Genomic DNA, 57,671 nt, shown 5'->3' with positions numbered 1-57,671 from the left:
TTTTTCAAAGTTTCTCTTAATTCCTTATCCAATGTTGATGCTGCAACCAACGTGTGTCCCTTATCATCATCTATTATTTGAGCATAAATATGTTTTTCGCTCTTGTATACACACAATCTTGGTCTATCTGCAGTTCCATGGATTTTTTTTCTGATACTTAGGTGTCTCTTTTTCCTTCTCCAATTCCTGTTCTCTTTTTTTATCATCTCAGTGTACCCCCTTTATGCTTTCTTTCCTTCTTTCAATCTTACTACTTCTCCTACATATCTAATACCTTTTCCTGAGTAGACATTTGGTTCTCTCCATTTTCTAATATCTGCTGCAACTTGTCCTACTCTTTGTTTATCAATTCCACTAACAATTATTTTATTTGGACTTGGTACTTCTACTTTTACATCAGAAGGAATTTCCATTTCAACTGGATGGGCATATCCAAGATTCATCACAAGTTTCTTTCCTTGTAACTGTGCTCTGTAACCTATTCCAACGATTTCAAGTTCCTTTTTAAATCCTTTAGTAACTCCAATTACCATATTGTTAAATAATCTCCAATATGTTCCTGTAAACATCTTCATCTTTTTCAAATCTGATCTTCTTTTCATGTAGTCAACATTAGGTTTTACATTCATTTCATTACCATTAATTTCGACTTTAACGTATGGTAAAAAATCTTGTTTTAATTCACCAAGTGGTCCTTTTACTTTTAAGACATTTCCCTCAACTTTTACTTCTACTCCGTTTGGTATAACAATAGGTTTATTTGCTATACGGGACATTGAGTACACCTCCTTACCAAATATAGGCAATAACTTCTCCGCCAACACCGATTTCTCTTGCTTGCTTGTCAGTTAATACGCCTTTTGATGTTGTTAAAATAGCTATACCTAATCCATTCTTAACCTTTGGAAGATTATCTTTTCCAACATATATTCTTCTTCCAGGCTTTGAAACTCTTACAATACCATGAATTACTCTTTCTCTATTTCTTCTTGTTCCTTTGTATTTCATGTGAATTCTTATTATTCCCTGTTTTCCATCTTCAATATATGTATAGTCTTTTATAAATCCTTCTTTTTTCAATATTTCTGCGATTTCTTTTTTCAAGTTTGATGCTGGTACATCTACTTGTTCTTTTAATGCAACATTTGCATTCCTTATTCGAGTGAGCATGTCAGCTATTGGATCGCTCCACATTGTATTCCCCTCCTTTTACCATGTTGCCTTCCTAACTCCCGGGAGTTTTCCCTCATTGGCCATTTTTCTGAAACAGACTCTACAAACACCAAATTCTCTATATACGGAATGTGCTCTTCCACAAATCTTACATCTTGTATATTCTCTTGTTTTAAATTTCTTTGGCTTTTTCCATCTTTCAACAAGACCTTTTCTTGCCATATTTAAACCTCCTTATTATCTTTTAAACGGGAATCCAAAGAGCTCTAATAATTTTCTTGCTTCATCATCTGTTTTAGCAGTTGTAACAATTACAATATCCATTCCTTGGACTCTTCTGACTTGATCTGGAGATATCTCAGGAAAGACCAACTGTTCGGTCAATCCAAATGAATAATTTCCTCTTCCATCAAAACCATTTGGATTCAATCCTCTAAAGTCTCTAACTTTTGGAAGAACCAAATTAATAAGCTTGTACAAGAAATTGTACATGTTAACTCCTCTTAATGTTACTTTCAAACCTATTGGCATTCCTTTTCTTATTTTAAAGTTAGAAATACTCTTTTTTGCTCTAGTTACAACAGGTTTTTGACCTGCAATAAGTGCTAATTCTTTTGCATGGATATCAATAACATCTTTGTTTCTTGAACCTTCGCCGATACCCATGTTAATAACTATCTTTTCTAGTTTTGGAACTTGATGAATATTTTTATATCCAAATTCTTTCATCATTGCAGGTTTGATTTCATTTTCATACTTTTCTTTCAATGGTATGTACTGCATGCTCTATGCCTCCTTACTTATCTATGACTTCTCCACACTTCTTACAGTACCTTACTTTTGTTCCATCTTCTAAAAATCTGAATCCAACTCTTGTTGCTTTTCCACAGCTTGGACACACTAATGCAACCTTACAAGCATAAATTGGTGATTCTTTCTCAATAATTCCACCTTGTCTCATTTGTGCATTTGGTCTTTGATGTCTTTTTACAACATTTACTCCTCTTACAATTACTTTATCTTCTTTTGGAATTACTCTTACAACTTCACCAGTTTTTCCTTTATCTTTTCCAGAAAGTACCATTACTGTATCGCCTTTTCTTATTTTCCTTGCCACTTCACATCACCCCTTAAAATACTTCAGGCGCTAAGGAGACAATTTTCATAAATCCTTTTTCTCTTAATTCCTTTGCAACTGGACCAAAAACACGTGTCCCCTTAGGCTCGTTATATTTATCTAGTACGACAGCGGCATTATCATCAAAACGAATATAAGTACCATCTGGTCTTCTAATTTCTTTTTTCGTTCTAACAATAACAGCCTTTACAACATCGCCTTTTTTCAAATCTCCATTTGGTACTGCATCTCTAACACTACACACAACTACATCTCCAACTGTTCCCCATTTTCTTCTTGAACCACCCATTACTCTAATAACTCTTAAAAGTTTTGCTCCTGAGTTGTCTGCAACATTGAGGTAGCTTTCATTAATTATCATCACTACTACCTCCTTCCGTTTCTTCGTCTAAAGTCTCATCCGCAAAAACTGATCTTTCTACAATTCTAAGTACTCTCCATCTTTTTAATTTACTCAATGGTCTTGATTCAATAATTTCAACTATATCCCCATCTCTACATTCGTTATTTTCATCGTGTGCATAATACTTTTTTGTTCTCTTAATATATTTCCCCACTCTCGGGTGTTTTACTAATGTACTAACTGCAACTACAACTGTCTTATCCATTTTATCGCTTACAACTTCGCCAACCAATTTCTTTTTAGGCATGTCAATTACCTCCTTACACCCAATTCTCTTTCCCTGAGAATTGTTTTGATTCTTGCTATGTCTTTCCTTGTCTTTGAAATTTGACTGTAGTCCGTAAGTTGTCCCAAAACGTTCTGGAATCTCAAGTTCATGAGTGTTCTTTTCTTTTCTTCTAATAAATTCATCAATTCTTCATTTGTTAAATTTCTAAGTTCAGCAGCCTTCATACTGCTTCACCACCTATCTCATGTCTTTTTACTATCTTTGTTCTTATTGGAAGTTTTGTAGCAGCATATTCTAATGCTTCTCTAGCAAGCTTTTCATCTACACCACCAATTTCAAATAATATTTTACCTGGTTTTACTACTGCTACCCAACCTTCAACGTTTCCTTTACCTTTACCTAGCTTACTCTCAGCCGGGTGTTTTGTATATGATTTATCAGGAAAAACTCTAATCCAAAGTTTACCTGTTTTCTTTAAAGTTCTTGTAATTGCAATTCTACATGCTTCTATCTGTTGTGCTGTAATCCAGTGTGATTCCATAGCTTTAAGACCATACTCTCCAAAACTTACCAATGCACCGCCTTTTGCATTTCCTTTCATTCTACCTCTATGTTGTTTTCTGTACTTAACTCTTTTTGGCATTAACATGTCGTACTACCTCCTTTAGACGTCAGATATCGGCGTCGCCTTTATAAATCCATACTTTAATACCAATTGTACCATATTTTGTTTCAGCTCTAGCTGTACCATAATCGATTATTGATTTTATAGTTTGAAGCGGAAGTCTTCCCTTCAAATACCATTCTGTTCTTGCAATTTCTGCACCTGCAAGTCTTCCAGAAACCATTATTTTTATACCTTTTGCACCTTTTTTCATGGCATTAAAGATAGCTTTTTTCATTACTACTTTGTAAGATGCACGTTTTTCAATTCTACTTGCAATATTTTCCGCTACTAACTGTGCATCAACTTCAGGATTTTTAATTTCCTCAACATTGACTATAAATCTTCTGTTAAATCTCTTCTCAAGATTTTGTCTTAATTCCGTTATTTCTGCACCTTTTTTACCTATGATTATTCCTGGTCTCGCAGATTTTATAATTGCAATTACTCTTTCTGAATCTGGCCTTTCAATAACAATCTCACCAATTCCTGCTTGTGCATATTTATTCTTTATAACTTTTCTAATTTCTTCGTCTTCAAGCAAGTATTCCTTGTAATTCTTTTCATTAAACCATGTTGCCTGCCAATCTGCTGTTATCCCGAGCCTGAAGCCGCGTGGATGAACTTTTTGACCCACCTTACCACCTCACCTTTCTATCACTTTTCTTCCTTTGCAGCCTTTTCGGCTTCCTTGTCTCTAACAATTACTGTAATATGGGACATCCTCTTTTGAATTATATCTGCACTACCTCTACCTCTTGGCCAAATTCTTTTCATTCTTGGACCATCGTTTACATAGCATGTGTAAACATATAAATTTTCCTCATTAAGGCCATGGTTATTAACAGCATTAGCCACTGCTGATTTTAACACATTTTTTATAAGTCTTGCAGCCTTTTTTGGAGAAAATTCAAGAATTGTAAATGCTTCTGAAACATTTTTACCTTTAATTGAATTTGCAACACTTCTTGCTTTTCTTGGAGAAATTCTAACAAATTTTGCTACTGCTCTTGCTTCATACACTGGCATTGTTGCTAATTTTTCTTTTCTCTCTCTATGGAATTTGGAACGTTTCATTCCGTTTCTCTTTATGAGAACTTGCATTGTTTCCACCCTCCTCACTTTTTAACCTGACCCTTGCTAGCAGACTTATCAGCGTGTCCTCCAAATCTTCTAGTAAATGAAAATTCACCTAATCTATGACCAACCATATTTTCTGTAATGTATACTGGAATGTGTTTTAAACCATTATATACTGCTATTGTATGTCCTACCATTTCAGGTACTATCATACTTGCTCTACTCCATGTTTTAATTATTTTCTTCTCGCCTGCTTCGTTAAGCTGCCTTATTTTTTTTAGTAGCTTGGGATCTACATAAGGTCCCTTTTTCGTGGACCTGCCCATCGTTGCACCTCCTCATTAACCATTTCTTCTTCTTACAATCAATTTATCTGATGCTTTCTTTCCTCTTCTTGTTTTATAACCTTTAGCAAGTTGACCCCATGGACTTTGTGGATGGTGTCCTTTTCCTCTTCCTTCACCACCACCATGTGGGTGATCAACTGGATTCATTGCAACACCTCTAACATGTGGTTTTCTACCTTTCCATCTTACTCTTCCTGCTTTTCCATCAACTTCGTTTTTGTGATCTTCATTTCCAACTACTCCGATTGTTGCATAACATTTTACTGGAACTTTTCTAAGCTCACCTGATGGCATTCTCAATAATGCGTATTTCCCTTCTTTTGCCATCAATTGGCACGATGTACCTGCGGATCTTGCAATTTGACCACCTTTGCCAGGAATAAACTCAACGTTATGAACAATTGTACCAACTGGAATATTTTCAAGTGGTAATGCATTACCTGGCTTAATCTCTGCATCAGGACCATTTAATACTGTATCACCAACATTTAAACCCTGAGGAGCTAATATATATCTTTTTTCACCATCTGCATAGACAAGCAATGCTATTCTTGCTGTTCTATTTGGATCGTATTCAATAGATACAACTCTAGCTGGTACTCCTACTTTATCTCTTTTAAAATCAATAATTCTGTATCTTCTTTTGTGCCCGCCACCTCTAAATCTTACAGTTACTCTTCCATAACTATTTCTTCCACCTGTCTTTTTAAGTGGAGCAATTAATGATTTTTCCGGTTCTTTTTTAGTAATTTCGGAAAAATCAGGTATTATCATTTGTCTTCTTGCAGGGCTTGTTGGTTTAAATCTTCTAAGACCCATCATTATTCACCCCTTTTAATGTTCTCCTTCTAATTCCTTAATCGTGTACCCTTCTTTAAGAGTTACTATTGCCTTCTTCCAGGATTTAGTATATCCTTGTCTTGCCATTGCACCACGTCTTAAATCTCTTTTTGGTTTTGGTTTTACGTTTATCACGTTAACCTTTTCAACTTTTACATTAAATAATTTTTCTACAGCTTCCTTTATAAGTGGTTTATTGGCATCTTTGGAAACTTCAAAAACGTACTTTCTATCTTCTCTGGCATAATATGATTTTTCACTAACAATTGGTCTAATAATAACATCTGCGTAGTTCTTCATTAGCCAAGCACCTCCTCGATCTTCTGGACGGTACCTTGGAGGAGCACAAGTTTGTCATGATTCAAAATATCATATACGTTCAATCCATCAATGTTTGTTCTGTCAACACCAGGATTGTCTGCAATGATAACTTTAACTCCTGGAATATTGCGTCCAGAAATCTTAACATTAACATATTCCTCAACTTTCTTTGGAAGAACAACCAAAACTTTTTGATTTTCAAGTCCTAAGTTTTTTAAAACTTCTCTCAAGTCTTTTGTTTTTGGCCTTTCAAATTTAATCTCATCAACAACGATAAGATTTTCTTCTTTGAGTCTTAAAGATAAAGCTGACTTTAATGCAAGTCTTTTCATTTTTTTGTTCAATCTCTTAAAATAAACCCTTGGTTTTGGACCGTGGGCTACACCACCGTGTCTCCAATGTGGTGCTCTAATTGAACCTTGTCTTGCTCTACCTGTGTGTTTTTGAATCCAAGGTTTTCTTCCACCACCGGACACTTCTCCGCGTGTTTTTGTAGAAGCTGTTCCTGCTCTTGAATTTGTAAGTTGCATATCAATATAGCGCCAAATTACATCAAAATTTGGCTCGATAGCAAATACTTCATCTTTTAAATCAACTGTTCCGATGTTTTCGCCTTTTGAGTTAAACAAACTAACTTTTGCCATCCCTAATGCCTCCTTTTTTCATTTTCGAGGCTTGCTCTTATCCTCTTTTAGCTGTTCTAATAAGGACAAGGCCGCCTCTCGCTCCTGGGACGCCACCTTTTACTGCTATTAAATTATTCTCTACGTCTATTTTAACAATTTCTGAGTTTAATATTGTTACACGTTCGTTACCATATTGTCCCGGCATCTTTTTTCCTTTGAAAATTCTTGCAGGTTCTGAATGCTGACCTACAGAACCTAATTCTCTATGAAATTTTGCACCATGAGATTTTGGTCCGCCTCTAAATCCCCATCTTTTCATTGCACCAGCAAAACCTCTTCCTTTGGACCAGCCTGTAATATCTATTTTATCACCTTCGGCAAAAATATCAACCTTTATTTCTTGTCCAAGCTCAAACTCTTCTGGATTTTCTACTCTGAATTCTTTTAATATTTTCAATGGTTTGACACCTGCTTTTTTGAAAACTCCTTCCATTGGTTTATTAACTTTTTTTGCTTCTTCAAAACCAATCTGTATTGCATTGTATCCATCTGTATCTATTGTTTTCTTCTGAACAACATAACAAGGACCAGCTTTTATAACTGTTACAGGAATGACTTTATCATCCTTAAAGATTCGGGTCATTCCAACTTTTCTTCCAATAATCATTTTCATCTCTAGCACCTCCAAGTTCAAATCACAAGTTGATTTCAACGTCAACTCCAGCTGGAAGATTAATCTTCATCAAAGCATCTATAGTTTTTGGTGATGGTTCCAAAATGTCAATCAATCTCTTGTGAATTCTCTTTTCAAATTGTTCCCTAGAATCTTTATGTTTTAATGGTGATCTTAAAACAACATAAAGTGTTCTTTCTGTTGGCAATGGAATAGGACCTGAAACCTTTGCGTTTGTTTGCTTTACAATTTCAACAATTTTCTTTGCTGACTCATCTAATAATTTATGATCATATGCCTTCAACCTAATTCTTATCTTCTGTCCTGGCATTTTGTTCCCTCCCTTTTTATTTCAGGAAGAAAGGGGGAAATCCCCCCCTTTCCAAAATTTATTTTACTCAACAATTGCTGTTACAACACCTGCTCCGACTGTTCTTCCACCTTCACGGATAGCAAATCTCATTCCTTCTTCAATAGCTACTGGATAGATAAGTTTAATTGTCATTTCAACATTGTCACCAGGCATTACCATTTCAACACCTGCTGGGAAGTCAATTAATTCTCCAGTAACGTCAGCTGTTCTAATGAAGAATTGTGGTTTGTAACCTTTTTGGAATGGAGTGTGTCTTCCTCCTTCTTCTTTCTTCAATACGTAAACTTGTGCTTTGAATGTTGTGTGAGGAGTAATTGATCCTGGTTTTGCAAGAACTTGTCCTCTTTCAACTTCGTCCTTGTCAATACCTCTCAACAAACATCCAACGTTGTCACCAGCAAGACCTTCGTCAAGGATCTTTCTGAACATTTCAACACTTGTAACAACTGTTTTCTTTATATCGTAGCTCATACCAATAATTTCAACTTCGTCACCGGGTCTGATAACACCACGTTCGATTCTTCCTGTAACAACTGTACCCCTACCTGTGATTGAGAATACGTCTTCAACAGGCATTAAGAATGGTTTGTCTGTTTCCCTTTGTGGTTCTGGGAAGTAAGAATCCATTGTATCAAGTAATTCTTTTATAGGTGCGTATACTGGATCGTTTGGATCATCTGGACCTTCAACTGCTTTAAGTGCAGAACCTCTTATTACTGGAAGATCGTCACCAGGGAATTCATATTTGTTAAGAAGTTCCCTAACTTCCATTTCAACTAAGTCAATTAATTCTTCGTCATCAACCATATCTGTTTTGTTAATGAAGACTATCATTGCAGGAACGTTAACTTGTCTTGCAAGAAGAACGTGTTCTCTTGTTTGTGGCATTGGTCCGTCTGTTGCAGCAACAACAAGGATTGCTCCGTCCATTTGTGCAGCACCAGTAATCATGTTCTTGATGTAGTCTGCGTGACCTGGACAGTCAATGTGTGCATAGTGTCTTGTTTCTGTTTCATATTCGATGTGTGAAATGTTAATTGTAATTCCTCTTTCTTTTTCTTCTGGTGCCTTATCGATTTGTTCGTATGGAGTATAATCTGCTCTACCAAAGAATGAAAGATACTTTGTTATAGCTGCTGTTAATGTTGTTTTTCCGTGGTCAATGTGTCCGATGGTACCTACGTTAAGGTGAGGTTTGCTTCTCACAAACTTTTCTTTTGCCATAATTCACCCTCCTTTATCCTTTGTGGATAACTTATTTTGAAATAATTTTTTCCGCTAATTTATCTGGAACTTTTGCATAACGTTCCAAAACCATTGTGTATGTTGCACGACCTTGAGATAATGATCTCAAATCGGTTGCATACCCAAACATTTCAGACAATGGAACAAGCGCTTTTATTATTCTTAAATGTCCTCTTGATTCAAGTGTTTCAACATGCGCACGTCTTGAGTTTAAATCTGCTATTATGTTACCCATATATTCTTCTGGGGTTGTTACTTCCACTCTCATAATTGGTTCAAGTAAAATTGGTTTAGCCTTTTTAACTGCTTCTTTAAACGCCATACTTGCTGCAATTTTAAACGCCATTTCAGATGAGTCAACTTCGTGATATGAACCATCCAAGAGTATTGCCTTTATTCCAACCATTGGATATCCTGCAAGAACACCACTTTGTGCAGCTTCCCTTACACCTTCTTCAACAGCTGGAATATATTCCTTAGGAATAACTCCACCAACGATCCTATCTTCAAATTCAAAAGTTTTACTTAAGTCAATCGGCTCAAATCTCATTATAACATGACCGTATTGTCCTCTACCACCGCTCTGTCTGATGTATTTTCCTTCTGCTTCTGCTGCTTCTTGAATGGTTTCTCTATATGCAACTTGAGGTTGACCAACTCTTACTTTAGTGTTAAATTCTCTCTTTAACCTATCCACTATTATTTCAAGATGCAATTCACCCATTCCAGAAATAATAGTTTCACCCGTTTCGTGATCAACATAAGCTCTAAAAGATGGATCTTCATCACTCAACAATGTCAATGCTTTAGAAAGCTTGTCTTGATCATTTTTTGTTTCAGGCTCTATTGCTATTGAAATAACTGGCTCTGGAAATTCCATTTTTTCTAAGATGACAGGTCTTTTTTCATCACAGAGAGTATCACCAGTTTTTGTATCCTTTAATCCTATTGCCGCTACAATATCACCAGCTCTTACATATTCAACATCTTCTCTTTTATCTGCGTGCATAAATATTAACCTTGAAATTCTTTCTTTTTTACCTTTAGTTGAGTTATATACATAACTTCCCTTTTCGAGTCTACCACTGTAAACTCTAAAGAATGTTAATTTTCCTACATATGGGTCTGCCTGAATTTTAAAAGCTAAAGCTGTAAATGGTTCATCCTCTGATGGTTTAATTTGCACTTCTTCACTGTTTTGATCCCAACCTCTAACTGGTGGCATATCAAGCGGTGATGGAAGATATTCCAATATTCCATCTAAGAGAGGTTGAACACCTCTATTCATTTTTGCAGAACCACAAAATACTGGTGTTGCTTTATTCTCAATAGTTGCCTTTCTAAGTGCCTTTTTAATAAGATCATTTGATATTTCTTCTTCTTCAAGATAAAGCATCATTATCTCGTCATCTAATTCAGCAACTTTTTCTAACAAATCTTCTCTCATTTCTTCAGCTTTTGCCCTATACTTTTCTGGAATCTCTTCGTAAACCATTTCTGTACCATTTTCATTTAACCATCTAATTGCTTTCATTTCTATTAAATCTATGACACCTTCAAAAGAATCTTCAGCACCCATCGGCATTTGGACAGGTATAGGATTTGCTTTTAACCTGTCCACCATTGTTTGAACAGCCATTTCAAAATCTGCTCCAAGTTTATCCATTTTGTTCATGAAGGCAATTCTTGGAACGTTGTATTTATCAGCCTGTCTCCAAACTGTTTCAGATTGTGGCTCAACACCTGCTGCAGCATCAAAAACAGCAACTGCTCCATCTAAAACTCTTAAAGCACGTTCAACTTCTATCGTAAAGTCGACGTGCCCTGGCGTGTCAATAATATTAATACGATGGCCTTTCCACATACATGTGGTTGCAGCAGAAACTATAGTAATACCTCTTTCTTTTTCCTGGACCATCCAGTCCATTGTTGCTGTACCATCATCAACGCTACCAATATTATGCTTCCTACCTGTGTAAAAAAGAATCCTTTCAGTTGTGGTAGTTTTACCAGCATCAATATGAGCCATTATTCCAATATTTCTTAATTTTTTCAAGTCAACGTATATAGCCTGTATCTCCTTCATACTCTCCTCCTACTTACCATCTGAAGTGTGCAAATGCTCTGTTTGCTTCAGCCATTCTGTGAACATCCTCTTTCTTCTTAATCGCAGTTCCTGTATTATTAAATGCGTTAACAAGCTCTTCTCCAAGCTTTTCAGCCATTGGTCTACCTTTTTTTGATCTTGCTGCTTCAACAATCCATCTTAAAGCAAGAGAAGTTTTTCTTGGCTCTTCAACTTCAATTGGAACCTGATAAGTTGCACCACCGACTCTTCTTGGTCTTACTTCGACAAGTGGTCTTACATTATCAATTGCCTGATGTAAAGCTTCTAGGGGATCCTTTTTTGTTTTCTCTGCCAAATATTCCATTGCTTTATATACAATTTTTTGTGCTATTGATTTTTTTCCATCCCACATTACTCTATTTATAAGCTTTGAAACCAATATATCATTATATATTGGATCAGGTGGAACTTTTCTAACTTCTGCTCTCCTTCTTCTCATTTGTTATTCCCTCCCGACTTATTTCTTAGGTCTCTTAGCACCGTATTTACTTCTGGATTGTTTTCTATTTTCAACACCTGCTGCATCCAATGCTCCTCTAATAATCTTATACCTAATACCTGGCAAGTCCTTAACCCTTCCACCTCTTACCAAAACAACAGAGTGTTCCTGCAAGTTATGACCTATACCTGGAATATATGCTGTAACTTCTATTCCATTACTTAACCTAACCCTAGCAATTTTTCTCAAAGCTGAGTTTGGTTTTTTTGGTGTCATTGTAGAAACTCTGACACAAACTCCCCTTTTTTGTGGATGTCCTTGAAGTGCTGGAGATTTTGATTTTTCCTTAATAACCTTTCTACCGTGCCTTACCAACTGATTAATTGTAGGCATCTAAACCCTCCCTTCGAAAACTCTTAAATTGTTCGATTCAGCCACGCCGCAAAACTTTACAAACTAAATTATACATATTTATATATAAAATCTCTTGAAAAATAAGTGAAGATTTTGTTTCATCCACTCTTTCGTGCGTTTTAATGAGGGGTCTTAGAAAAAAAGAGGGCTTGTACAAGCCCTCTGGCTGGGGCGGTAGGACTCGAACCTACACTGCTGGAGCCAAAGTCCAGTGTCCTGCCAGTTAGACGACGCCCCAACTAAAAAAGATGGGGACTAACCCCACTGGTGGGTGCGGCAGGGATTGAACCTGCGGCCTCTTCCGCGTCAAGGAAGCGCTCTCCCACTGAGCTACGCACCCAGACCGAATTTTATTTTAACACACAAAAAAATATTGTCAAGAGTTATATAAAAATTTTTTTGAATTTTGCCTCTTTAAAGGTATAATAATAAATGTAAAAAAAACTTTGTGAGGTGAAGTCATGATAGTAACCGAAGAAAATTACTACTCAAGATTAGACAAATTTTTAAGAAAAAAACTTTCAAATTTACCTTTGAGTGCAATCTATAAATTAATCAGAACTGGAAAAATAAAAGTAAACGAAAAAAAAGTTAAAAATCCTTCATACAAGATAGAAATAGGTGATGAAATTACTATTGAAGAGGATATATCAAAATACAATAGGGAAATCAACAACAAAGTGGTTCCAATAAAAATGGACCTTGATATTGTATATGAAGATAACGATATTCTAATAATAAATAAACCAGCAGGTATTCCAATACATCCTGGCAAAGGAACACATATCGCAACATTGATCGAAGGATTAATGTACTATGGTCAAGAAAAAAATTTCACTCCACATCTTGTCCATAGATTAGATAAACATACATCCGGCATATTAATAATTGCAAAAAACACCCAAAGTGCAAGAGAATTAGGAGATATAATCGCCAGCCGTAACATAAAAAAAGAATATATCGCTCTTTGCAAAGGTAAATTATCAAAAGAAGGAAAAATTGATATACCTCTTGAAAACAAACAAGCTTTAACTACATTTAAAACACAAAAAGTATATAAAACACATTTAGGAGAGTTTTCTCTTTTAAATGTAAATATTAAAACAGGAAGAAAACATCAAATAAGGAAACATTTAAGTCTGATAAAACATCCAATAATAGGAGATGACATCTATGGTGATAAAAAACTCAATCGTGAATTTAAAAGAGAATATGGTTTAAAAAGATATTTTTTACATTGTCACTCCATGGAATTTTACTTTAAAAATAAGCATATAGTAGCTACTGCTCCGCTTTCAAGAGACTTAAAAAATGTATTAAAAAATCTCGAAAAGGGTGAATAATTTGAAAAGAATAGTTCCCTTCATTATTTTCTTTTTCGTTAGCACATTATTTTCTATTACTATATATTTTAATACCTTTGATAATTCACTAATTATCAATCAAAAAGTATATAAATTTTCGGGTGAAGCTCAGCCTTTTAAAGGTAAAATTATAACATACTTTAAATCCCCCTCTATAGAAATTGGAAATGTAGACATTCCTAATGACTTGTTAGTTCTTGAAGATGGACAAACAATCGGACAAAATGGAACTATAGTAGTCTCTAAAGATGTTTTTGACAAAATGGTTGAATTGTATACAAATAATGATATTGAAAAAGTTATAATCGACCGTTTTCCAGTTGAAATATATGATGATAAAATAATTGTAAAAGAATTAACTTCTAGAGATAAATTAATATCATATTTAAAGATTTTCAAAAACAATTTCGAAATCATAAATTTAGATTACTACCTTGGTACATATGATATTACTCCTGATACACCTAAGATAGAAATAACTACATTCTCATTTCCAAACATTGGATATTACAATGTCAAAATACATGACAAAAGTGCTGTCTATACTAAAGTGTATGTAAATGGAAAAGATTCAAAAAAAAGTGGTACTCTTACAAGCGGGACATATAAAATATTTGTCAAATGCATGGATGAACTAGGATATGAATCCTCCAAAACAACTTTTTTAGACATTCCAAAATCGAAAATTAACTTTCAAAAAATCGATGTGGAATTTGGAAAAGAAACAAAATTTGGAAAAATAAACTACATAGGAACCAGAAACTTTTACGAAATTACTCCATTAACATCAACTATTACAACAATAACTTCGAAAGATACAACTTCTCCGACAATTAACGTATCAATCAAAAAACTTTTTGATGATTATTACTCCATAAAAGTTTTATCAAATGACCTTAATAAAACAAAAAATATAATACTTCTAAACAACAATCCAATTAATAACGGGGTAGTAAAGCTTAAAAAAAGCAAAAATTTACTGATCGTAATGTCAAAAGATACCTTTGACAATTATAAGTTAAAACATGTTAGTATTTATAATTATAAAACATTAGACTCGACTCTAACCTTTCTTGATGAAAAAAGATGGATTAATATTGGAGGGGTGTTAATAAAATCTCCATATATTATATCTTGGGTAAATCCTAATATCGAAAGGAGGATCTATGAAGATAAAAGATATATTATCAACATCGAAAAGTAAGGTTATTTTTCTTTCGATATTTTTAATCATTGCTTTAATTGGAGCATTATTAAGAACTAACAATGATTTAAAAAATATGAAAGTTGACATTGTTTTTGAAAATTCAAACAAGATTGAATTTTTTGATGGAAAAAATATTAAAAATAAAGAAGCCGTGTATATTATTCCTAAAGATGCTACCAACATTAATCTGGAAGGTATAAACTTAAACGGAAAAAAATTTGGAATCCTAGAATTTAATATTTCTGAAACTATTTCAAAAGAATTTGCCAAAAATCTTTCAAAAGATATGGTAATAACAGTTCATTATATAAAACCAGAAGAACTTTCAAAATACAATGAAAAAACTTTATTTAAAAGACTTTGGAGAGCAGTTGTCGAAAGAAGTATTGACTTAATAGTTCTTCCAAAAACACCTATGACTGAATCCGTAGCAAAAGAATTCAAAAACTACTTTAAAATTTCTGACGCTTCGCCTTATATACCAAATATTGAATTCAAATACTTTTTTTCAACAATTTTAATAATATTCGTTTTATATTTTTTCCCTTACGCAATTTTTCTCTTACCAACTTTATATTTTTCTTACGAAATTTTTATTTCATTAGTTAGCATATTAGGAACAGTAGTAATATTTTTTAAAATAAAAGACAATATTTTAAAATTCTTTTCTTATTTCACTTTAGGAATTTTAACAAATCTATCATTGTATGATTTTGAACATTTGAACAATATAAAAACATACTGGGGAGTAAAACTTTCACTGGTGTTATTACCATCAATATTACTAATACAGTTAATAATAAAAGAAAATAAAAAGATAAAATCACATCTTAAGTTTTTAATACCTCTATTTACCATTTTTGGAATATATTATATAATTAGAAGCGGTAATTTTGGATTTGTTACAGACTTTGAAAGAAATATACGTGAGTTTATCGAAGATTTATTCATCATCAGGCCAAGAACAAAAGAATTGTTATTTTATCCTCTTGCATTTTTAATCCCATATTTAAAGAGTAACTTTTACAAAAAACTTTCTGAAATATTTGCAAGTATTGCATTTTTATCAACATTTAACACATTTTGTCATATAAGAGCTCCTCTATTTGTAAACATCTACCGCGAACTGATAACTTTATTTTTAACGCTTATCATCTATTCAATTTTCAAAATCTTTTTTGAAAGGGGAGAATATTATGAGGAAAACAAGAATAGTAACCACTATAGGACCGGCAACAGAATCTGAAGAAATGCTAGAAGAACTTGTAAATTCGGGTGTAAACGTTTTTAGATTAAACTCATCTCACGACACCATTGAAATTCACAGAGAAAGAATTAGAAGGTTAAAAAAAATAAGAGAAAAATTAAACACACCATTTTCTATCCTTATTGACCTTTCTGGCCCAAAAATTAGAACAGGAAAGCTCAAAGAAGAATACATAACCCTAAAAGAAGGATCTCAATTAAAAATAACAACAGAAGATTTATTAGGCGACGAAACCATATTATCTGTAAATTACAAAAGATTTCCACTTGAAGTAAAAAGCGGTGACAGAATTTTACTAAATGACGGTGCAATAGAACTGACTGTTGAAAAAGTTGAAGATAATTTAGTATACACTAAAGTTATAAGAGGTGGAAAAATAACACACCATAGAGGTGTTAACCTTCCCGGAGTTGACCTTTCAATTTCTGCTGTCACAGATAAAGATAAAAAATTTATTGACCTTGCCATCGAAGAAGATCTTGACTACATTGCCTTGTCATTTGTAAGAAAAGCTTCAGACGTAAAATACGCAAAGTCATTAAGCAATGGCATTCCAGTAATTGCAAAAATTGAAACGGCTCAAGCATTGGACAATCTTGAAGAAATAATTTCAATTGCTGATGGTGTTATGGTAGCAAGAGGTGATCTCGGTGTAGAAATTCCATTATCTCAAGTCCCAATCGCTCAAAAAAGAATAATAGAAACAGCAAATAGAATGTCAAAACCTGTTATAACTGCTACTCAAATGCTCGAATCAATGATCAATAATATGACTCCAACAAGGGCAGAAGTATCTGACATAGCAAATGCTATACTAGATGGAACAGATGCTATTATGCTTTCGGCAGAAACCTCGATAGGAAAATACCCACTTAGAGCAGTAGCTGTAATGGATGAAGTATCAAAAAATACTGAAAAATTTCTTTTAGACTACGATTCAATTGAGCTAGAATGGATAAGAAATTACTATATATCAGAAAATATAGAAGATGCTATTTCACATGCTGTATATAACCTCTCAAGAGATATAAATGCAAAATTAATCATCACTGCAACTAGCACAGGAAAAACTGCAATAAATATTGCTCGCTTAAGACCTTCAGTTCCTATAATGGCTGCTACTCCAAACCTTTCAACCTATTATAGATTGAGTCTTGTATGGGGAGTAATCCCTGTAATGATCAACCAAACACTTTCAACTGATGAAATGATTATAGAAGTAATGAAAAAAGCAAAAGAAACAAACCTTGCAAGCAAAGGTGACAAAGTAATTATAACCGCAGGAATTCCATGGGGAAGACCTGGAACAACAAATACACTCCAAGTACATGAAATAATATAAATCAAGACCTTTTTACTAAAAATGTTGACAAATAAAACTTTTATGGTATTATATTAACGGATGTATGGCCCCATAGGATAACGGCTAGTCCATCGGATTCTCAGTCCGAAGGTCGGGGTTCGATTCCCCGTGGGGCTGCCAAAGAAAGCCCCAGTAGTTCAACGGATAGAACGGCGGATTCCTAATCCGCAAATGGAGGTTCGATTCCTCCCTGGGGCACCATGAAATTTGGGCCGTTAGCTCAACAGGTAGAGCACCTGACTCTTAATCAGGGGGCTGTGGGTTCGAGTCCCACACGGCCCACCAGGTTATAGTAAAGAGGAAGCGCCCGCTTCCCACCCCAAGCGAAAGCGAAGGGGTTATAAAGTAGTAAACGAGGTTTTAGATTAACGTTAATAGGATGAATAATGTATCGGCGGGCGTTGTGCACGCCGATATTTTTTATGTTAGGAGGGATGAATTATCGATAAGATAATTAAAAACGAGGAAATTACAGCACCAGAGGTAAGAGTGGTAAATCAAGAGGGAAAACAACTAGGAGTTATGCCAACACAAAAAGCTCTAGAGTTTGCATATTCTCAAAAATTAGATTTGATCTTGGTTGCTCCAAATGCTAAACCACCGGTTGCTAAAATAATGGACTATGGAAAGTACAAATACGAACTAGCAAAAAGGGAGAAAAAGGCAAAGAAAAACCAAAAAATTATTGAAGTAAAACAAATGAAATTCCGTATAAAAATAGACGAACATGATTACCAAACAAAGTTAAAGCATATCAAAAGATTCCTTGAAGCGGGAAATAAAGTAAGGGTTGTAATAATGTTTAGAGGTAGAGAAATGGCTTTTGCTGATAAAGGAAAAGAAATTTTAGATAGAATTATTAAAGATTTGCAAGATGTAGCTAGTGTTGAAAAAGCACCAAAACTTGAAGGAAGAGACATGTGGATGATGTTAAAACCAAAAAGTTGAGGAGGGAAAATATGGCTAAACAAAAGATGAAAACGCATAAGTCAGCCGCAAAGAGATTTAGAGTTACTAAAAATGGAAAAATTATTAGAAGAAAAGCATATGCATGGCACAAGACGGGTAAAAAGAGAAGATCAACACTTAGAAGACTTAAAGTTGAAACAGAAGTAAAAGCTTGCGATAAAGACAGAGTACTTAGAATGCTTGGTAAAAAATAAAATAAAACGACTTGAAGGGAGGATAAATCATGCGTGTAAAAAATGCAGTAAACGCTAAGAAAAAAAGAAGAAAAATACTAAAGGCAGTTAAAGGATACCATGGAGCTTTAAGTAGAAGATATAGGCTTGCTAAACAAGCATATATCAAAGCAAAAAAACATGCATATGTTGGTAGAAAATTAAAGAAAAGAGACTTTAGAAAACTATGGATTACCAGAATAAATATTGCTGCTAGAAATGAAGGATTAAAATATAATGAATTAATTCACGGATTAAAATTAGCTGGAGTAACGATTAATAGGAAAATGTTATCTGAACTTGCTGTAAATGATCCAGAGTCATTTAAAGAATACGTAAATATTGCAAAACAAGCTATCGGAAAATAATAACTCACCCTTCTGGATCCCTGCCTCGGTGCCCTTTTAGGGTCGGCAATGGAGTTGAAGGAAGGGGAGGGTTTAACCAAATCAGGAGGTGTATATTGTGGCAGTACTTACAATGAAACAACTTTTGGAAGCGGGTGTTCACTTTGGTCACAGGACTCAAAGATGGAACCCAAAAATGAAAGAGTACATATTTGGTGCTAGAAAAGGTATTTACATAATCGATCTTCAAAAAACTTCCAAACTTCTTGATGAAGCATATAACTTTGTAAGAGATAAAGCAGCTGAAGGAGGAACTATCCTCTTTGTCGGAACAAAGAAACAAGCTCAACAAGTTATTAAACAAGAGGCAGAAAGATGCGGTGCATTTTATGTAAACCACAGATGGCTCGGTGGACTCTTAACAAATTTCGAAACAATCCGTAAAAGAATTGACAAATTAATTGAACTTGAAGAAATGGAAGCAAACGGAGAATTTGATCATTTACCAAAAAAAGAACAAAGTAGATTAAGAAGAATTCTCGAAAAACTCAGAAAAAACCTTGGTGGTTTAAAAAACATGACAAGTCTTCCAGACGTTATTTATATTGTTGACCCAAGAAAAGAAAGAAACGCAGTTTACGAAGCAAATCTTTTAAAAATCCCAACCGTTGCTATCGTAGATACTAACTGTGATCCTGATGAAATTGACTATATAATCCCAGGAAACGATGATGCAATCAGGGCAATCCAACTTATCACTTCAAAAATTGCAGATGCATATCTTGAAGGAAGAGAAGGCGTATCCTTCGGCAGTGAAGAGGCTGAAGAAAATAATCAAAAAGAAGATAATGAAGAAATATTTGAAATTGAAGATGTAGATGAAAGTGAAGAAATGTAAACAATAGCCCCCGAAAAGGGGGCTTTTTTGACAGGAGGGAAATTAATTGTTTATTGCTTTTGAAGGAATTGATGGATCTGGAAAAAGCACTCAACTTAATCTTCTTTCTCAATATTTAAAATCTAAAGGGAAAAAAGTGCTAAATATCAGAGAACCTGGAGGAACTATCCTTGGTGAAAAAATTAGAGACATTCTACTTGATAATAATTTAAATATAAATAAAAGAAGTGAATTATTATTATTTCTCGCCTCAAGAGCACAATTAGTAGAAGAAGTTATAAAACCTCATCTTGAAAGAGGTTTTTTTGTTTTGGCAGATCGGTTTTCTGATTCAAGCATTGCATATCAAGGTGGAGCAAGAAACATTGGAGTAGAAACTGTATCCACATTAAATGATTTTGCAACAGACAACATTTATCCAGATATAGTTTTCTATATAGATATTCCAACAAAAATCGCAATGGAAAGGCTTAAAAAGAAATATTTAGATAGACTTGAACGGGAAGGGCAAATATTTCTTGAAAAAGTGAGAAGTACGTATTTAAAATTATCAGAATTGAGAGATAATTTCTTTATAATAGATGGAACAAAAAGCATAGACAGTGTTTTTGCTGAAATAAAATCAATTGTAGAAGCACATTTAAAATCCTAAATCATCGAAAAATATTTAGTTATAATTTCTCTTGCAAGATCAATTACCTGCTGAATCATCCATCCTCCTAAAAAAAGTAACGTTAAAAATAAAACAATAATTCTTGGAGCAAACGTAAGAGTTTGCTCATTTATTTGTGTAGCTGCTTGAAATATACTGATTAATAATCCAACAATTAAACTTATTAAAAGAGGTGGTAAAATTACCGTTAATAAGGTTTTTATTCCAAGCCCAAATACATCTAAAAATACTTCTATAGTCATTTTTAACCGCCTCCAAAGCTTTTAATCAAACTACCAATCAACATATCCCATCCGTTAACAAGAACAAACAAAAGAATTTTAAATGGCAATGAAACCAATACTGGTGGGATCATAATCATACCAAGAGAAAGCAAAATACTAGCAACAACCATATCCATTACAATAAAGGGTATATACAATAAAATCCCCATTTTAAAACCTATTTCAAGCTCGCCAATAACAAAGGCCGGAATAAGAACAGAATTAGGTGCCTCCTCAACCGAATCTATTTTTTTCCCCACATTATCAGCTAACATAAAAACATTATCTTCGTTATGATGAATTTTCAATTCAGTAATCATAAATGTTCTCAGTCTATCCATACTTCTAGAAAATAGCTCTTGGTAACCTATTTCTGAATTTAAATAAGGAGTAATTGCATTGTTATAAATATCGTTCCAAACTGGCTGCATTATAAAAAATGTTAAAAATAATGCAAGGCCTATTAAAATTTGATTCGGAGGCGTTTGTCTAGTTCCTAAAGCATTTCTCAAAAAAGAAAATACTATTATAATCCTTGTAAACGATGTAAATAATATTAGAATACTAGGGGCAAGAGATAATACGGTTAAAAGTAAAAGAATTTCTAATGTATTAACTAAATCCCTCGGTTGTTGAGGTGGGCTCAGTTGTATACTAATATTTGGAAGTGGAACTTCATCTTGTGCAAATGAAACAAAAACAATTACAAGAAATAGTAAAACAAAAAAACGCTTCACTTTTTGTCACCTTTTTTTACTATATTTTTGAAAAACTCGAGCTTGAAATTTGAATTTTCAAACTCCCCACTTTCAATTGAATCAAGCTTTTTTAACACAGTACCACCATTATCAGTCACCAAAATTACATAATATTCTTCAACTATTCTTACTACAACTATATAACTATTTCTAGAAATAAATTTTCTTTCAATAACAGAGATAAAATGTCCCCCTACATTTCGGGGGACCCTGTTCTTTATAACCAAATAAGTACCTAACATAACTGCTACAAAAATCAGCATTGATATTGCAAAACCAATCAAAGAAGAAATAACGTTCGCCCCCTAACCAGAAACCTTTTGAATTGCTTCAATAACTCTTGCAGGTTGGAATGGCTTTACTATAAAATCCTTGGCCCCTGCTTGAATTGCTTCAATAACCATTGCTTGTTGCCCCATAGCGCTACAAACAATAATAGTAGCATTTGGATCTATCTTTTTTATCTCTTTAATAGCATCAATACCATTCATCTCTGGCATTGTAATATCCATTGTAACAATATCAGGTTTTAATTCTTTGTATTTTTCAACAGCTTCTTTTCCGTTTGCAGCTTCTCCAACTACCTCGTGACCTGCTTTTGTTACAATATCCTTTAGCATCATTCTCATAAAAGCTGCGTCATCAACAATCAAAATTCTTTTCCCCATTTTTCTATACCTCCTCTACACCAATTATTTCATTTAATATCTCTTCAATATCTAAGTATACTACAAGTCTTTCACCTTTTTTTATTAATCCTTTTGCTTTTTTTCCATAAGTGTCTACATCTCTAAATGCTCTATCAATCTCCGAATTTGATGTTCTAAGTACCCCTTTTACATTTTCTACTAGAAAACCCATTTCTATATCTCTTATTCTTGTTATTATAATTTTTTTGAAATTATTCTCATCCATGTTTGAACAAATTCCACCAAGAATCTTTCGTAAATTGATAACTGGAATAATCCTTCCTCTTAAATTTATAACACCCTCAATAACTTCTTTTGACTTTGGAACAGGCGTAATTTCATCTTTATCTATAACAATTTCTACGTAATCAACATCAAAACTCATTTCTTGATTACAAATATTAAAACTTAAAACTTCAAATTCGGTTTCAACATTCATGCCTTTCACCTCACTCCACTAAATTTAGCGTATCAATAATCAAGGCAATACTACCATCACCTAATGTTGCACCACCACTAAATTCTTTAACATCAGCAAATAATTTTCCTAGAGATTTAATAACAATATCTTCCTGTCCAATTAATGTATCAACAGCAATTCCATATTTTCTATTTGCAACTTTAACTACAACTACGTTTAATTCATCAAGTTCTTCGTTGTGTTTTATTCCCAAAACATCCCAAAGTTTAATAATTGGAATTACTTCTCCTCTTTTGACTATTACTTCCTTATTTTGAACCATTTGGATTTCCTCAGGTAAAACAATTAATGTGCTGTCTATAACTGAAATTGGAATAGCATAAATATATTTATCAACTTTCACAAGCAGTGCCTGAATTATAGCAAGTGTCAACGGTAATTTTATTATTACCTTTGTTCCTACACCCTTCTTAGACTCCATATGAACTGTTCCATTTAATGATTCTACCGTATTTTTAACAACATCCATTCCAACCCCTCTACCAGAAAGTTCGCTTACTTGCTCTTTGGTGGAAAAACCAGGCATGAATAAAAATTCATAAACTTTTTCGTCAGGTAAGCTTGAAGCTTTTACTTCATCAACTAGTCCTTTTTCAATCGCTTTCTTCAATATTTTTTCCCTATCAAGCCCTCTACCATCATCTTCAACTTCTATTACCACATTGTTCCCCTCATGGCGTGCAGAAAGTATTAATGTTCCAACAGGTGGTTTTCCCTTTGCAATTCTTTCTTCTTTTGTCTCAATCCCATGATCTAAAGCATTTCTAATCAAATGAACTAGCGGATCGCCTATTTCTTCAACAAAGGTTCTATCAAGTTCTGTGTCTTCACCTTTCATAACAAAGTTTATTTCCTTTCCTAAATTCTTTGAAATATCGCGAACCATTCTTGGAAATCTATTAAATACGTAAGAAATTGGAACCATCCTAACCTTCATAACAATATTTTGCAAGTCAAGGGTTATTCTGCTAAGCTGTGCTAAGGATTCATCAACTTCTTTTATATTGTACTTTTTCAAAATATCTATTATTCTACTTCTTGCAATAACAAGTTCTCCCATTAAATTCATCAATGTGTCTAATTTTTCAATATCAACTCTGACTGTTTGAGTTATTTTAATATTTTTCTTTTTTTCTTCATGTTTTTCTGTCTTCTTTTCTTCTTTTACCTTCTCTTTAACTTCACTTTTATGCTTTATTTCTACTTTCTTTACTATAACTTTCTCAACTTCTGAAATTGCAGAAAGTTTCTCTTGCAGTTTTAAAGGCTCTACTTTTGCAATAACGTAAAGTTCTACTTCTCTATCAAATTTTTCGTTTTCAATATCTTCTACACTTGGTACACTTTTTATTATTTCTCCACCTAATTCTTCAATCCCGTGAAACACCATATACATTCTTGCAGATTTCAATTGCACATTTTCAGCTAAAATAACCTTTGTATAAATAACGTCATATCCTTTTTTCTTTGCTTCATTTACTACATGTAAAAGAGCTTCATCTTCTTCATACATGTAGTCTGTCTCTTCCTCTGTTTTTTCTTCAGATTCACTTTTTTCAGAATCATTATTAGTCTGAGTGGTTTCAACAGTACCTGCAGGTTTGGATTCTTTCTTTCCAACATTTTCGCCTTGTGCAAGCTTCTCAAATATTTCAACTAGTCCAGAAACATCTTCTTCTATCTCTTCACTTCCTTCAGATGCTATTTTTTCAAGCATTTTCTCAATTAAATCTAATCCATTAAACAGGTAGTCCAACTTGTCTGAATCAATAGAAACTTTTCCGGATCTAACAGCATCCAAGTAATTTTCCATTCTATGACACAATTTTGCCATATTTTCGAATCCCATCGTTCCTGCCATTCCTTTTAAAGTATGCAAAGCTCTAAAGGCTACGTTTATATATTCCATATCTTCTGGATTTTTTTCTAAGTCTAATAGAGCGTCGTTCAGTTGTTGAACGTACTCACGACCTTCATCAATAAAAACACTTAAGTATTCTTCATACGACATATATGTCACCTCCTACATTATATCCAAATAATAATTAACAAAATATCCATCTTTTTCTTGCCAAAAAATCACTTTTGAATCAATATCCATCCCCAAAAACTTATATATTAAATCTCCTACATCTAGAAATATTTTAACATCATAATTCTTTTTTCTATCAAGGAAATTATACGCTGGTATATCCATTAACCTCTTAACCCTAGCTTTTCTTTCATAAATGCTTTTATCTAAATTACTTATAACAAAAAATCCACCATACTCAAAGAAGTAAATATCTACATCATCAGCAATATTCATTAACCACTCATCTTTTATTTTATCATATTTTGCACTATATTTTTCCAATATTTTTTTTATACTAGTTCTTCCATCTGACAATTTAAAAAGAAACGCTAAGGAAACATTTGTAGCATCATCAACATCTCCTACTACATAAAATGTAGACGTTGAATTATTCAATATTGTATTTGTAATTTCATATATTTTTGTAACGCTAGTACTTTCAAAGGTAAATATCCATGGTTTAATAAAGTCAATAGCTTCTTTGGAATCATCCACGCTTATTCCACCAAAATAATTACCCAAGACTGGAATATTCTCCATTAAATCGTCTATCACATAACTTTTCTCAAAAAACTTATTTGACTTTTGATTTACAGTAATCTTTAAGACACTTTCATCAATTCTACCATAAAACAACAAATATTCGGTTTTTATATCAGTTTTAATTGTCTCAACTGGAAATGTAATTTTGATTGCATTTGATTTTGAATAACCTAAAAACCAATAGTCTGACGGTACTCTTTCCAAAATATCAGGATATTTTTTTATAAATTTTAATTCATCTGTCATATATGTAGATACTAGATAATCTAAAACGCTTTTACTCCCAGTAACAATTAAATAATTTTTAAATTTAGAAACAAACAAAGAGTCACCTATATTAAATATATTTCCATTTAAAATTATTTTTTCATCTAACAATGCACCAAGATAATATGCTAAACTTGTTGCATTTTCGGTTTCAAAAACCAAGGCAGAATCTTTTGAAAGGTTTCGAATAATATCAATGTAATAGTTCAAATCAAACGAGACATTTTCATCTATTCTTATTTCTCCGCCTTTTGACAAAAACAAAATATTCGATGAAAGCGCATCTAAAAAGATCTCTTTCTTTAGGCCACTTTCATAATCTACATTTTCTAAATAATTTAAAAGATAATTTTCAAATGCAAGCCCATTATCAGAAACGATAAAATTTAAAAACGGAACGTTTTTTATCTTTTCAATACTTCCCATTTTATTATTAAAATGTATAAAAATATCAAAATCATACGGAACAAAATCCAAGATGCTTGAAAAGGTAAATATCGATAAATATATCAGAAGAAAAATTCCTATTTTCTTCATTTCAACTCCTCCCATGCTCTATCAATTACTTCCTCTATTTCCAGATTTACTTCTTTCTTTATGTTCAACAAATGTAAAAAATATTCTATATTACCATCAGCACCTGTTATTTTTGAAAAATCAATATTTATTGGTGATAAACCAATTTCCTTTGCACTATCAATAATATCACATAACACCTCTTTGTGTACACTCTTGTCTCGCACAATTCCACCTTTTCCAACTTTTTCTTTTCCCGCTTCAAATTGCGGTTTTACAAGGACAACTGCTTCACCATCATCCTTTAACATTTCCTTTATTGTTGGAAAAATTTTTTTCAAAGAAATAAACGAAACATCACAAACCACCAAATCTACCTTTTCAGGCAGCTTTAAATTTCTTGCATTAGTTTTCTCCATAACGACAACTCTATCATCACTTCTTATTTTCCAATGAAGTTGATTATATCCAACATCAACACAATATACCTTTTTAGCTCCATGTTGTAATAAAAAATCTGTAAATCCTCCCGTGGAAGCGCCTATGTCACATGCCACTCTTCCTTCAATTTTGAATTTAAACGATTCCCATGCCCCTTCTATTTTATAGCCACCTCTACTCACATATTTTTCAGTTTTTTTTATTCTTATTTTTGACTCAACATCAACAAGTTTTCCTGGTTTATCTACCAATTGTTCATTAACAAAAACATTACCGCTCATTATAATTCTCTTGGCTTTTTCTCTTGATTCTATCAATCCTCTTTCAACGAGTAAAACGTCCAAACGTTCCTTCTTCATTTTCTTATCCTCCATGTTCCGTTTTCTAATACTATATAGTAATAGTTACTTCCAACAATTACTTCTTTTAATCCACTTATCTTTAAATCTTCAAAATAATAATCTATTCCATCAAACCAAACATTTTTATACCGTGGTCTTAGAACTATTCCATTCACAAACTTTATGCTGTCATTTATCAGAATAAAGTCCTTATTTTCATTATAAATTTCAAGTATGCGCCCAGTTTTTGTATCAAGTTTCATAATTTTATCCATTGTTCTTATGTACAAAACATCTTCCAAAAATCCCACTCCAAGAACTTTTTTATATTTCCCTTCAAATAACTTTCTTCTTTTTGTTAGATCAAACAGTACAACATTTCCATTTAAAAAAGCAAAAGAAACAATCCCATCTTTATAATACCAATCAAAAGGTACACTATCAAATTCATATCGCCAAAGCTTATGTATATCACTTATACTTCCATCAGAATACAATACAAAACCGTTAAAAACATCTAATACTGGAATCTTATTTTGATTTAAAGTACCATTTTCATACCAAAAGTTTCTCGAAATGACTATATCTTTATCCACATAAAGGGGGATCTCTGGAAAATCTATACTAAACGATTTACCGATAACTTGTTTTCCATCATAATAATAGTCTCCAAATATTCCAAAAACTCCTACAAGTAAATTATCTTTCTTTTCAAGTTTTAGATCTTTTCCAACATAAATCTCTTGTCCTTCAACTGTATGAAACCCTTCTGAAAAAGTATAAACTTTCCCTTCAATCTCTACTTTATAACTCCCTTTTTTATGCCTTATTACAAAAGGATATATTTGATTTTCAACTATATAACTCTGATTTGTAATTGGATCAAAAGCAATAGATTTATCTGGTAAAGTTTTTTTTTCAAATAAATTATCCAAAGTTTGATACAGTAAAGTCAAATCTAACGAAGGACTTTTAAAATTATCAATATCCATATCCTTGTAAATTACTCTCCAAGCAATTTTTTCACCTCTTGATATATAAATATAAACTTTCTCACCATCTCCTAAAAGATATCCTTTTCTGTGAAAATACTCTTCTAATTCAAGTTTATATTCTTTTGGGCCTTCATATAATAATGTTAAAACAGGTTGTTTCATCCATGATGAAATAATTTCACTTGCTTCTTTCGTTATTTTATCCCCCATATAAAAGACAACACCACTTGCCTCAATAGTTAATCCCATTAGAACAACACTTTGTATAAGTACAATCCATGTGGCGGCGCAGTACCAGCCGCTTCTTGCCTTGAGCGTTTCTCTAAGACTTCTAAAATTTTTTCTGGTTTCCATTGACCTAATCCCACCCTAACAAGACTTCCGACTATATTTCTTACCATACTTCTCAAAAAAGATCTACCTTCTACTCTAATTAGTATTAAACCTTTTTTCAAAGTCAAAATCCTTATCCTGTAAATTGTTCTAACCGGATTTTTTTCATCTTTGCCTTTTTTAAATGAAGAAAAATCATGCTCGCCTTCTAAAAAACTTGCAGCCTTTCTCATTGCTTCAATATCTAAATCATATCTAAAATTCCAAACATAATTTCTCATGAAAACGTCTTTTTCACTAGTGCTAATGAAATAATGATAAATTCTCTTAGTCGCCGCAAATCTTGGATTAAAGCTCTTATCTACTATCCAAGCCTTTTTTACATAAATATCATCAGGCAAATTTGCATTCAAGGCATTTTTTATATCTTTTTCGGTTAATCTTTCAATTGGACAGTTAAAAGCTGCAACCTGACCATTTGCATGAACACCCGCATCTGTTCTTCCAGCCGCTTGAGTATATATTCTCTCTTTAAAAATTCTTTCCAAAGCATCTTCTAAATCACCCTGAACTGTCCTTACATTAGGTTGTCCTTGATATCCAAAAAACTTTGTCCCATCGTATGCAAATTCAATAGCAAATCGTTTCATTTAATCATAGTCCTCCCACCACCAGATTTTTTTGCAACCAATAAAGCTTCTTTTGCTTCTCTAAGAAGTTCAAAAAAAGATTTATTTTGTCCAGGTTCCTTATAAGCTACTCCTATACTTGTCGAAACATCTTCAAACTTATCCTTTAATGATTCCCCAAACTTTCCAAAGATTGTTAATGCTCTAAGTTTATTCGTATTAGGCATGAAAAACACAAAATTCTCACCATTCAATTTATACAAATAAACATTTTTCATATCTTTAAAATACTCAGTTATAAAATTTGATATATGTTCTGCAAATTCTGGACCTTTTTCAATATTAATCTTATCAAAATCATCAATATCTAAAAATGCAACTGATGCCTCATCATTTTCGTTCAATATACTATCACAAAGCCTTACAAATTCAGGATATGTAGTCAGATTTACTTCACTTTTTGAAATTAGATATTTTGCATATGGAGTTTTTCTTAAAAATTGAACTACAAACCATGATAGAAACTTTAATAATTTTAATTCATTAGAAACAGGCCTTCTACCAGATATTGGTTTATCAAAACTAATGTATCCAACTATCCTTGAATTTTCATCAATTAGAGGAACAAGTAATAAATCCTTTGGATTCCACGAATTTTCATAATTAAAATCTGTGTAATAGTCATCAAAAACATACACACCTTCTGTATCTAAAGAAATTGAACCATACGGAATAAAGTAAACCCCTTCAGCCTCAAATCTCTTAGAAAATAAAGGAAGAACATTTTCAATATTTACCTGCTGATTCTTCAATGCCGTGATTACATCTTCCTCAAGTCCATAGCCAGCTACTCTTATTACTTTATTCTTTTCGTAATCCATAATACTAAGCAAAGCTGTTTCAAAACCTGATATCTCACAAATAACTTCCAAAATTTTATTTAATTGCCCATCAAAATTCAAAGATTTTTCTTTAAAAGCAAGATCTAGCAACAACAAAAAGTTATCATTTTCTTTTTTGAGCTTTTCTCTCTCAATCTTTTCAAGAATACTCATATTAAAACTATCTGCATACAGTATAACAAAAATTAGATATAAAGAATATGTCAAAAAAAACAATATCAAGTTAGACAATTTTATTTCAGAATGCAAATAAATATTAGATACTAACAATGCACCAAGAGATATCATAACATAACTATTAAATATTGCAGTTAAATATAATTTAATATCTTTAAAAAAGTAAAAAAACAAGTATACAAAATTGGTTATTATTACTCCTAAGGCAAAAAACGGAATTCTTAAATAATCGTGTGGTACACTGTAAAATAAATAAGTTCCGAAAGAATACATTAACAATCGCATTGATAATCTTGTTAAACGATGCTCTTTTTGAAAAATCAAGTAAAAAATAGGAGTTAATAATGCAATTGTTTCTGGAGAAATAAAAAGTAGAGAAGGAATTATAACTAGCATCTCAAACATGAAACTTGCCCTATTAAGTTTCAAATCAATTAAATTAGTAAAATAAAGCAACAGCAAAAAAGTTATATCATAAAACCAGATAGTTGTTAAAACAAATTGCTTCGATAAAACTAAAAACACTACTGCTGCTATAATTGAGACAATTGATAAAATCTTCTTGTTCTTAATAGCAATCCCCCCCACAACCATTTACTATAATATTTTAACATTTTTTATTGAAAATTTGACGATTTTTTTTGAAACATGTTAGAATAAAAGTAACAAGATTATCTACAAAGGAGGAATTTAACATGAAGTGGGATTTAACAGTTTTTTACGAAACACCAGATATTGAAAAAATAAAAAAAGATCTAGAAGATGTTTTTAAAAGGGCAACAAACTTCGTTAAAAAATATGAAAAATTAATCAATGAAAACATTTCAGCTGAACAGGTAAGAAATTATTTCAAAGAATTTGAACAATTAATGGAAGATGGTTTAAAACCTATACAATATTCAAGTCTCCTATTTTCTGAAAATACAACAGATAAAGTTGCACAACAACTATATGGAATTTCCGAACAATATGGTTCAAAAATTTCTGAAATACTTTCTCCACTACAATCTGCTTTTGCACAACTTTCGGAAGAAAAACTAGATGCACTCTCAAAAGAAATTCCTGAATACTCATACGCTATAGAAAAAATAAAACTTGAGAAAAAACATATTCTGTCAAAAGATGCAGAAAGAATTCTTGCTGCCACAAGTATTTCAAGAAGAGATGCACTTTCAAATTTATATGAAAAACTGACTTCATCTTATAAATTCAAAATTGAAATCGACGGTGAGGAAAAAGAGTTATCTGGAAGTCAAGTAAGAGCTTTAAGAAGATCCCCAGATGGAAATTTAAGAAAAAAAGCTATGAAACTCTTCTTTGAAAGGTACAAAGCCGATGAAATAACCATAGGTGAAACTTACAACATAGTAGTAAAAGACTATGATACAGAAGCAAGATTAAGAAATTATCCAAAACCAATTTCTATGAGAAATTTAGAAAATGCTGTATCAGATAAAAGTGTTGAAAAACTCATTGAGATAACCACAGAAAACACAAAAATAGTACACAAATACTACAAGTGGAAAGCTCAAGAAATGAATGAAGAATTAACACTTGCCGACATTTACGCACCATTCAGTAGCTCAGAAAAAAAGTACACATTCGATGAAGCACAAGAAATAGTTTTAGACGCATATTACAGTTTTGATGAAAAGGCAGGCAAAATAGTTGAAAGTTTCTTTAAAGAAAATAGAATCCACTCTGAAATTGTTCCTGGAAAAGTTGGTGGAGCATTTTGTTCATATTATACAACTCAAATCAAACCTTTTGTTCTTTTAAACTTTACTGGTAATATTAACGATGTTATGACATTGGCTCACGAGCTAGGTCATGGACTTCATGGGACGTTATCTCAAAAACAAAGTTTTATAAATTACCATACACCTCTTACTATGGCAGAACTTGCATCTGTTTTTGGTGAATTTCTAGTTTTTGATAAGATAAAAAACGAACTCGAGGGAAAAGAAAAGAAATACTTTATTGCTTCCACACTTGAAGATACATTTGCTACAATGTTCAGACAAAACATGTTTGCAAGATTTGAAATACAAGCTCATGAGCTTATTGAAAAAAATGGAATGGCAAGTTTTGAAGAACTCTCGAAACTATATGAAAATGAATTAAAAATAATGTTTGCAGATAGTGTAAAAATACCTGAAGAATATACATATGAATGGTCATCCATTCCACACATTTTCCACACACCATTTTATGTATACGCATACAACTATGCTAATTGCCTTGTAATAGGCCTTTATCAGAAATACCTTGAAATGGGTAAAAAATTTGTTCCAAAATATATTGAACTACTTGAATCAGGCGGAAAAGACAGCCCAGAAAGGTTACTTAACAAGATAGGAATTGATATAACAAAAGAAGAATTCTGGCAAAGTGCATTTGAATTCCTAAATAACATGCTCAATGAAATAATATAACAATACACAGTCCCCTCTAAACTTGAGAGGGGGCTGTGTATTTTTCAATTAATTCCTTAAGTTTCTGCTTTGCAACTTCTAAATTAAAAGTTATATTTTCAAGTTTATATTGGCTTTTTACAAAAATTTCCGTAAAATATTCCAAATTTTTGTCATTTATAACATTCATCAATTCATAAGGAGTCAAATAGAAAAATTCTTTAAAGGTTTTTGCTCTTAAGTACACATAAGCTCGCCTTATAAAATCTCTACCGTCCTTTATACCTATTAAATCCTCAAAAGTATCTTCCGACTTCCAAATATTTTCTTTTTCCTTTATAACTTTTACTTGTTTTTTGGGAGCAGTTAAAAACGTAAAAAGAATGTACAGTGAAATTGCAAATACAATTACTGATATTATGTTAATAAATCCTAAAATATTAATTGGTTTAATAAGCGGCTTTTCTTCAATAGTAATTTCAGTCTTAGTTGCTTGCATGTTTTTTTCATACTCGCCAGGCTTAAGCTTTTCTACCACACTATTTGAGGCACCAAAAGCTAGTAAATAACTATTGTCAGTTTTTACTATGTACGGAACTAAAACAAAGTATATTAAAAAGGTGTATAAAAATGTAAAAAGTCCAATAGCTAAAATTTTAAAAGAAAAATCCTTTTTCAATCTTAAAAATATATACAAAATTATTAGACCGGCCAATGACACAAAAAACAAACCAAAAACCTTGCTCTTTTCAAGGTTAGAATCCTCAGAAATTGTCACACCACTAATAACCTGTTTTTTAACTTCCTCTTTTTTGACTGGCTCAGTTGAATTTTCCTGGACTTTAGACGATTGTATCATATCTACTTGTGGATTTTGGGTAACCTCATATTCTACTGTTCCAACACTTTTTATAGGCGAAAAAATGCTTGGTATAAAAATGAGTGGAATTAAAAAAAGTAAAATATAGGATTTTTTTCTAAAAATATAAAGCAAGACTATTATCGATGAAATAATTGCAACTTTTATACTGTAAAAAAAGGTTGCAACTGATAAAAACGTAATCAAAAAATAGTCTTTAGCTTTCACTTTTTCATATAAATAAATTAAAAAGACAGGGAAAGGATTTTTAAACCAAACAATACTCAAAACAATCACTAAAAAATACAACCATTTAAATCTATAAAAAGATAAAAAAAGTAGCATAAATAGTATTACAAAAAGTATGTTAATCTTCCAAAACGAAAAAGAAACTAAAAAAACTGTCAATATATCAATTAACAAGTTCTATTCCCTCCTGAAGCAACATATTTTCCAAATATACAATCACATGAATATCATTTTCCCTCAAAATTGCACAGTTTTTCTTTATTGCCTCGATATCTTGTGGAATGTCTAAATAACTCTTAAATTTTTTGGTATTGTACCTTCTAAAACCATAAGGCATAACAAGTATTATTATTCTTGAAACTTTTTCCCTAATACGCATAATTTTCTCCAGATCTTTCTCACTAAGAAACATTGTAATAATAAGAAGAGTATCATTGAAAATTATTTCTCTCTCTATTTCGTTATAAACTTCAAAACTAAATCCTTCTAGAGAACCATATGAAGTAGATAAAATTTCATAGTAGTCTATCCAGTCACTTGAAAATTCCTTTTTTATTCCTTCAGACGTATCAGCTATCAACTTAACAGGAATATTTCTAGCGGAAACTTCTTTTACAATGCTATTTGCTGCAAGTATTGCATCTTCTACATATTTGTTTAATATCGGTCTCCATGCAGTTTTAGAAAAGATCTGCGAGTGGAGGTTTAAAAATAACCCCAGAAATAATCTACCTTGAGAAGTATATTCTGTTTGTTTTACATAAATATCCCCAAGTTTTGCAGAAATCTTCCAATTTATCATCTTTATAGGATCTTTTTCATACTTTCTTACTCCTATAATACTTGTTGGATCTTCCAAAAGTCTTATTTTCGAAACAACATTTGGAACTAAATCAAGCAATTTCTCTTTTTTAAAATAAACTTCCTCATAATTAGGAAAAACCGTTATCTGTATATCTTTCTTCTCAACTTTCTTTATTATATTAAAAAAGACTGCATCATACTTTAGAAAAAATTTCTCAATTTTAAATTTTCCTCTCTTTGCAAAACTATGCTTTAAGACAACAACATCTTTTAAATGTACTTTCCCCTCTCCAAGCTCTGGAATAGATAAATCCAGTGGTATTTTCACACCACAAAGAGATATAATCAAATTAAAATTTTCATCAATAAAAACTCTATCTTTATCCAATTTCACATCAATATCAATATCCTTAAATATATTTACAATCCTTGAATAATTAATCCATTGAAAGATTACAAAAGCATCAAGAAAGATTGTAAAACCATTTATTCTGAAAAAATTCAAAAATAAAACTAAAACAGTCAAAAATACTAGCCTGATATTTTCAATCTGCATTTACTTCACCACTTTTACTTCTTCCAAAATTTCTTCAATCACCTTGTATTTATCAACTTTCTTTATTCTAGCTTCAACACTTAAAATGATTCTGTGATTCAATACATAAGGTGCAAGATATTTAACATCATCAGGTAACACAAAATCTCTTCCATGTAAATATGCATATGCTCTTGAAATATTCAACAAAAATATAGAACCCCTTGGACTTGAGCCTATCATAATATCCTTGTGCTTTCTTGTAGCACTTACTATATCAACAATGTATCTCATTATATCATCAGAGACTTTAACATTTTTTACATTAGAAAGATGATTTAAAAATTCCTCTTTTGAAACTACGGAGCCAAGTTCAACAATAGGATGTTCAAAGAGCTGAGAATAAAGCATCTCTTTTTCAGCTACCTCATCTGGATATCCCAATGATAATTTCACCATAAATCTATCAAGTTGTGCTTCAGGTAGCGGGAAGGTTCCTTCTGATTCGATAGGGTTTTGAGTTGCTATCGTAAAAAAAACATCATAAAGCTTGTGAGTTACGCCATCCACAGTTACTTGACTTTCGGCCATTGCCTCAAGTAATGCCGATTGAGTTCTAGGAGTTGCCCTGTTAATTTCATCTGCTAGAAGGACATTCGTAAATATAGGTCCTTTATTAAAAACAAACTCCCCACTTTCTTTATCAAAGATATATAATCCTGTCACATCTGATGGTAAAAGATCAGGTGTAAATTGAACCCTTTTAAAATCCAAAGAAAACGTTTTTGATAGTGCCCTTGCAAGCATTGTTTTTCCAACACCGGGGACATCCTCAAGTAATACATGGCCCCCTGAAAAAAGCGCAGCAACAATAATTTTTATCTTCTCTTCTTTTCCCTTAATAACAACTGAGACATTTTTAACAATTTTCTCTAGTATATCCAAGTGTATCCCCCTCTTTGTTAATATATTCTTAAAAAAAGCTAGTGGCTTTGAGCCACTAGCTTTCATACTAATTGATCAATATTTTTTCCTGTGTACAACTGTGATGCGATCCTTACTAATTTTAAATTCATTTTGTTTTGTTGATAAGTCATAAAGCTTAAAAGTTGAGCCATCTGATCCTTAGTCATTACAGGTGCTTTTACATTAGCTGCTGCATTTTTGCCTGAGCTAATTTGCAAAGTATTGATTGAACTATACACATTGTTTATACCATTTACTCTCAAATTATCACCTCCCAAAATAATTATCGACCACGTTCAATAAAAATTTCACTAAAAATTATACCAAATCCTATCGAAAAAGCCAAAATAGAACTGCCACCATAACTTACAAATGGAAGAGGAATCCCAGTAATCGGAAATAACCCACTAACAACTCCAGTATTTACTACAACTTGAAACATCATAATTGTTGAAAATCCCCAAATAAAGTATCTAATAAACTCATTATTAATCTCATCTGAAATCTTTATTAAAGAAGTAACTATCGCAAGATAAGATAAAATCACAATTATTATCCCCAAATACCCGAAGCTTTCACCAATTGTTGCAAGTATGAAATCAGACTCTGCCTGTGGAACATGTATATAATACTTACCTAACGCCGGTCCGGAACCAATGATCCCACCATTTCCTATCGCTTCATAAGCTTTCTCAAGCTGCCATGGAATTTCGTTTGAAACATAATTTTTTATTCTTCCTATTTGATAGCTATGGATTAGGCCAAACTGAACACCAAATATGAATAACAAGCCAATTAATCCAAACAAAAACAACACATGAGAAAAACGTGTACCTCCAAAATAAAGCATTACAACCGCTGTCAAAAATATTATAAAAGTAGTGCTTAAATCAGGTTCAACAAATATTAATAACAAAATTGGAGAAATCAAAAGTAGTGGCTTTATCAAACCATTCCAAAAAGAAGAAAGTTTTTCTTTATTATCTTTTATATAATGAGCTATAAAGTAAATAACAAATATTTTAGCTATCTCTGACGGCTGAAACGTATTACCAGAAACTTCTATCCAGCGTCTTGCACCATTCTTGTAGCTTGAAAATGGACCATACAAAGGCAAAACAAGCATTGCCAAAACAATTATGTAAAAAATCCAAACATATTTTTTATCTTCTATAAACCTTTCAGGTAAAAAGAAAATAATTAATAATGCCAAAATCATACTCAAACTTATGTAAACTATATATTTAAAGAAAAAATTTGAGTTACTACCAGTAGAATAATATTCTCTTGCAAAATCTATACTATACAAAGCAATTGAAGCAATTATAAATAATACAAATATTGCTGTAACTAAAAGCATTATACTATATCTCATAAAAGTCCTCCCAGATTTCAAGAAGATTTGTAAAGAAAATTGAAGAAAAATCCATACCCATTTCATTCAACCTTTGACCATCAAAAAAATCGTACTTTTGCTTTAACAGTTCAATCACTTTTTCAAATCCTGGGAGTATAGGTAACAGCTTTCTATCTATTCCCCATTTTGTTCTCAGCATCATAAAAATACTTTCTAATACTTCACGCTCCAAAGTGTTCTCATTTTCATAACTTCTGGGGAATTTGTCATGTTTTAACCTAGAATAATACGTTTCAAAATCTGAAACATTATTATATCTGAGATTTCCTATATGTCCTCCGGATGATAATCCCAACCCTATATAATCTAAATTTGCCCAGTAAACCAAATTATGCTTACTATAATTTTTATCTAAAGCAAAATTTGAAATTTCGTACCTTTCGTACCCTTCAGATTTCAAAAAATCAAGTAACACTTCATATCTGTTATAAGATTCTTCTGGAATTTTTTTGTAAAAACTTGAAAGAACCGTACCTTCATGAATTTCTAGTAAGTATACAGAAATATGTGGCGGATGATTTTCTCGAATAAACTTTACAATTTCCTCAATACTACTCCAGCTTTCTCCGGGAAGACCTATTATAAAATCTACATTAATATTTTCAAAATATTCCCTTGCAACATTATAAGCTTTCAATGCTTGAACTGAATCATGACTTCGCCCAGCTTTTTTTAAAACTTCATCATCAAATGACTGAATTCCTATACTTAATCTACTAACACCTAGTTCTTTGTAAAACTGTGCCTTTTGCCTATCAAAAGAGTCAGGATTTACCTCTATAGTAAATTCTTCAAGAATCAAGTACTTTTCAAGCTTTTTTACCAATTGTTCTATATAATGTTCATTAATATAACTTGGTGTTCCACCACCAATATAAAGTGTCTTAATGCCCCTTTTTAAATAATCACCATAGAGCTCAATTTCTTTTGAAAGAGCATTAATATAATTTTCTACACTTCCTTCTTCATAACTTACAAAGTCACAGTAATAACACTTTTTTTTACAAAATGGTATGTGTATATACACTGAAAGAGTGTTGACATTACCAATTAAATCTGAAAGCAATTTTTCCATCCCAGACTAAAAATTCCCCTTTCAAAGGAACTATAAACTTTACGCCAAACAAATAATTTATATTAAATATATCATTAGTTGATGAGTAAATATAACCGTATCCAAACCCCCTAAACTCACCCGCTGAAAAATATTTCCTTGCTCCAATATTCAAATAAAAACTGCCAAAATCAGTCCCAAGTCCTGCTAATATTCCTTGCTGTAGAGAATTATCTAAAGAATATAAATATCCTAAAAAGTTCTTCCCATTTAGCAAAAGAATATATCCAGAAAAATCTTTGTACTTAACAAAATACCTATCAAGTGAATAACCAAAATCTTTTCCTTTTCTTAAAAATAACTTCTCAGTACTTAAAGATATTGGACCAACCGCAACAAAGGAATTAGAATTAGATGTAAAGAAACTGTATTGGTCTGAAACAAAAAATTCCAAATTTTGGCTTGATGTTGGAAAATTCAGATTTTCATAACCTATAGATAAATAGATACCTAAATCTGTACCAGCAAAAATGGAAAAATTCATATTCTCTATTTTGGATGTTTTTTTTATTTTCAAAAATCCTAGTTTTTGCTCTGTGTAATATATAGTATTTGTGGCATAGGAATAGCCAACCCCAAAACTGTCACCAAGCGTTAGAAATATTGGTGGATGATTAATAATTATAGTATTATCGAAAATCAAAAAATTCCCTGAAAAAGCAAAAATACCAAACAATATTAAAAATATTGCACTTAGCTTTTTCATAAATATCAGTCTCCTAGAAGTTTTTTTGCAATTTCATTTACGACTTTTGGATCAGCTTTTCCCTTAGTTTGTTTCATCACACCACCAACAAAAAATCCAAGTAATCCTTTCTTACCATTTCTATAAGCTTCAACTTTATCAGGATTTTCTTCTAACATTTTCTTGAGAATTTCTTCAATTAACGATGCATCACCAACAACTTCAATATTTTTTTCTTTTACAACTTCTTCAGGAGATTTACCTGTTCTGTATACTTCTTCAAATACCTCTTTTGCAATATTTCTTGTAATTTTTCCTGAAGAAATTAAATCAAACAATTCTTTAAAGTGAGTAGGTTTAATCTTTAATTCTTCAAAATTACTCTCTGCACTTTCATATTTTAAAAGTTCGGTCAAGAACCAATTTGAAGTTTCTTTTGGATCATTTGTAACCTCCACACATTTCTCATAAAAATCTGCAAGGCCCTTAGATGAAGTTAAAATATTTGCTTCATATTCTGACAACCTATAATCTTTCATAAAACGTTCTTTCTTTTGATCTGGAAGTTCAGGCATTTTTTCTACAATTTTCTTTATTTCATTGGGTGATAACACAACAGGAGGAATATCCGGCTCGGGAAAATATCTATAATCATTAGCTTCTTCCTTGCTCCTCATTGAAATTGTCGCTTTTGTAGATAAATCCCAACCTCTTGTTTCCTTTTCTACATCCTTTCCTTCAAGCATTGCATTTTTTATCCTTTCAAATTCAAATTGAAGTGCTTTCTCAACAAATTTAAAAGAATTCATGTTCTTAACTTCTACCTTGTTACTTTGTCTATTAGTTTCAGTATCTATTACAGAAATATTTGCATCACATCTTAAAGCACCTTTTTCCATATCTCCGGTACTCACACCCAAATATCTCAATATTTGTCTCAACTTCTCCAAAAATTTTCTTGCCTGCTCTGGAGACTTGATATCTGGTTCTGTTACAATTTCCGCCAAAGGAACACCACATCTATTCATGTCTACAAGTGAACTTTCAGCTTCTGTAATCGTTTCAGAAGAATGAACAAGCTTTCCAGCATCTTCTTCAAGATGGATTCTATTAATCCTTATCTTTTCGCCATCAAGTTCTAAATAGCCATCATTTGCAAGAGGATAAAAATATTGAGTTATCTGATACCCCTTAGGAAGATCAGGATAAAAGTAATTCTTCCTATCAAATCTTGTATATTCATTTATTCTACAATTCAATGCACTTGCAAGTAATATTCCATATTCATACATTTCCCTTGAAGGAACAGGAAGGGCTCCTGGTTGCCCGGTACATACAGGACAAATAGCACTGTTTGGCTCATGTTCAAATACATCAGCCGGGCAAGAACAAAATGCCTTTGTCTTAGTATTAAGTTGAACATGTATTTCAAGTCCAATTACAGGTTTAAATCTCATATTTTCTCCTCCCCTGGCAAAACAACTGGAATATCCTTTTCTATATAATTTGCAAATCCAAGAACTTTTGCATCATCAAATCGCTTACCCATTATCTGCATTCCTACTGGTAGTCCATTAGAAAATCCAAAAGGAATGCTAATTGCAGGAATACCTGCTAAATTTGCAGGAATTGTAAAAATATCCATCATATAGTAAACAAGTGGATCTTTCACTTCACCTATCTTAAATGCAGTAATTGGAGAAGTAGGAGTTATTATAAAATCATATTCTCTAAGCAAGTCATTCAATTTGTTTGAAATGATCCTTCTTACCTTTTGTGCTTTTTCAAAATATGCATCATAATATGCTGCACTCAATGTAAATGTTCCAATCATTATCCTTCTAATTACCTCTTTCCCTAGATTTTTTCTACTTTTCAAATATGTTTGCAATAAACCCTCTTGTTCTTCTCTTTTACCATACCTTATTCCATCAAACCTTGAAAGGTTTGAACTTACTTCCGATGGAGCAATTATATAGTAAGTTGCCACTGAATATGAAAGTTCTTTAAAAGATACCTTATCTACTTTAATTCCCTTTCTTTGCAAAAATTTTACAAATTCTTCGAATCTTTCTTTTACTCCCTCCTCAACTCCTTCCGCAAAAACCTCTTTTGGATAAGCTACTTTAACGTTTGAAAAATCACTTTCTAGATATTCCTCAAAATTTATCTTTCTATCAACAGTCGTTGCATCTTTTTCATCTTTTCCATATATTATATTCATTAGGTACGCTGCATCTTTTGTTGTTTTTGTAATAGGACCTATTTGATCAAGGGATGACGCAAATGCAACAAGGCCATATCTTGAGACTAGTCCATAGGTTGGTTTAAACCCAACAACTCCACAAAATGCGGCAGGCTGCCGTATAGATCCTCCTGTGTCACTTCCGAGCGCAGCAACAACCTGTCCACTGGCGACAGCTGCCGCAGATCCCCCGCTGCTCCCCCCGGCCACTCTTTCATAATCCCAAGGATTTTTTGTTACAAAAAATGCAGAATATTCTGTTCCTGTCCCCATTGCAAATTCATCTAAGTTTGTTTTTCCAACTATTGCAAAATCATTTGCAATTAATTTTTCAACCACTGTTGCATTATATGGAGGCACAAAATTCTCCAGAATTTTTGAGGCACAAGTTGTTCTAATTCCCTTTGTTACAATATTATCCTTTATCGCTATTGGTATTTTGCCATTTGCATTTTCAACCACTGTTATAAAAGCATTTATCTTTTCATCGACCTTCTTTATTCTTGAAATAGATTCTTCAACAAAAGACCTGTTTTCTTTTAAAACATCAGATATAGTCATATCTTTGAAATTTTTCAACTAAATCACCTCGTCCGTTAATTTTTTTACAAGTTTCAATTATATATTATAACACAAGCCCCCTCTTTTTTTCTACGAGGGGGCTTATGTTAAATTAATTATTTTTCACTTTAGTAGAGCTTTTTCTATGAGTTTTCCATCTTTAAAATATCCATAAAATTTGAAATAAGATTCACTATCAATTCCTATAAAATTAAATATCATAGGCCTCAAATTCACAAATAACCCTACCACATAATCAGAACTGTAATTTTCTTTTATAAATTCTTTATCACCAGCTACATATTCATCAGGTGATACTCCATAGAATGTTATCTTTTCATTTGAAAGATTAATGTATAAAACAGGTGTTCCTTCTTCTGTTTCAACAATTCCATATTTCTTCCCACCAATATTTTTAAATCTCTTTTCCCCTTCAATCATATCCCACGATGGATTATTGTAGTAAACTACACCGTAAAATGGAACATTAGAAACTTGCATTCCAGATAATGCATTTGTTAAAACACTTGATATATCACCACTTATATAAGCCGTTCCACTAAATCCTTCCAGAACCTTAGGCAAATCAACTGGTAGACTCTTTAAAAGCGAATCAGGTAATTTTCTATTAATAAAGCCAAATAAATCTCCACCAATATTTTCATCCTTTAAAATGTCAATCCCATCTTTTGATGCAATATCATTAAAAAGCTGTTTAGTTTTATCATCTTGCGGAACAATCTCTTGATGGAATTCTACCTCGTTATCTCTTAAAGCTGCATATCCATAGCCTTTTACCTTAAAATCTTCCTCATTCGTATTAATATATGAAACAGCAAGATAGCCCTTATTCAAGAAATTTTTCAACTCCTGAGGAAGAGTTCCGCCTCCATAATTTTCTCCAACAACAAAATAACCATTAACTATCTTTATCTCTTCTGGAAGGCTTTGTCCTGAGAAGTTCTCAAAGAGTTCTTTAATTTTATTTGGATCCTTTGATGGACCCAAAACTAAAAGTGTACTCTCTTTTCCCGCTACAATAAGTAGTTCCTTAAAAATATCCAAATCATCTAAAGTATATCCTTGCATCATTAATTGTTGCTCAATTACTCCAGTAAACATTTGCTCAAGACCTATTTGATTTGCCAAAATATCCCCTGCATTAGTTTGCTTTACTGCATCATACAATTTTGAAATATCTGGTATATACATTACAACATCATATTCTTTAGGCATAAAATCTAATGCATTGGAAAAAAGAAGTATACCAAATAAAAACACACCAAACAAAACAGTCAACTTTTTCATTTTAACACCTCCAAGATTATATTTATATTCACACCATCACTAGGTAAATAATTCCCCTTTTCTTTTCCTCCTCCACCTTTTCCACCAAACCTTTCCCTAAGCTCAGATATTATATTCCTTACTATATACTTTGAAGAATTTGACGTAAAACTGTAATTTTTACCATCGTATAGCACAAGAAGTCCTTCTTTATCAAAATACTTTGGAATATATCTCAAAATTTCTGGTTCTTCCTGCAGAAAATAAACATCTTCTTTTAATTTTTTTAGTTCATCTTTCTTGTAACATGCTAGTTTTTCTGCCAAATTTTCAAGCTTTGAAGATTTTTCTTTTACTTCCCTCAAAAGAGATTTAACTTTGCCTTCAACTTCAAAGATTGAACTTGTAAGGCTTACCGAAATATTTTTAAGTATTTTAGAATACTTTCTAAAATATTCCATCGCCTTAAAACCTGCAACAAAATAAACCCTCGTTAATTCCCCTTTTACTTTTTCTGTTTTTAAAATTTTCAAAAGTCCTATTTGGCCCGTGTTTTCAACGTGATATCCTCCACAAGGAGAATAATCATACTCACCAATTTTTATTATCCTTACCATTCCTTCAACTTTATCACTTAATTTCTTTCTCAAAGGAAATCTATCAACCTCTTCCTTTTCAACCAATATTTCTTGCACATCAACACATTCAGTAATTATACTATTTACCTTTTCTTCTACTTCATCCAATAATTCTTCTACAACGTAAGGAACGTTTAAATCAATAGTAGTATATTCAAATCCCATTCTAAATCCAACAGTACTTATATCAGCAAGCTCTTCAAATACAGCCGATAAAATGTGCTGTCCTGTATGATGTTGCCTTACAAACAACTGATGCTTTAAATCTATTTCAACATTATTTTCTCCTAGATCTACCTCCCTATCAATTTCATGATAGATTTTTCCATTCTTTGTAATTACTGATAAAACGTTAGCATTACCTATTTTTCCTCTATCTCCTAATTGTCCACCCTTATAGTCAACATAAAATGGGCTTTCAGAAGAAACTGCAAAAATTTTTCCTTTTTCTTTCAAAATTTCTTCAATCCTTATTTTCAAAATCTAGACCTCCCTTAAAATGTTTTACCCATAAGGAAGAAAAAGTTCCAATTATCATTGTAATATGCCTCCCCAAATCTCAAAAGCCCAAACATTGGGACGTTAATTCCAAGCTCAACACCAAATGAATAATTCCACTTATCAAAGATATAATCTTCCCCTACATATGCAAAATCTGAAAATAGAGCAACATAGAACGGCATATTAGTATTTTCTTTTAAAACATACCTTAAATCATTATTTAATAACAATGTTTTATTACCTTCTAAAGTTGCACCTCTAAGGCCATTTAAACCGTTTAGATAATTGTAAATCGTACTTCCTTCTTCTTGGAAAAGCTGGGAAGCATATAACCTTGAAGCAACTACTATATTGCTAAATGGGATATGTAAAGAAAATTCCTCTTGAACTTTTAAAGCAACCGGTGCATCACCTGTTAATTTAAAATATTTTTGCCCAACAAGATTTAAATTAATTCCTTTTGTAGGAATAATTAAATCATCAAGATTCTCGTAATTGTAGCCAGCGAGCACATTTGCGCCAAAATACTCTGTCGGAGTTGCAGAAATAGTTTTCTTGTAATTTATGCCTCCTCCAAAACTAAAACTGTTGTTGTTTATCTTTAAAGTGCTAAGAGAAATATTAAAATCAAAGTTATTACTCGTTGCATCTTCCAATGAATCATTCTTATAACTATAATTTAAAGTACTACCAAAAATCATAGGTTTTCCAAAAGGCTTCCTTATTGAATATTCCAAACCAATAACCTTATTAGTCAATCCAAGTGAAACATTTAAGCCTATTGTTTGGCCAAGTCCAAAAGGATTAGTCGTTTTTAGTTGCATTTGAGCTGCAAAACCTTCATACCAAGGTCTATCATCTCCAGGAGGCCCCCAAGCACCTCCTCCAACAAAATTAAACCTTTTTTCCTTTTCTTTAACGATCAATGTTACATCTAAGGTATCGGTTGAAGAAGGAGTTATATCAAAATCTATATTTTCAAAAAATTGAGTTTTATAAATTTCAACGTATGTATCTCTAAGACTATTTCTATTTGCATAATCACCCGGCTTAACTTTTATTAAATCATCAAATGTATATTCCTTTGTTCTGGTTAGACCGTCAATATTTAATTTTCCAAATTTATACTCCAAAACTTCCACTTTGAAAATTCCATTTTCAAGCTTCGGGTTAATCTCAATAAAATATTCTTTCGAATCGTACCAACTTTTTACTTTTTGAACAATATTTAAAAGCTCAATATTTGTAAATGTTCCTGATAACGTTTCTAGATCACTAAAATCATTTAATGTATTACCTACAACATCAACTTTTTGTATATAAACTGGCTCCCTTGTAATTGTATTTTGAACAATTACAAAATTCAATTTTTTAGATGGTTTCTCTGTATCAACCTCTAAAAATTGTAAATTCGTATATGGTGAAAAATATACATATTTACTTAATTGCTGGTAAACTTTTTGTATGTCTGAAAGCTTTGGATAATAATCTTTTTCACTGTCGAATAATCTCAAAAGCCAATTTTTTTCTAGATAATCTTTGTATTCTTTTATTTTAGCTTCTTTCTTAATATCAGACAAAACTTCTTCTATACCTTTTGTGTTTCCAGAAAATTCTATATCGTATAATGCATATTCTGTTACTTTAAAAGTTACTTCTGTTGAACCAACAGTACCGCTAACGTATACAAATGCTTGATCCTTATTTTTAGAAAACACATTTGAAACAAGATATCCATTGTTTTTATAAAGCTTTGTTATATTTTCAATACTCTCTTTAAATTTTACAAAACTAAAAGGTTTGTCTGCTTTTAATGTTATCGATGATTCAAGAGTCTCTTTTTCAATTAACCCAATTCCATTAATTTCTAGACTAACATTTTCTATTTTTCTATTTTCAACCACATTTATGATTAATTCAACAACATTATCTTTTTCAACTTTTTCCCATTCAACACTTGAAAAATATCCTGTTGATTTTAAATTCCTTATGATGTTATTTATAGCATAATCATTCACATCCATTCCTAAATAATCTTCATATGCAAATTTTAAATCCTTCTCGCTGAGAGAACTTAATCCGTTAAAAGATACTTTCTCAAGCACAAATGAAAATGATAAAACAAAAAAAAGGCTCAAAACAACAACCAACGCTTTTTTCATACCCTAACCTCCTTGTTTTTCTAATTCCTCAATCATTTCCTTTAAAATGTTAATTTTTTCTGCACTATCTAGACTTCCTAAGTACTTTTTAACAACTTCACTATTAATTTCATAACAGTCGTTATACCTACATCTTTTGATTGTCAAATTAACATCTCGGTTCATTAAAAGACTTAAAAATACCATTATCAAGTCTCCCACAGGTTGACAATCAATGTGAGATTTTTTAAAATTTGCATAGACTTCTGTCCCAATTCCAAGCCTTGTTTCAATTTTTACCTCTCCTCCTGTCATTTCTGCTGCTTGCTTTAAAAATGGCAATCCTAAACCAAACCTCCGAATCTCTTTAGGTCTGGTTGTATAGAAAGGATCAAACACCTTATCAACATCCTTTATACCAGGTCCATCATCGGTAACAATAAATGTGAACTCATCATCTGTTTCATATATTTCCAAAGTTATATTTTTTGCACCCGCTTTAATAGAATTTTCAGTAATATCTTGAACATGGTCAGCAAGAGTTACAAGTCCCATATAGTTTTCACCTTGCCTTCAATAATGCTATCTAATATATTTTTCACACTTTTTCCACCTTCAATTATACTATACCTTTCACCAATTTGATTTATAAAATGTGCATCAGAAGAACTTATGGCAACAAAACCATGTTTTCTTGCCATCAACAGATCATCTTTACTGTTAACTTCCACAACTTTCACATCTTCATTAGGAAAAATTCCCAGTTGATATAAAACGCCAAATTTTCTTGAGATGTGCGCATAAACGGGAACACCATTATGCCTATTAATTAAATCAACAGCCTGGCTTAAAGATAAATCGGTAGGAAAAGAAAGTGGGGTAAATTCCATACCAATAAACTCGTCTTTTTCATTTACATAAAGTTGATAACCAAATTTTTCAGGATCGTATTTAATTTTTGGAAGGTGAGCATAAACAATCTCGGTTAAATTTTCTAGTGAATCTATATCATAAAAATATCCTAAAATATGGACATCTTCAACTGTTTGTATCTCAATACCTGGAATTACTACCTTTCCAAATTCTTTTAACACATTTGAAAATACTCTTACATTTTTTCCACTGTTATGATCACAAAGGGCTATTACATCAAGAAACGAATTTTTAAAAACACCAGGTACCATAGAAATATCGGCACAAGGTGAAAGGCAAGAGTGAACATGTAAGTCACATTTCATAGTATTCCAAGTGAATAGATTTTACCTGAAACAACAAAAGAACTCTCATTTGATTTTAAGAGACTAATTCCTTCTTCCTTTGCTTTTTCAATTGTATCAGGTGAATACTCTAGTCCTTCACACAAAATAATAGCCTTTATTCCAACCATTGAAGCAACCGCAATAATATTTACATGATTTTGTACTGTAATCCAAATAGAATCACTTTTGGCATTTTTCATTACCATGCTTAATAAATCCCCGGTACAACCATGGAAAATCTCGCAATCCTCTTTTAAATAAACCACTTCTGCATTTATCTTTTCTATAATTTCAGACAATTTCATTTTTTACACCTCTCATATTTCATCTATGCAGTTTGATCAAACAATATTCCAAGCAAATATTTAGGAAAATTCATACCAAATTGCAACGCATTTTTTGCCATTTCAAGCATTAAAATCTGTCTCTCTAATTCTTCTCTTTTTACTGGATCCTCTTCAATTTGTAATTTCAATTGTAGCTGCCTAATTTTTTCAGAAACGTGCCTTGTATCAACCTTTAGCCCTTCATTTTCGGAAATTTCATTGTCTTGATCATTTTTTCCTGGAATATACATCCAAACTCTTGTCTTGCCAGCAACTGCAGCAAGAAAAGATCCTCTTTTTCTAAGATCAAGATATATTCCACCATATATAATATATCCGCCTTCTTTTTGGGCTTTTCTTTCAAAGGCATAATAATTACTCAATTCCTGAGACAAAACTCTTAAAACACTTCTACTTGCTGGAGCACCGTGAGAAAGGCCAGGCTCTCCAGGATCAAGTCTATAACCAAGCATTGGATTTGAGATAGCAGATACTTTCATAGTATCACCTGCTTAAAAATCTCAACGCCTTTTTAATAATATCATCTAACTTATCGTCCTTTGTGGCAACTTTATTTACAGCCTTTTTAGCCTGATTCCTATTAAACCCCAAAGTAACCAATGCTTCTATAGCTTCTAGAACTTTTCTATCTTTTTCATCGATACTTACATCTAATTCTTTAATTGTGTCTTTTAGTTCTAAAACTATTCTCTCTGCAGTTTTTGGCCCTATTCCAGGTAGGTTTGAGAGCGCCTTTACATCTTCATTAATTATAGCACTTACGACTGACTCAACACTGTTTGATGAAATAATTTTCAAAGCGCTTTTTGGTCCAAGTTTGTTCACACCAATCAACTTTTCAAAAAGTTTTAGTTTAATAGCCTCTAAAAAGCCATACAAACTTATCCCATCATCATTTACGACCATTTTTGTATATATCTTTACATTCCTATTTATATATTCCTCAAAATCTCCCGTATCTCCTACAATTATTTCATATATTAAATCATTTACATTCACATATACCTTACCATTTTCTATACTTTCAACTTTTCCATTCAAAGCATGAATCATATATTCACCCCAAACAGCTCCCTAGCATTATTTATTAGCTTTTCAGAAACATCTTCACCGATCAATTTATTTATTTCTTCTACTACATATTTTACATACGATGGCTCATTTCTCTTTCCCCTATACGGTTGTGGAGGAAGATATGGACAATCAGTTTCCGTGACTATATTTTCCTCTCCAACTAATCTTACAATATCTCTTAATTGCTGATTTTTCTTGTATGTTAATGGCCCACCAATTCCTAGATAAAAACCTAATTTAACAAATTTTAAAGCATACTCTCTATCACCACTAAAGGAATGAATTACACCGTTAAACGGGCCGATCATTTCAAGTATATTGTATGCATCTTCATATGCATCTCTAACATGAACAACAACGGGTAATTTTAAATCTTTTGCAAGCATTAACTGTTCTGCAAATACCTTCTGTTGTACTTCTTTTGGAGAAAAGTTTCTATAATAATCCAATCCTATCTCTCCAATTGCCACAACTTTTTCATTCTTTGCTAACTTTTCCAATATTCCAAGATAGTCATTTGGTACACTACTGCTATCATGTGGGTGAACACCTACTGTTGCAAATATTCTGTCATACTTTTTTGAAAGTTCAATACATTGATAACTATCTTCTATATTTGTTGCTACATTAACTATAAACTCAATACCATCATTTTCAAAATTTTTTATAATTTTCTCCCTATCTTCATTAAAATGCTTCATATGCAAATGCGCATGCGTATCTACTATCTTCACAAAAACCCTCCTTTCAATTTTTATTATACCACTAAAAAAACAACTAGTTGCAATCATAATAATATTCAAAAATTCTGTGCTTTATCTTTATGATTTTTCAAAAAAATTAAAAGCGGCCTATTTAAAGGCCGCTTTTAAACTCTTAAATTTATTGCTTAATTATTTTCCATCTCTTTTAATTTTTTTACCAAGAATGATGCAACGTGTACTCCTTTTGTTCCTCTTCCAAAACCTGCATCCATTCCATTTTCTTTTGCAAGATCATCTGTTATTTGAGTTCCACCTGCAACTATAATAATCTTATCCCTAATTCCTTTTTCTATAGCAAGTTCATGGAGCTTTCTCATGTTTTGAACGTGAACATCGTTGTGTGTAATAATCATAGATGCTAAAATAGCTTTCGCGCCTGTTTCTATTGCTGCATCAATGAGTTTTTCAGGTGGGACACTTGTTCCAAGATAAGTATACTTAATTCCATATTTTTCAATTCCACCATGTTTTATATCCAAAACTTCTCTTAATCCTACTGAATGTTCGTCATTACCAACAGTACCTGCTACAACATGAATTGGATTGTTTTTTACATACTCGAATATTTCTTCCTCTGGTAGTGTTTCAGGTTTCTTTGGAATTTCTAATTTATCAACTTCAATTTCAAATGGAACCTTTGCTTTTACCTCAATATATGTTCCTTCTGCAGGATGAAGAACCCCCTTGTGAATTACTGTAATTTCCTCTAATCCAAGTTTTTTACACAAAGAAATTGCAGCAGCTTCTGCTAATTCTTCTGGTAATGCAAATGTCATATCAAGTTGAATCCAACCATCTGCAAACCACTCAACTTCAGGTTTTATTACATTTCTTTTTTTCATATCTCTGATTCTTTCAAGTCTTACATTTACATTATCTGTTTCATCTAATTCATCAATAAATTGAATTTTATCAGGGTTATGAAGCGTACAACCGCCTATCAGATCACAAGGTTTTTCAATACCTTCAGGAAGATTATTATATCCAAAGTGCTCACAAACAGGCGCCATATAATCCTCATCCCTTGGCACGACTGTTCCTGCGGCAATTTCTCCGTCCTTTTTTCTTGCTATTCCATCACCAATTCTTTCCGGGTAGTATCCATTATCTACAAACATTCCAGCTTCTAATGCCTCAAAGTACCCACCCATATCTAAAATTTCTTCCAGCATAAGAATAGCTCTCATCTTCAATTCTCTTACTTTTTCCCTTATCTTTTTCTCATCAATTTTCACGTATTTTTTCATTCCATCTAATGCAACCAATGTATGTTTTGCTGTTTCAACACCACGAATTGAATTTACGTGCCATGGAACATTTCTTCCTTCATCTGGAGTAATAGTTGATTGTAAATCTGCCGATGTAAACCTTGAAATTAATGTATTTAAAACGTGTATTCTTGTAGCATCGAAAAGATCAGATTCTATGTATCTTGTATTCATTTGGGCTCTAAATCTAAATCCATCGAATAATTCTCTTAATGCTACAGCATATGGAAGGTTATACCTAAATTCAGGCATTGGAGCAACAACTGGCGGAACTGTAGATAGCGCTATATATTCTTTTTTCATTCCTGCCTTTAAAGAGTACATACAATTTATTCCATGTTGGACTAATAGTTCAGGCATTACTGTCCACGCAAGTTTTGCTGATGCATTAGCATTGTGTGCACCGTCAATTTGGAGCATATTAACAGAGGCCATTATCTTTTTTGCAACCGCTGCATCAACAAAAGATCTAATAGGGTTTATACCTCTATACAAAACATTGTATTGTGGATCCTGGTGTGCACCATTAACTCCTTCTTCAGCAAATAAAACAGCTATTTCCGGCCCTGCAACACCTGAGACATAACTGTGAAAATTAATTGGACGGCCTACTTCTTCTTCAATTAGATCAAGAGCTTTTCTTGTTGCACGTAGTTGCTTTCTTGTAATAGGAATTCCACCAACACCTTCTGGTGTACCCTCTATGAGTCCATCGTAGTGTGATTGACCAAGAGTTCGTATAACCATAATATGATCTGCACCATGCCAAGCTGCCATTCTCATCCTTCTTATATCATCTTCGAACCTTCCCGAAGCTATTTCTGAAGTAATTACTACTTCCGGTTGAGGATCAATATTTCCAAAGTAATGTGCAGCTGGAAGTGGAATAGAATTTTTTAAATTTTCGCTGACTTGGTAATATTCATAATCCCCAATTTTTGAACCTTCTGGAAGTCTTTTTCTCCAGGTCCATCCTTTTCTTTTTGGGCGATATTTATCTAAATCCTTCAATATTTCATCTATATCTATTGTTTTTTTAGGATCAAGCATCATTTTTCACCCCTTTGAAGATCCTATCAACATCTTCCCAAAATTTTCCCTCAATCAATGCTCTACCTGCTTCTATAATATCAATATTTTTCTCTTTGGCAATTTTCCAAACAATATGACCTGCACCTTTGCCAAGCAGTCCTCTCTGGAATATCATGTCAACAAGTTTTGATGCTTCAATACTATTAAAACCCATCCTCAAAAGTACTGATCTTTCAACAGAAGGCGATGTATGAGTTTTTGCAAGTTCTATTAGAGGATCTACAACCTTTTCAACAAGATGCCAAAAATATTGATTTAATTCATCATCAGTCATTTTTTGTAAATGTTTGCTTCTTTCTAAGAAATCATCTTTTCTAGGCTTCAATTACTTCACCTCCAAGTTCTTTAACAAATTTAACTATCTTCTCTGTGCTGGTATTTGTATCTTGAGCCATAAACTCTATTTCTTGCTTATTAAACTCTTTCTTGTTATATCTTTTTATTACTTCTTTTACATAGCTCTTTCTGACTTCATCCATATCAAATTCAATGTATCCAATCTGAGAAGGATGTTCTGGTATAACTATTCTTTTCCCTGGAAGATCCTCTTTTATAGGATCTCCTCTTTTTATCTCCATACCCATTTTTTTAGCAAAAGTTAATTGTGCAGATGGCAATTTTCCTGCTCCAGTGTATTCGGTTTCGTTTACAACTATTACTTTATCATCATCCATTTCTAGTGCAAGTGCAAATGCAGCTGCAAGAGAAGTGTTACCTGCAGGGCCTCTCTGCATTCCTTCAAGTTGCGCAAGCATTTCAGTTATATAGAACACTTCGCCTTGAGTTACAAGAAGATATCTATCCATATATCTCAATGCACGTGCCGCATTCTTTGGAACATCTGATCTATCAGGGAATGTTGCAAATGGAATACCAAATCCTGTATGACCAGTTGTAAAGTATTTCTTGTTAAAGTCATTATCGCTTGCCATATGTAATCCTCTAAGGTTTACACTTGCTGCGATTATTTCCGTTTCATTTGCTCCCGCCTTTTTTAACCCCCTGGCTGTCCCAGTTAAAATACCTCCACCCGCATGTGTTATAACAACTGCATCGGGATATTTACCAACCATTTGCATAGTCTGCTGTGCTATTTCATATCCAAGAGTTTCAACACCCGCTATTGCATACGGTGTATAAAGAGATGCATTAAAAAATCCCGTTTCTTCAAGTAAAACAAGGGTATAATAAAATAGTTCTGGACCTACTGTTAATTGAACTACTTCCGCACCGTATGCCTCACAGGATCTTGCTTTTTCAAGTATTTCTGGCTGTCCTACCCATCTACTATCGTAGCATTCTTGAGTGATAATACACTTTAATCCCCTTTTAGCTGCTTGAGATGCAACAGCAGCACCATAGTTACCACTTGTTGCAGCAATAACTCCTTTATACCCATGCTTTTGTGCATGATATACACTTACGGATGCTCTTCTATCTTTATAACTCCCAGAAGGGTTTGTAGCTTCATCTTTAATAAAAATTCTTGCACCTTTCCCTTTTGGAGCAATCTTTTTTATAAGCCTGTTTATCTGTTTTAATTCTACAAGAGGAGTATTCCCTACTCCAGTCTCACTTTGAATTTCTCTTACTTTATCAAGTGAATAGCCTACTTCTTGCATCATCCTTTCATAGTCAAATATTATTTCAGAAGATATGAATTTTTCATAATCTATCCCAACTGCTTTCTTCATTATTTCGTTTTTCCTAGACATTACTGCATCATATGATAAGTCACGCATTACTATCACCTTCTAAAATCTTTCTAAGTTCAATGCCTATAGTTAAAAGTTCTGGAACTGGCTCACCAAAATCGTGTTCGTATTTTGGATTAATCGCAACAAGCGTTCCTGTTACTCTTCTTCCAATAAGAGTTAATATTTCTACTTCATCTCCTATATTTGCATCTTCATTCTGCAAAAATCCTTTAACTCTCATTTTTAAAGGTACCTTTTTAGTATCCTCTGGAAGAGGCGCTGTTCTCTCTTCCGGCTTTAAAAGTAGTTTTTCTATTTGAACCCAATCTCCCTTTTTTGCTTTCATGCTTTCCACCTTCTTATCATTTTATAGACAAAACCGAACGGGGTACTGGAAGATCTGCCATTGTTTTTAATCCTGGCTCTGCACCAATTACAATTGGAATCATATTTGTTGCAATAGCTATTGTTGCTTTTCCACCTGGAATTTCAGGCTTTATCGCAAGTTTTATATCTGGATCACCATAAATTTCTATATAATCTCCTGTTTCAACACCTTCAAGATGTGGATGAATTTGTTGAGGATGTTGCATTTCAATTACTACTTCATCTCCAATATATGCTTTTGCAGAGTGATTACAACCTGCTACCATACCTGGTTCTACTTTCACCACAGGTGTTTCTCTGTGAACATTTGAAATAATTGGTTTTCTTTCTTCTTCAATTTTAGTAATATTCCAACCAAGTGCTCTTGCAATCATCATAATACTTTGTGGAAAACCTATATGTCCAACAATCTTTCCAGTCTTTAAACCCTCCTCAAATTGTTCTGGAGTTGTTCCAACTCCTTGAGTTTCCATAACAGTCTTTCCAAATGGTGAAAGATCGTTTATTCTTCTTGCCACTATCTTGTCTACTCTATTGCATACTCCTGTTAATGAAAGAATTAATGTATCAAGAACAAATCCAGGGTTTACCCCTGTCCCAAGTATTGTAACTCCATATCTTCTTGCAAGACTGTCCATGTATAAAGATTCTTCTGGGTGTAAATCAAAAGGAAATGCCATTTCTTCTGCAATAGTTACTACATTGCAATGATTTTTTACTGCATATTCTATTTGTGGAAGTACTTCTTTAACAAAAGAAGATGTAGCAATAACTACAAGATCTGGATTAGTTTTTTCTATTATTTCCTTGTCCTTGCTTACAACAATACCCATTTTGTCCATTCCAAGTACTTCCCCCACATCTTTGCCTGCATGATTTAAATCAATAGCTCCTACCAATTTCATATAGCCACTTTGTATAATGTTTTTCGCAATACCACTTCCCATTGCACCTAAACCCCAAGAAACTATTCTCATTCTAACTCCTCCCTTTTTGTATAGTTATCCATTTTTATGTTATCATGTTATTTAAAACTTTTCCAATGTGTGTAAAATGAATTAATTTTAAGTAAAAAAGATAAAGTGTGAAAAATATCATTAAACACCTTTATGCTAAAGTATGCTTTTTTATATTTTTTCTCATAAAAATCAAACCAACAAACAAATAATTTCAAATTTTTCATATGCAAAAGCAATTTTTCAAAATGTTTCAAACTATAAACCTTTAAAATAAAACTGTTACATAAATCGACTATCTTTTTACTTAGTAAAACTATAAAATTAATAATTGGACATAAAAAAAGAATTTTTTGGAGGTGAAAATATTAAAAACTTGAGTTTATCCATTAAAATATTGATCATAACTTCTATTTTAGGAATTTTCATGATCCTACTTGGAGTTTATTCTATAAACTCAATGAAAGCATCTCTTGTAAAAAATGAAAAGGCTTTATTGGAAAACGATACTAACTACTTTTCAGAAAAACTATGGAGCCAAATTAACTTTTATTCTCAGATACTAAACAATCTGGATTTAAACATTCAGAATAAAAATATCAATAACGTTATCGACTTGTTCAAAAACACAAAAAATGGTTATGAAAATCTAGTGTTTGTTTATATTGCTGCTGAAAAAGATATATATATCTACCCTAACATTGAAATCCCAGAAGATTTTGATCCAACTACACAGCCATGGTACAAAGACGCTGTTAAAAAGAGAGGAAAAATAGCTATTTCAGAACCATATAAAGACAGTATTGCAAATAAATTTCTTATGACTCTTTCTAAAAAAACTTCTTTAAATAACAAAGATGCTGTTTTAGCAATCGATATTGATATAACAAAACTTTCACAAGAAATAATATCTCTTGATTCAAATACCTCAAATGAAACACATATTCTTTTCAGCAGCCAAGGCAATATTATTTTACACTCAAATTCAGAACTTATAGGAACAAGTGCTAGTCAAACAACATTATTTAAGAAAATAAGTAATAGTTCAGAGGAAGGAATATTTGAGTTGAAAAATGATAATGGTAAAAAATTACTTGTAAGTTTTAATAAGCTTCCAAACGGTTGGATATTCACAAGTATAGCTGACAAAGACACTCTTCTTGGAACTGTCAATAAAGAAACAGTTAATCTAGTAATAATATTTATTATAGGTTTTGCTGTAAGCGTAGGTTTTGGACAATTAATCTCAAATAAATTTATCATAAAACCCTTAAAAAATATTACAGAAGCTTCAAAGGCTGTATCTGATGGTGACTTAACCGTAGAAATCAATTATTCATCAAAAGATGAAATAGGAAACCTTTCAAACTCACTAATCCAAATGATTGATTCTTTAAACCAAATAGTAAAAAATATTGAGGTGAACGCTAAAGAAGTTGAAGATGAAGCTAAAAAAGTTTCAAACTTTTCAGAAATATCTAAAGAACAAATAGAAAAACTTGTGCAAAAATTCAGTGAAATAGCTTCAGAAGCAACAAATGCTTCAGCTGCCGTTCAGCAAGTAACTGCAGCAGTCCAAGAAGTAGCAAGTACAGCTCAGACAGTTTCAAATGCAGCGCAAAATCTTAGTGAGAACGCACAAAACGTTACAGAACTCTCAAAAAGAGGTCAATATGAAATAAAAAATATCTCTCAAATAATAGAGCAAACGAAAGAAAAAGCAGAATTTACCCAAAATGTAGTTGAAAACCTATCAAAAAGAGCAAAAAATATAAACGAAATAGTTGAGGCAATTAATTCAATTGCAGAACAAACAAATTTATTAGCATTGAATGCAGCAATTGAGGCAGCAAGAGCAGGAGAAGCAGGAAAAGGATTTGCAGTTGTTGCTGATGAAATTAGAAAACTTGCTGAAGAAAGTAAGATCGCAACAGAAAATATTTCAAAAATATTGAACGAAATTCTCAAAGAAAGTATTAATGCAAGTCAAGCTACTAAAGAAACAAATGAAATTGTTCTAACTGCAACAAAACAAGCTATATCCGTAAGAGAAAGCTTTGAAAACATACTAAATAACATTATGGAAATGACAAATATGGTAGAAAATCTTGCTGCAAGTGCACAAGAACAAAGTGCAAGTACCGAAGAAATGAGTTCGGCTATGGATACTATCAACTCTTCTATACTCTCAATTTCATCAAATCTTGAAGAAGCATCAAACGAACTAGTCAAACAAGAAGACTTGATAAAAGAAACATTTGAAACTTCTAAAAAACTTTTCGAACTTTCTGAAAAGCTGCTAAATTCAATAAACAGATTTAAAGTAAAAGATTAAGATAAATCATCATCAAAACTCTCCGCGCCGTGCGGAGAGTTTTTTATACACTATACACTTATTCTTTTACAAACTAAATTTTCATATAAACGAAACAAAATTTTTATAGTTAAATTCAGTCGATGTGTAATAGTGTAAAAAGTCCTGGAGATCGACTGAAAAAAATTAAAATTTTGTGTAACTTCAAAATATTTTACGTTGACCCTGGCCAAAGTAAAAAATAGGTTAAATTAGAATATAAAAAAAGGGCTACACCTGCTAAAATTATTTTTGT

The 57,671-nt window shown here is 32.3% G+C and carries 67 protein-coding genes and 5 tRNA genes (1 of these 72 running past the window's edge); 14 read left to right on the top strand and 58 right to left on the bottom strand.

Annotated features, from left to right (window positions below; translation table 11 throughout):
• From rplR to EO083_RS02195, 24 genes are all read right to left on the bottom strand, one after another.
• On the bottom strand, positions 1 to 206 hold the 5' portion of the coding sequence (rplR, locus tag EO083_RS02310; protein WP_004101467.1) for a 50S ribosomal protein L18. It extends 163 nt beyond the left edge of the window; the window shows 206 of its 369 coding nt (coding positions 1-206); the start codon lies at positions 204 to 206; the stop codon falls past the left edge of the window.
• A 15-nt stretch (positions 207 to 221) separates the two neighbouring features.
• Positions 222 to 776 (bottom strand): 50S ribosomal protein L6, encoded by a 555-nt coding sequence (gene rplF / locus EO083_RS02305; RefSeq protein ID WP_004101466.1) that lies wholly within the window; start codon positions 774 to 776, stop codon positions 222 to 224.
• A gap of 13 nt (positions 777 to 789) precedes the next feature.
• The gene (gene rpsH, locus EO083_RS02300) at positions 790 to 1,194 is read right to left on the bottom strand and encodes a 30S ribosomal protein S8 (protein WP_126992594.1); all 405 of its coding nucleotides are present in this window, start codon (positions 1,192 to 1,194) and stop codon (positions 790 to 792) included.
• A 15-nt stretch (positions 1,195 to 1,209) separates the two neighbouring features.
• On the bottom strand, positions 1,210 to 1,395 hold the full coding sequence (locus EO083_RS02295) for a type Z 30S ribosomal protein S14 (protein ID WP_075666013.1): 186 nt from the start codon (positions 1,393 to 1,395) through the stop codon (positions 1,210 to 1,212).
• 15 nt (positions 1,396 to 1,410) lie between these two features.
• Positions 1,411 to 1,956 (bottom strand): 50S ribosomal protein L5, encoded by a 546-nt coding sequence (rplE, locus tag EO083_RS02290; protein ID WP_126992593.1) that lies wholly within the window; start codon positions 1,954 to 1,956, stop codon positions 1,411 to 1,413.
• Positions 1,957 to 1,969: 13 nt separating this feature from the next.
• Positions 1,970 to 2,290 carry a 50S ribosomal protein L24 gene (rplX, locus tag EO083_RS02285; protein WP_126992592.1) on the bottom strand — a complete coding sequence of 107 codons (321 nt, stop codon included), beginning with the start codon at positions 2,288 to 2,290 and terminating at the stop codon, positions 1,970 to 1,972.
• Between the two features lie 13 nt (positions 2,291 to 2,303).
• Complete coding sequence (gene rplN / locus EO083_RS02280) at positions 2,304 to 2,672, bottom strand: 50S ribosomal protein L14 (RefSeq protein WP_004101458.1); 369 nt, start codon at positions 2,670 to 2,672, stop codon at positions 2,304 to 2,306.
• Complete coding sequence (gene rpsQ / locus EO083_RS02275) at positions 2,662 to 2,961, bottom strand: 30S ribosomal protein S17 (protein WP_126992591.1); 300 nt, start codon at positions 2,959 to 2,961, stop codon at positions 2,662 to 2,664. Before rpsQ ends, rplN begins: the two co-directional genes overlap by 11 nt.
• A gap of 5 nt (positions 2,962 to 2,966) precedes the next feature.
• Positions 2,967 to 3,167 (bottom strand): 50S ribosomal protein L29, encoded by a 201-nt coding sequence (rpmC, locus tag EO083_RS02270; RefSeq protein WP_004101450.1) that lies wholly within the window; start codon positions 3,165 to 3,167, stop codon positions 2,967 to 2,969.
• Positions 3,164 to 3,592: a 50S ribosomal protein L16 gene (gene rplP / locus EO083_RS02265; RefSeq protein ID WP_126992590.1), complete on the bottom strand. Its 429-nt coding sequence runs from the start codon at positions 3,590 to 3,592 to the stop codon at positions 3,164 to 3,166. The genes rpmC and rplP overlap by 4 nt, the downstream gene beginning before the upstream one ends.
• 22 nt (positions 3,593 to 3,614) lie before the next feature.
• Positions 3,615 to 4,244 (bottom strand): 30S ribosomal protein S3, encoded by a 630-nt coding sequence (gene rpsC / locus EO083_RS02260; protein WP_126992589.1) that lies wholly within the window; start codon positions 4,242 to 4,244, stop codon positions 3,615 to 3,617.
• Between the two features lie 20 nt (positions 4,245 to 4,264).
• Positions 4,265 to 4,711, bottom strand: a complete 447-nt coding sequence (gene rplV / locus EO083_RS02255) for a 50S ribosomal protein L22 (RefSeq protein WP_004101446.1) — start codon at positions 4,709 to 4,711, stop codon at positions 4,265 to 4,267.
• A gap of 14 nt (positions 4,712 to 4,725) precedes the next feature.
• Positions 4,726 to 5,013: a 30S ribosomal protein S19 gene (gene rpsS / locus EO083_RS02250; RefSeq protein WP_004101445.1), complete on the bottom strand. Its 288-nt coding sequence runs from the start codon at positions 5,011 to 5,013 to the stop codon at positions 4,726 to 4,728.
• A 15-nt stretch (positions 5,014 to 5,028) separates the two neighbouring features.
• A complete protein-coding gene (gene rplB / locus EO083_RS02245; protein WP_114702719.1) occupies positions 5,029 to 5,853 on the bottom strand; it encodes a 50S ribosomal protein L2 in 825 nt (274 codons plus the stop codon).
• Positions 5,854 to 5,868: 15 nt separating this feature from the next.
• Positions 5,869 to 6,174, bottom strand: a complete 306-nt coding sequence (gene rplW / locus EO083_RS02240) for a 50S ribosomal protein L23 (RefSeq protein WP_004101443.1) — start codon at positions 6,172 to 6,174, stop codon at positions 5,869 to 5,871.
• Positions 6,174 to 6,839, bottom strand: a complete 666-nt coding sequence (gene rplD / locus EO083_RS02235; protein ID WP_126992588.1) for a 50S ribosomal protein L4 — start codon at positions 6,837 to 6,839, stop codon at positions 6,174 to 6,176. Before rplD ends, rplW begins: the two co-directional genes overlap by 1 nt.
• A gap of 37 nt (positions 6,840 to 6,876) precedes the next feature.
• Complete coding sequence (rplC, locus tag EO083_RS02230; protein WP_004101438.1) at positions 6,877 to 7,494, bottom strand: 50S ribosomal protein L3; 618 nt, start codon at positions 7,492 to 7,494, stop codon at positions 6,877 to 6,879.
• A gap of 22 nt (positions 7,495 to 7,516) precedes the next feature.
• Positions 7,517 to 7,825 carry a 30S ribosomal protein S10 gene (gene rpsJ, locus EO083_RS02225; RefSeq protein WP_004101436.1) on the bottom strand — a complete coding sequence of 103 codons (309 nt, stop codon included), beginning with the start codon at positions 7,823 to 7,825 and terminating at the stop codon, positions 7,517 to 7,519.
• Between the two features lie 63 nt (positions 7,826 to 7,888).
• Positions 7,889 to 9,091 (bottom strand): elongation factor Tu, encoded by a 1,203-nt coding sequence (gene tuf, locus EO083_RS02220; RefSeq protein WP_126992587.1) that lies wholly within the window; start codon positions 9,089 to 9,091, stop codon positions 7,889 to 7,891.
• A gap of 31 nt (positions 9,092 to 9,122) precedes the next feature.
• Positions 9,123 to 11,198: an elongation factor G gene (gene fusA, locus EO083_RS02215; RefSeq protein ID WP_126992586.1), complete on the bottom strand. Its 2,076-nt coding sequence runs from the start codon at positions 11,196 to 11,198 to the stop codon at positions 9,123 to 9,125.
• A gap of 13 nt (positions 11,199 to 11,211) precedes the next feature.
• Positions 11,212 to 11,679, bottom strand: a complete 468-nt coding sequence (rpsG, locus tag EO083_RS02210; RefSeq protein ID WP_126992585.1) for a 30S ribosomal protein S7 — start codon at positions 11,677 to 11,679, stop codon at positions 11,212 to 11,214.
• Between the two features lie 18 nt (positions 11,680 to 11,697).
• Positions 11,698 to 12,072: a 30S ribosomal protein S12 gene (gene rpsL / locus EO083_RS02205; protein WP_004101428.1), complete on the bottom strand. Its 375-nt coding sequence runs from the start codon at positions 12,070 to 12,072 to the stop codon at positions 11,698 to 11,700.
• A gap of 184 nt (positions 12,073 to 12,256) precedes the next feature.
• A tRNA-Gln gene (locus EO083_RS02200) sits at positions 12,257 to 12,331 on the bottom strand.
• Positions 12,332 to 12,358: 27 nt separating this feature from the next.
• A tRNA-Val gene (locus tag EO083_RS02195) sits at positions 12,359 to 12,433 on the bottom strand.
• A 121-nt stretch (positions 12,434 to 12,554) separates the two neighbouring features.
• Here EO083_RS02195 and EO083_RS02190 point away from each other — a divergent pair.
• The 12 genes from EO083_RS02190 to tmk all read left to right on the top strand — a co-directional run bounded on the left by EO083_RS02190 (position 12,555) and on the right by tmk (position 20,372).
• On the top strand, positions 12,555 to 13,436 hold the full coding sequence (locus EO083_RS02190) for an RluA family pseudouridine synthase (protein ID WP_126992584.1): 882 nt from the start codon (positions 12,555 to 12,557) through the stop codon (positions 13,434 to 13,436).
• Position 13,437: 1 nt separating this feature from the next.
• On the top strand, positions 13,438 to 14,661 hold the full coding sequence (locus EO083_RS02185; RefSeq protein ID WP_126992583.1) for a hypothetical protein: 1,224 nt from the start codon (positions 13,438 to 13,440) through the stop codon (positions 14,659 to 14,661).
• Positions 14,624 to 15,910, top strand: a complete 1,287-nt coding sequence (locus EO083_RS02180; protein ID WP_126992582.1) for a DUF5693 family protein — start codon at positions 14,624 to 14,626, stop codon at positions 15,908 to 15,910. Before EO083_RS02185 ends, EO083_RS02180 begins: the two co-directional genes overlap by 38 nt.
• Positions 15,861 to 17,273 carry a pyruvate kinase gene (pyk, locus tag EO083_RS02175; RefSeq protein ID WP_126992581.1) on the top strand — a complete coding sequence of 471 codons (1,413 nt, stop codon included), beginning with the start codon at positions 15,861 to 15,863 and terminating at the stop codon, positions 17,271 to 17,273. The genes EO083_RS02180 and pyk overlap by 50 nt, the downstream gene beginning before the upstream one ends.
• Before the next feature lie 66 nt (positions 17,274 to 17,339).
• Positions 17,340 to 17,414, top strand: a tRNA-Glu gene (locus tag EO083_RS02170).
• A gap of 6 nt (positions 17,415 to 17,420) precedes the next feature.
• Positions 17,421 to 17,495: transfer RNA gene (locus EO083_RS02165), tRNA-Arg, on the top strand.
• Between the two features lie 8 nt (positions 17,496 to 17,503).
• Positions 17,504 to 17,579, top strand: a tRNA-Lys gene (locus EO083_RS02160).
• A 153-nt stretch (positions 17,580 to 17,732) separates the two neighbouring features.
• On the top strand, positions 17,733 to 18,242 hold the full coding sequence (gene infC / locus EO083_RS02155; protein ID WP_164723686.1) for a translation initiation factor IF-3: 510 nt from the start codon (positions 17,733 to 17,735) through the stop codon (positions 18,240 to 18,242).
• 11 nt (positions 18,243 to 18,253) lie between these two features.
• Positions 18,254 to 18,457 carry a 50S ribosomal protein L35 gene (gene rpmI, locus EO083_RS02150; RefSeq protein ID WP_004101418.1) on the top strand — a complete coding sequence of 68 codons (204 nt, stop codon included), beginning with the start codon at positions 18,254 to 18,256 and terminating at the stop codon, positions 18,455 to 18,457.
• A 29-nt stretch (positions 18,458 to 18,486) separates the two neighbouring features.
• Positions 18,487 to 18,843, top strand: coding sequence for a 50S ribosomal protein L20 (gene rplT, locus EO083_RS02145; RefSeq protein ID WP_126992579.1), 357 nt, complete (start codon positions 18,487 to 18,489; stop codon positions 18,841 to 18,843).
• 97 nt (positions 18,844 to 18,940) lie between these two features.
• Positions 18,941 to 19,720, top strand: coding sequence for a 30S ribosomal protein S2 (gene rpsB / locus EO083_RS02140; protein ID WP_012580075.1), 780 nt, complete (start codon positions 18,941 to 18,943; stop codon positions 19,718 to 19,720).
• Between the two features lie 46 nt (positions 19,721 to 19,766).
• Positions 19,767 to 20,372, top strand: coding sequence for a dTMP kinase (gene tmk, locus EO083_RS02135; protein ID WP_126992578.1), 606 nt, complete (start codon positions 19,767 to 19,769; stop codon positions 20,370 to 20,372).
• Here tmk and fliQ read toward each other — a convergent pair.
• The 11 genes from fliQ to EO083_RS02080 are packed head-to-tail and all read right to left on the bottom strand — an operon-like array spanning position 20,369 to position 30,396.
• Entirely contained in the window at positions 20,369 to 20,635 is a 267-nt protein-coding gene (fliQ, locus tag EO083_RS02130) for a flagellar biosynthesis protein FliQ (RefSeq protein WP_004101414.1), read from the bottom strand. The genes tmk and fliQ overlap by 4 nt on opposite strands.
• Before the next feature lie 2 nt (positions 20,636 to 20,637).
• Positions 20,638 to 21,393, bottom strand: a complete 756-nt coding sequence (fliP, locus tag EO083_RS02125; protein WP_126992577.1) for a flagellar type III secretion system pore protein FliP — start codon at positions 21,391 to 21,393, stop codon at positions 20,638 to 20,640.
• Entirely contained in the window at positions 21,390 to 21,698 is a 309-nt protein-coding gene (locus EO083_RS02120) for a flagellar biosynthetic protein FliO (RefSeq protein WP_241229931.1), read from the bottom strand. The genes fliP and EO083_RS02120 overlap by 4 nt, the downstream gene beginning before the upstream one ends.
• Positions 21,699 to 21,719: 21 nt before the next feature.
• Positions 21,720 to 22,082, bottom strand: a complete 363-nt coding sequence (cheY, locus tag EO083_RS02115) for a chemotaxis protein CheY (protein WP_004101411.1) — start codon at positions 22,080 to 22,082, stop codon at positions 21,720 to 21,722.
• A gap of 4 nt (positions 22,083 to 22,086) precedes the next feature.
• The gene (locus EO083_RS02110) at positions 22,087 to 22,542 is read right to left on the bottom strand and encodes a chemotaxis protein CheW (RefSeq protein WP_126992576.1); all 456 of its coding nucleotides are present in this window, start codon (positions 22,540 to 22,542) and stop codon (positions 22,087 to 22,089) included.
• A 10-nt stretch (positions 22,543 to 22,552) separates the two neighbouring features.
• Positions 22,553 to 24,595, bottom strand: coding sequence for a chemotaxis protein CheA (locus EO083_RS02105; RefSeq protein ID WP_126992575.1), 2,043 nt, complete (start codon positions 24,593 to 24,595; stop codon positions 22,553 to 22,555).
• Between the two features lie 12 nt (positions 24,596 to 24,607).
• Positions 24,608 to 26,005 (bottom strand): hypothetical protein, encoded by a 1,398-nt coding sequence (locus EO083_RS02100; protein ID WP_126992574.1) that lies wholly within the window; start codon positions 26,003 to 26,005, stop codon positions 24,608 to 24,610.
• Positions 26,002 to 26,784, bottom strand: a complete 783-nt coding sequence (locus EO083_RS02095) for a TlyA family RNA methyltransferase (protein WP_126992573.1) — start codon at positions 26,782 to 26,784, stop codon at positions 26,002 to 26,004. The genes EO083_RS02100 and EO083_RS02095 overlap by 4 nt, the downstream gene beginning before the upstream one ends.
• On the bottom strand, positions 26,781 to 28,115 hold the full coding sequence (locus EO083_RS02090; RefSeq protein WP_241229930.1) for a hypothetical protein: 1,335 nt from the start codon (positions 28,113 to 28,115) through the stop codon (positions 26,781 to 26,783). Before EO083_RS02090 ends, EO083_RS02095 begins: the two co-directional genes overlap by 4 nt.
• A complete protein-coding gene (gene truA, locus EO083_RS02085) occupies positions 28,010 to 28,744 on the bottom strand; it encodes a tRNA pseudouridine(38-40) synthase TruA (protein ID WP_126992572.1) in 735 nt (244 codons plus the stop codon). Before truA ends, EO083_RS02090 begins: the two co-directional genes overlap by 106 nt.
• On the bottom strand, positions 28,741 to 30,396 hold the full coding sequence (locus EO083_RS02080; RefSeq protein ID WP_126992571.1) for a sensor domain-containing diguanylate cyclase: 1,656 nt from the start codon (positions 30,394 to 30,396) through the stop codon (positions 28,741 to 28,743). The genes truA and EO083_RS02080 overlap by 4 nt, the downstream gene beginning before the upstream one ends.
• A gap of 101 nt (positions 30,397 to 30,497) precedes the next feature.
• Between EO083_RS02080 and EO083_RS02075 the strand changes: the two genes are divergently transcribed.
• Positions 30,498 to 32,237, top strand: coding sequence for a M3 family oligoendopeptidase (locus EO083_RS02075; protein WP_126992570.1), 1,740 nt, complete (start codon positions 30,498 to 30,500; stop codon positions 32,235 to 32,237).
• 16 nt (positions 32,238 to 32,253) lie between these two features.
• Here the strand turns inward: EO083_RS02075 and EO083_RS02070 are convergent, their stop codons facing one another.
• The 23 genes from EO083_RS02070 to ord form a co-directional block, all read right to left on the bottom strand.
• Positions 32,254 to 33,498 carry a hypothetical protein gene (locus tag EO083_RS02070; protein WP_126992569.1) on the bottom strand — a complete coding sequence of 415 codons (1,245 nt, stop codon included), beginning with the start codon at positions 33,496 to 33,498 and terminating at the stop codon, positions 32,254 to 32,256.
• Complete coding sequence (locus EO083_RS02065) at positions 33,488 to 34,684, bottom strand: DUF58 domain-containing protein (RefSeq protein ID WP_126992568.1); 1,197 nt, start codon at positions 34,682 to 34,684, stop codon at positions 33,488 to 33,490. Before EO083_RS02065 ends, EO083_RS02070 begins: the two co-directional genes overlap by 11 nt.
• Complete coding sequence (locus EO083_RS02060) at positions 34,685 to 35,602, bottom strand: AAA family ATPase (protein ID WP_164723685.1); 918 nt, start codon at positions 35,600 to 35,602, stop codon at positions 34,685 to 34,687. It lies immediately after the preceding gene.
• A 68-nt stretch (positions 35,603 to 35,670) separates the two neighbouring features.
• Positions 35,671 to 35,892 (bottom strand): hypothetical protein, encoded by a 222-nt coding sequence (locus tag EO083_RS02055; protein WP_126992566.1) that lies wholly within the window; start codon positions 35,890 to 35,892, stop codon positions 35,671 to 35,673.
• A gap of 20 nt (positions 35,893 to 35,912) precedes the next feature.
• Positions 35,913 to 37,004 (bottom strand): FtsW/RodA/SpoVE family cell cycle protein, encoded by a 1,092-nt coding sequence (locus tag EO083_RS02050; protein ID WP_126992565.1) that lies wholly within the window; start codon positions 37,002 to 37,004, stop codon positions 35,913 to 35,915.
• Positions 36,994 to 38,121, bottom strand: coding sequence for a radical SAM family heme chaperone HemW (hemW, locus tag EO083_RS02045; RefSeq protein ID WP_126992564.1), 1,128 nt, complete (start codon positions 38,119 to 38,121; stop codon positions 36,994 to 36,996). The genes EO083_RS02050 and hemW overlap by 11 nt, the downstream gene beginning before the upstream one ends.
• Positions 38,090 to 38,866, bottom strand: a complete 777-nt coding sequence (locus EO083_RS02040) for a hypothetical protein (RefSeq protein ID WP_126992563.1) — start codon at positions 38,864 to 38,866, stop codon at positions 38,090 to 38,092. Before EO083_RS02040 ends, hemW begins: the two co-directional genes overlap by 32 nt.
• A gap of 5 nt (positions 38,867 to 38,871) precedes the next feature.
• Entirely contained in the window at positions 38,872 to 40,302 is a 1,431-nt protein-coding gene (gene gatB, locus EO083_RS02035; protein ID WP_126992562.1) for an Asp-tRNA(Asn)/Glu-tRNA(Gln) amidotransferase subunit GatB, read from the bottom strand.
• Positions 40,299 to 41,651, bottom strand: a complete 1,353-nt coding sequence (gene gatA, locus EO083_RS02030; RefSeq protein ID WP_241229947.1) for an Asp-tRNA(Asn)/Glu-tRNA(Gln) amidotransferase subunit GatA — start codon at positions 41,649 to 41,651, stop codon at positions 40,299 to 40,301. The genes gatB and gatA overlap by 4 nt, the downstream gene beginning before the upstream one ends.
• Before the next feature lie 123 nt (positions 41,652 to 41,774).
• Positions 41,775 to 42,959 carry a hypothetical protein gene (locus EO083_RS02025; protein WP_126992560.1) on the bottom strand — a complete coding sequence of 395 codons (1,185 nt, stop codon included), beginning with the start codon at positions 42,957 to 42,959 and terminating at the stop codon, positions 41,775 to 41,777.
• Entirely contained in the window at positions 42,956 to 44,056 is a 1,101-nt protein-coding gene (locus EO083_RS02020; protein ID WP_126992559.1) for an alanyl-tRNA editing protein, read from the bottom strand. Before EO083_RS02020 ends, EO083_RS02025 begins: the two co-directional genes overlap by 4 nt.
• 14 nt (positions 44,057 to 44,070) lie before the next feature.
• Entirely contained in the window at positions 44,071 to 46,239 is a 2,169-nt protein-coding gene (locus EO083_RS02015; RefSeq protein WP_126992558.1) for a BamA/OMP85 family outer membrane protein, read from the bottom strand.
• Positions 46,240 to 46,242: 3 nt separating this feature from the next.
• On the bottom strand, positions 46,243 to 46,773 hold the full coding sequence (locus EO083_RS02010) for an ATP-binding protein (RefSeq protein WP_126992557.1): 531 nt from the start codon (positions 46,771 to 46,773) through the stop codon (positions 46,243 to 46,245).
• A complete protein-coding gene (locus EO083_RS02005; protein ID WP_126992556.1) occupies positions 46,761 to 47,402 on the bottom strand; it encodes a PHP-associated domain-containing protein in 642 nt (213 codons plus the stop codon). Before EO083_RS02005 ends, EO083_RS02010 begins: the two co-directional genes overlap by 13 nt.
• A gap of 50 nt (positions 47,403 to 47,452) precedes the next feature.
• Complete coding sequence (locus EO083_RS02000) at positions 47,453 to 47,782, bottom strand: DRTGG domain-containing protein (protein ID WP_126992555.1); 330 nt, start codon at positions 47,780 to 47,782, stop codon at positions 47,453 to 47,455.
• A 23-nt stretch (positions 47,783 to 47,805) separates the two neighbouring features.
• Entirely contained in the window at positions 47,806 to 48,303 is a 498-nt protein-coding gene (locus tag EO083_RS01995; RefSeq protein ID WP_164723682.1) for a hypothetical protein, read from the bottom strand.
• A 4-nt stretch (positions 48,304 to 48,307) separates the two neighbouring features.
• Positions 48,308 to 48,877 carry a Holliday junction branch migration protein RuvA gene (gene ruvA / locus EO083_RS01990; RefSeq protein ID WP_126992554.1) on the bottom strand — a complete coding sequence of 190 codons (570 nt, stop codon included), beginning with the start codon at positions 48,875 to 48,877 and terminating at the stop codon, positions 48,308 to 48,310.
• The gene (locus tag EO083_RS01985; protein ID WP_126992553.1) at positions 48,874 to 49,632 is read right to left on the bottom strand and encodes a TatD family hydrolase; all 759 of its coding nucleotides are present in this window, start codon (positions 49,630 to 49,632) and stop codon (positions 48,874 to 48,876) included. Before EO083_RS01985 ends, ruvA begins: the two co-directional genes overlap by 4 nt.
• Before the next feature lie 155 nt (positions 49,633 to 49,787).
• A complete protein-coding gene (gene oraE / locus EO083_RS01980; protein WP_126992552.1) occupies positions 49,788 to 51,980 on the bottom strand; it encodes a D-ornithine 4,5-aminomutase subunit OraE in 2,193 nt (730 codons plus the stop codon).
• Positions 51,973 to 52,347 (bottom strand): ornithine aminomutase subunit alpha, encoded by a 375-nt coding sequence (locus EO083_RS01975; RefSeq protein ID WP_126992551.1) that lies wholly within the window; start codon positions 52,345 to 52,347, stop codon positions 51,973 to 51,975. The genes oraE and EO083_RS01975 overlap by 8 nt, the downstream gene beginning before the upstream one ends.
• On the bottom strand, positions 52,337 to 53,764 hold the full coding sequence (gene ortB / locus EO083_RS01970; protein WP_126992550.1) for a 2-amino-4-oxopentanoate thiolase subunit OrtB: 1,428 nt from the start codon (positions 53,762 to 53,764) through the stop codon (positions 52,337 to 52,339). The genes EO083_RS01975 and ortB overlap by 11 nt, the downstream gene beginning before the upstream one ends.
• Positions 53,757 to 54,065, bottom strand: coding sequence for a 2-amino-4-oxopentanoate thiolase subunit OrtA (gene ortA, locus EO083_RS01965; RefSeq protein WP_126992549.1), 309 nt, complete (start codon positions 54,063 to 54,065; stop codon positions 53,757 to 53,759). Before ortA ends, ortB begins: the two co-directional genes overlap by 8 nt.
• Before the next feature lie 16 nt (positions 54,066 to 54,081).
• A complete protein-coding gene (gene ord / locus EO083_RS01960) occupies positions 54,082 to 55,083 on the bottom strand; it encodes a 2,4-diaminopentanoate dehydrogenase (RefSeq protein WP_126992548.1) in 1,002 nt (333 codons plus the stop codon).
• 406 nt (positions 55,084 to 55,489) lie between these two features.
• On the opposite strand from ord, the gene EO083_RS01955 reads away from it, so the two are divergent.
• Complete coding sequence (locus EO083_RS01955; RefSeq protein ID WP_241229929.1) at positions 55,490 to 57,397, top strand: methyl-accepting chemotaxis protein; 1,908 nt, start codon at positions 55,490 to 55,492, stop codon at positions 57,395 to 57,397.
• Positions 57,398 to 57,671 lie beyond the last annotated feature (274 nt).

The sequence above is a fragment of the Thermosipho globiformans genome (assembly GCF_003990895.1).
Taxonomy (GTDB): Bacteria; Thermotogota; Thermotogae; order Thermotogales; family Fervidobacteriaceae; genus Thermosipho; species Thermosipho japonicus.
Note: the sequence above shows the minus strand (reverse complement) of the source record. Positions and strands in the feature narration are given on the sequence as shown.

Excerpts from the sequence above, each read along its gene's own strand:
- rplT (WP_126992579.1), top strand. The coding sequence starts at position 18,487 with ATGCGTGTAAAAAATGCAGTAAACGCTAAGAAAAAAAGAAGAAAAATA.
- rplD (WP_126992588.1), bottom strand. The coding sequence starts at position 6,839 with ATGGCAAAAGTTAGTTTGTTTAACTCAAAAGGCGAAAACATCGGAACA.
- rpsS (WP_004101445.1), bottom strand. The coding sequence starts at position 5,013 with ATGGGCAGGTCCACGAAAAAGGGACCTTATGTAGATCCCAAGCTACTA.
- pyk (WP_126992581.1), top strand. The coding sequence starts at position 15,861 with ATGAGGAAAACAAGAATAGTAACCACTATAGGACCGGCAACAGAATCT.
- rpsL (WP_004101428.1), bottom strand. The coding sequence starts at position 12,072 with ATGCCTACAATTAATCAGTTGGTAAGGCACGGTAGAAAGGTTATTAAG.
- EO083_RS01955 (WP_241229929.1), top strand. The coding sequence starts at position 55,490 with ATGATCCTACTTGGAGTTTATTCTATAAACTCAATGAAAGCATCTCTT.
- EO083_RS02095 (WP_126992573.1), bottom strand. The coding sequence starts at position 26,784 with ATGAAGAAGGAACGTTTGGACGTTTTACTCGTTGAAAGAGGATTGATA.
- EO083_RS02005 (WP_126992556.1), bottom strand. The coding sequence starts at position 47,402 with ATGGTACCTGGTGTTTTTAAAAATTCGTTTCTTGATGTAATAGCCCTT.
- rplE (WP_126992593.1), bottom strand. The coding sequence starts at position 1,956 with ATGCAGTACATACCATTGAAAGAAAAGTATGAAAATGAAATCAAACCT.
- EO083_RS02110 (WP_126992576.1), bottom strand. The coding sequence starts at position 22,542 with ATGAATGTTGAAACCGAATTTGAAGTTTTAAGTTTTAATATTTGTAAT.
- EO083_RS02025 (WP_126992560.1), bottom strand. The coding sequence starts at position 42,959 with ATGAAAAAGTTGACTGTTTTGTTTGGTGTGTTTTTATTTGGTATACTT.
- fliQ (WP_004101414.1), bottom strand. The coding sequence starts at position 20,635 with ATGACTATAGAAGTATTTTTAGATGTATTTGGGCTTGGAATAAAAACC.
- ortB (WP_126992550.1), bottom strand. The coding sequence starts at position 53,764 with ATGCGTGACTTATCATATGATGCAGTAATGTCTAGGAAAAACGAAATA.
- rpsG (WP_126992585.1), bottom strand. The coding sequence starts at position 11,679 with ATGAGAAGAAGGAGAGCAGAAGTTAGAAAAGTTCCACCTGATCCAATA.
- rplN (WP_004101458.1), bottom strand. The coding sequence starts at position 2,672 with ATGATAATTAATGAAAGCTACCTCAATGTTGCAGACAACTCAGGAGCA.
- rpsH (WP_126992594.1), bottom strand. The coding sequence starts at position 1,194 with ATGTGGAGCGATCCAATAGCTGACATGCTCACTCGAATAAGGAATGCA.
- rplP (WP_126992590.1), bottom strand. The coding sequence starts at position 3,592 with ATGTTAATGCCAAAAAGAGTTAAGTACAGAAAACAACATAGAGGTAGA.
- rpsQ (WP_126992591.1), bottom strand. The coding sequence starts at position 2,961 with ATGCCTAAAAAGAAATTGGTTGGCGAAGTTGTAAGCGATAAAATGGAT.
- cheY (WP_004101411.1), bottom strand. The coding sequence starts at position 22,082 with ATGGGGAAAAGAATTTTGATTGTTGATGACGCAGCTTTTATGAGAATG.
- rplF (WP_004101466.1), bottom strand. The coding sequence starts at position 776 with ATGTCCCGTATAGCAAATAAACCTATTGTTATACCAAACGGAGTAGAA.
- EO083_RS02180 (WP_126992582.1), top strand. The coding sequence starts at position 14,624 with ATGAAGATAAAAGATATATTATCAACATCGAAAAGTAAGGTTATTTTT.
- EO083_RS02075 (WP_126992570.1), top strand. The coding sequence starts at position 30,498 with ATGAAGTGGGATTTAACAGTTTTTTACGAAACACCAGATATTGAAAAA.
- gatA (WP_241229947.1), bottom strand. The coding sequence starts at position 41,651 with ATGACTATATCTGATGTTTTAAAAGAAAACAGGTCTTTTGTTGAAGAA.
- EO083_RS02100 (WP_126992574.1), bottom strand. The coding sequence starts at position 26,005 with ATGAAGAAAATAGGAATTTTTCTTCTGATATATTTATCGATATTTACC.
- truA (WP_126992572.1), bottom strand. The coding sequence starts at position 28,744 with ATGAAACGATTTGCTATTGAATTTGCATACGATGGGACAAAGTTTTTT.
- ord (WP_126992548.1), bottom strand. The coding sequence starts at position 55,083 with ATGAGAATAGTTTCTTGGGGTTTAGGTGCAATGGGAAGTGGTATTGCG.
- rpmI (WP_004101418.1), top strand. The coding sequence starts at position 18,254 with ATGGCTAAACAAAAGATGAAAACGCATAAGTCAGCCGCAAAGAGATTT.
- EO083_RS02040 (WP_126992563.1), bottom strand. The coding sequence starts at position 38,866 with ATGAAAAAGCTAAGTGCAATATTTTTAATATTGTTTGGTATTTTTGCT.
- EO083_RS02065 (WP_126992568.1), bottom strand. The coding sequence starts at position 34,684 with ATGCAGATTGAAAATATCAGGCTAGTATTTTTGACTGTTTTAGTTTTA.
- fusA (WP_126992586.1), bottom strand. The coding sequence starts at position 11,198 with ATGAAGGAGATACAGGCTATATACGTTGACTTGAAAAAATTAAGAAAT.
- rplC (WP_004101438.1), bottom strand. The coding sequence starts at position 7,494 with ATGAAAATGATTATTGGAAGAAAAGTTGGAATGACCCGAATCTTTAAG.
- EO083_RS02000 (WP_126992555.1), bottom strand. The coding sequence starts at position 47,782 with ATGAAATTGTCTGAAATTATAGAAAAGATAAATGCAGAAGTGGTTTAT.
- EO083_RS02105 (WP_126992575.1), bottom strand. The coding sequence starts at position 24,595 with ATGTCGTATGAAGAATACTTAAGTGTTTTTATTGATGAAGGTCGTGAG.
- rpmC (WP_004101450.1), bottom strand. The coding sequence starts at position 3,167 with ATGAAGGCTGCTGAACTTAGAAATTTAACAAATGAAGAATTGATGAAT.
- rpsJ (WP_004101436.1), bottom strand. The coding sequence starts at position 7,825 with ATGCCAGGACAGAAGATAAGAATTAGGTTGAAGGCATATGATCATAAA.
- rplB (WP_114702719.1), bottom strand. The coding sequence starts at position 5,853 with ATGGGTCTTAGAAGATTTAAACCAACAAGCCCTGCAAGAAGACAAATG.
- EO083_RS02010 (WP_126992557.1), bottom strand. The coding sequence starts at position 46,773 with ATGGGACTTGTAACTCTTGCTGACCATGTTCAAGATATTACTGAAAAT.
- EO083_RS02050 (WP_126992565.1), bottom strand. The coding sequence starts at position 37,004 with ATGAGATATAGTATAATGCTTTTAGTTACAGCAATATTTGTATTATTT.
- tuf (WP_126992587.1), bottom strand. The coding sequence starts at position 9,091 with ATGGCAAAAGAAAAGTTTGTGAGAAGCAAACCTCACCTTAACGTAGGT.
- ortA (WP_126992549.1), bottom strand. The coding sequence starts at position 54,065 with ATGAAAGCAAAAAAGGGAGATTGGGTTCAAATAGAAAAACTACTTTTA.
- rplV (WP_004101446.1), bottom strand. The coding sequence starts at position 4,711 with ATGCAAGTTCTCATAAAGAGAAACGGAATGAAACGTTCCAAATTCCAT.
- EO083_RS01995 (WP_164723682.1), bottom strand. The coding sequence starts at position 48,303 with ATGAAAGTATCTGCTATCTCAAATCCAATGCTTGGTTATAGACTTGAT.
- EO083_RS02295 (WP_075666013.1), bottom strand. The coding sequence starts at position 1,395 with ATGGCAAGAAAAGGTCTTGTTGAAAGATGGAAAAAGCCAAAGAAATTT.
- rplW (WP_004101443.1), bottom strand. The coding sequence starts at position 6,174 with ATGAAGAACTACGCAGATGTTATTATTAGACCAATTGTTAGTGAAAAA.
- EO083_RS02190 (WP_126992584.1), top strand. The coding sequence starts at position 12,555 with ATGATAGTAACCGAAGAAAATTACTACTCAAGATTAGACAAATTTTTA.
- ruvA (WP_126992554.1), bottom strand. The coding sequence starts at position 48,877 with ATGATTCATGCTTTGAATGGAAAAGTTGAAAGTATAGAAAATGGTAAG.
- EO083_RS02080 (WP_126992571.1), bottom strand. The coding sequence starts at position 30,396 with ATGGTTGTGGGGGGGATTGCTATTAAGAACAAGAAGATTTTATCAATT.
- EO083_RS02090 (WP_241229930.1), bottom strand. The coding sequence starts at position 28,115 with ATGGAAACCAGAAAAAATTTTAGAAGTCTTAGAGAAACGCTCAAGGCA.
- gatB (WP_126992562.1), bottom strand. The coding sequence starts at position 40,302 with ATGAGATTTAAACCTGTAATTGGACTTGAAATACATGTTCAACTTAAT.
- oraE (WP_126992552.1), bottom strand. The coding sequence starts at position 51,980 with ATGCTTGATCCTAAAAAAACAATAGATATAGATGAAATATTGAAGGAT.
- hemW (WP_126992564.1), bottom strand. The coding sequence starts at position 38,121 with ATGGAAAAATTGCTTTCAGATTTAATTGGTAATGTCAACACTCTTTCA.
- EO083_RS02015 (WP_126992558.1), bottom strand. The coding sequence starts at position 46,239 with ATGAAAAAAGCGTTGGTTGTTGTTTTGAGCCTTTTTTTTGTTTTATCA.